The following is a 55,815-nucleotide window of genomic DNA, read 5'->3' on the forward strand; positions in this document are numbered from 1 at the left end:
GCCGGTGAGCTGTGCAAGTCGTTGCGGGACCCCCCCCGACTGGCTTCCAGCCCCGGAACGTGGACGACTTCCAGCGGGCCGGTCCGACACGCTGTCATCGTCGGGACGAGCGTACGCGTACGCCCGTGGGCGGGGACGTACGGCAAGGCCGCCCCTGCCTGAACGGTGCGGGGCGGCCATCTGCGGTTCTCGAGTCAGACCTCGGAGAGGCGGTTGGAGGCGGCGAGGGCGTTGGTCGCGAACGCGAGTGCGGCGCACAGGCCGGTCACCTCGTGGACGGTCGGACGCACCAGGCGCGGCCAGTCGTCCGGGGCGCCGGTCCAGGAGGCGAGATGCACCTCGGTGGTGGCCAGGCCCAGGTGGGCGGTGACGTCCCAGCCGGTGAGGGAGGCGGGCTCCCAGAGCAGACGGATGCGCCCGAGGGGAAGTCTGGAGGTTCCGGCGGCGAGCCAGGAGACGTCGAGTGAGCCGTCGGGTCGGGCGGAGACGCGCTGGACCAGCGCGCCGCGCACGCCGTCCGGCATCGGGCGCACAGCGAGGCCGCGCAGCGGAAGGACGGATGAGGAGCGAGGGTGCAGCGAGATGAAAGCCTCCGTGGTGTTGAACGAATGGGTCAGGCCCAGTCGAGGGCGTCGCGCGCACTCGCCGGGAGGTAGCCCTCCTGGCCGTCGTCGGCGATGAACGCCATGCCGCCTTGGACGACGACCTCGGCCCCCACGTAGTGGGCGAAGGGGAAATCAGGGTTGACGGCGAGGCGGACCGGCAGGCTGGGGTCGAGGTTCTGAAGCTGGCGGAGCAGATGGCCGACGGTCAGGTACTGGGGCAAGGGGGCCTCCGGAAGCGGTACGGGAAAACGGGGTCGGCTGGCGGCGGGTCAGCAGGCGTCGAGCCGGTCCGGTCGCGGAGGACCTTCGGCCCCTCGACGTGGTCGAGCGGGGCGGAGAAGGGGCCGGGGCGACGGGTGCGGGGAACGCGCCGTCATTTATCGAGGTCGCGCCCCCACTGGCGCGCTTCGGCACGACGGGCGGCAGTGGCGGCGGATGGTCTTGGCGCGGCGGCCGTACTGACCAGGGTGGTAGTAGCAGGTGCAGCGCTGGGCGTAGGCGCATTTCCGGCGGTAGCCGGGCCGGGTAGCCGGAAGCATGCCCACGGGTCCGGAACCTCCTATGAGCCGGGCGAACGGGGCGGGCCGTCGTCGGCTCGCCCGTGGTTCGTCTGTCAGCGCGAGGAGTGGGTGACGAGGGCGGCGAGGAATCCGGCGACGGCTTCGGCAGGCGTGTGGACGCCGAACTCCTGGACCCACGCGTCTCCTACCTCGGAGGGCTGAACCCGAACGTGCCAGACGATGTCGCGCTTCCAGGCGGCCGGGTCTTCGGGGAGCCAGCCGACGCAGACGCGGCCGTCCGGGCTGGTCGCGTGGACGTTGGCCTCCGGGGTGTCGACGATCGCCCAGCCAAGGTCGCCCAAGAGATCGAGAACCGGAGCGGCGCAGTGGTCGGAGGAGAGCCAGTGGAGGTCTTCCACGGCGGGGCGGGCGATGGCGGGCAGGAGGGTGGCGGAGGCGCTCACGGTTAGACGATTCCTTCGTTGACCTGTGGTTTTGCCGACACCTGTACGTTGGCATGCGCCATGCCGAGGTGCGTAGTCGTTTCCCGGGGGGTGGTGTCTGCCGTGGGCGAACTGGAGGCCGTCGGCAGGGTGTCGTCGGCATGGGAATGGATCGGCGGTCGCGGTTGTCGTACGTGGGTCGTGGCGACGGGCCGCACGACAGAGAAGAAGGGGGGGAGCAGGGGATGACCGAGGCCGACAGATATGAGGACGGAGCCGGGCTGGAGCGCAAGATCCGCGCTGCCGGGCGGCCGTGGACCGTGGGCGACATCGCGATGGTCGCCGACGGCCAGTGGGGCGTCGGCGCGCAGCCCGACCGGTGGCCGCACGAGGAGACGGTGGTGGAGCGCCGGGTTGTGGAAGGTCGGCGTGTCGAGATGACGGTGGAGGAGCTGGCCCGCGCGGTGGGCCCCCGTACCGAGGAAGCCCACCGCGACAAGGACCTGACCTGACCGTTCAGCGACGCGGACCCGAAGCGGGCGTCGGCGGCCCTAGGGACGCCGACGGAACAGGTGGGTCGGGCATCTGGTCCGGGGTGTGCGGTGCGTGCCCGGAACGGGCGACAGCGGCCTGGATCAGGAGGTCGGTCGGGGTACGGTCCGCGGGCGCGGCGGCATCATGAGCCTCGACGACGCGCCTGATCGCCTGCAGGTACGTACGGCTCTCTGTATGGGCGACGCGGAGGTTGACCGCCGATTCGGTGATTCGGTCCAGTTCGTAGAAGGCCGGCACGTACCCGGGCCGGGTCAGGGCGTGCAGACGCTCTTGGTGGACGGCCGCCGCGTTGTCGGTGACGGCCAGGGCCGTACGGGTGTGCATGGCCGAGCGCAGGAGCGGGTCCTCACAGGGGTGGCGGACCGCGAGGACTTCGAGAGCCTCGATGGGCTGGCCCCACGTTTTCTCGATCATGGCCGTGGTCTGGTCAAGCATGGTGGTGGACATGGCGCAATGTTCCTTGAGCGAAGGCGTTTTGCAGCGGGTTCGGGGGTTGGGGATCGGCAGAGGCTAGAGAAGTCAGCGGCCGTGCCGTCGACCCGATGAGCCGACCGGCGACCGTACGGCTGCCGCGGGCGAGAAGCTGCCCGGCCGTTCCTGCATCGCACCCGCGGAGCGGCTCTGGGCAGCCATCACCCGCAGGTCGGCAGCAGTACGCGGAGCCCGCGCTGCGCGCTGGACGGCCTGGGTCACTGCCGTACGGCGCACGTCCAGTGGGGTCGGAGCGCGGGCAGTCTCGGGCTCGGGGGCCGAGGCGACCGGCGTCAGCGTCACTAGGTGCTCGACTCGTGGGCTGATGGACTGACGCTCACGGACCACCGGGGTCGGGTCTGCCATGACGGCGGCCGTCGCCGCTACTAGGTGGGACGGGGTGCGGGCAGTGAAGACCGCCTTGGCCCGAGTGCCGTACCCGGGTGGACCGGCCCAGAGCGTGACGGTTTCGTCGTCCCGGCCGGAGAGGCGGTTGTCGATCAGGACGCCCGCCTGCCCATCGGGGGCGACGAACTCGACAGTGCCGCGCTCCGCACCCCCATCACGTGTCCAGCCAGCGTTGATCAGAGGCTGGACCTTGTCGGCCCAGTAGATCGATGGGGTCGCGAGGAAGCGCCTTTGGTCACTGCCGGGCTCTACTCGAGCGTGGTCCCGGGCCAGCGCGGCAGTGAGCCCGGCGACGATCTCGGGCGGCATGTGGCTGCTAAAGGACGCCGTCCAGCGGTGCCCGGAGACGGGATCCTCGGAGGCAGAGATCTGCCACGGCTCGAAGTAGTCGCCGAACCAACCAATGCGAATCCGCATATCGGGTGAGGTGACGAGGAGCTGGCAGTCGTCATCATCGAGACGGTGATGAGGCCAATGGCTTACGGGAGCGAACCCGGCCTCCCCGCTCCAGTCGGAGCCGGCCAGGTACCTGGGACTAACAAGGACTTCCTGGTACGGATCCTGCGTGTGGGTCTTCTGGGTGCTCATAGTCGGGACTCCGGCAGATGGGGAACTGAACGCTCCAGCGCGCGGGTTGAAGGAACGGTGCAGATGCACGCGGAGGCTGCGGCAGAGGGGAGAGGGCTCCAGCTCTCGGGACCATGCGGATCACCGCCTTCGACCGGGGGCCGACTGGACGGTCACGGCCGCCGGCACCTGAGGTTGCGGCTGCGGTGCATGGCTGAACAGGGAACTCGGCGCGGCAGCGCTCCGCCGCAGGGCCGCTGAGGTCCGGGCGCCGTCCGCGCCCAGCGGGATTCCGGCGTGGGTGCGCGTGGCCGCCGCGACGGAGTGCGGAGCCGGTGAAGCCCGCCGCACGGTGAAGGGCTCGCTCCAGTGCTCGACGGTTGCGTAGACGGCTCCCAGCGCCTGGCCGGCCTCGGTCAGTACGTAGGGATCGCCGTGGCGCGAGCCGGTGCGACCGACCAGCCCGTCCGCCTGCAGCCGCAGAAGTCGATGCCGGGTGAAGGCGGTGTCCAGGCCGGCCTCCTCGGCGATGTGGCTGAACCGCATCGGTCCGCCCGCGCCGAGGATCTGGACCACGGCGGTCGTGTGCCGAAGGCCCAGACGGTTCAGGGCGTCCTCGACGCGTTCGGCTTCGGCCATCGTCCCGAGTTGCAGGTGGGCTTGGGACCAGTCCGACAACGTGCGGTGCACCGGGGCCAGTGACTCGCCGAACGTGCTGAGCCGGTAGGGAGCCCCACGGCGGTCGTCGGACCGGGTGACCAGCCCATCGGCGTGCATGGTGGCGAGCCTCTTGCTGACGAACTGCTCGCTGACAAAGGGGAGCCGGGAGGCTACCTCGCGCACGCGCATGGGGCGGTTTTCCTGGGCCAGGATCATCGTCGACCAGGTGGTCCACTTCGGCCCGATCCGGGCCATCGCGTCCTCGATGCGCTGCGCGTCGACCGAATCGAAGGAGAAGACAGGGGGCAGTACAAGGCTGGGCATGAGCGCGTTCTCTCGGTCAGGAGTCAGCGGGAGCGGTAGCGGGAGGCCGTGTTCGACGTTCCGGCGATGGGCACGGCGGCCGAGCCGGCGATGGGGCCAGGGCTCGGCAGGGCGCCGCTGCGGCTGAGGGCAGCGGACACGCGTGTCGTCGTCGTACGTGCCGCGCGGAGGGCGGCTTCGCCGCGTGACGTGAGCGAGAGGAGTTGTCCGGCCCGGTACGGGCTCGTGCTGGTGTCTTGGTGCAGTAGCCCGTCGGCGACCATTCGCCGGACGGTCGCGGCCAGTGGCTGGGGCTGCCGTCCCGTGTCGGCGGAGAGGAAGGGGTCTTCGCCGATCGAGGTCCGGTAGAGGCGCAGACCGCCGAGTTCGACTGCTTCGAGAGCCCTGAGCTGGCGGTCGGCCTCGATGGCCCAGTCGTCGTCCCGGCCGGAACGCTGTCCCCGGCCCAGCTCATGGGCGTTCGTGGCCGAGGGCCGCGCAGTATCTGGGTCGGGCAGGAGCCGTTGGTACGCGGAGAGGGATTCGACGAGCTGGTCGTAAGCTCGACCTCGCCTGGCTAGAAGGTCTCCGAGCTTGCGGACGGTGGTTTGCAGCCGTGTGTACGGGGTGCGCGTACCCCCATCGAGTTCGCCTCGCGCGGTGGATTCGAGCAGCCAGTGAGCGTCCTGGGCCGCGTGCGTCACGCGGTTGTGCAGCTCGTTCAGGTCGTACGCGGCTCCGATCACTCGTGTCGCGGTTCGGTACCTCGGATCGTCAGGGCGATACGTGGTGTTGAGCATGCTGACGTTCGAGACACCGAGAGTGTCGGCGACGAAGTGCGAACCGGGCTGGATGTTCGGGTCGTAGGCGTTCACTTCGCCGTCTCCATCCGGGCGAGCAGGGAGCGGACCAGGCTGGGCAGGCTGTCGGGACCGTCGCCGAGCCGGACGTGGTCGGTCGCTTCGTCGAGGACGTACGCGGCGTCTTCGAGCAGGCCGTTGGAGACCTCCATGCAGGCGTCGGTGATCCGGGAGGCGGCGAGCAGCGACAGGGAGAGGACCTCGACGTAGTCGTCCGGCGGGAGGCCGGCGGCCTTGGCCGCGGTCCGGATCGCCGCCAGCTCCTGCGCGCTGAACGCGAAGCCCGACGTGGCGCCTTCTGCGGCGTCGTCGGGCTCGGCGATCGGGTCGCGGGGCTCGAGGGGGATGCCGACGCGGGTGCAGATCTGGTCGACCGATGCGGTCAGCTCGGTGAAGGACTCGGTGAGCCATCCCAGGGCGGAGGCGTAGGAGGCCAGGGCGAACAGGCCCGCCGGGGTGGTGGGGCGTGGCTCGGCGGCGATGAACTCCTCGAATTGCTCGTTCAGTTCGCCGACCACCTGGGGCCCTGCGGACAGCGGGCCCAGTACGGGGTGGAGATAGGAGCGGTCGGCGGCTGTCGGGTACTCGGCGGTGAGGATGCCGGAGACGTTCTGCGCGGCCTCGGTGAGGAGCTCCGCGAGTGCAGTACGGGGCAGGGGGGAGCGGTCGGCGGTCATCGCTGGGGAACCTTTCGGGAGGCAACGGCTGGAGGCAGGGCTGCTGCTGCTGTCGGAGGAGTCGTTGGGCCCGCCGCCGAACGGTCGGTGACGAGCGCGGAACGGGACCGGGCAACTCGTACGCGTGCCTCGGCGGCAGGATCGGCCTCGACGCCCTGCTGGGGGCCGGTGCGCAGATGAGCCGCGCGGTAGACCGCGTAGTCCTTCCGGCTACCGGCGGCGACGAGGTAGACCTCGCGCCTGTGGTTCGAGCTGGGCGGGGCCGGCCGGAACTGGATGACCATCCGGTACGAGACGGCTGGGTCCACGTACACCTTGTGGAATCCAGCGAGACGCCCTTTCAACGGCAGACAGTCGTCGCTTCCGTGGACCAGGTTCTGCAGCTCCAGCAGCGCCAAATCACGTATCTGATCAGGAAGTTCCCGGAGATCGGCGATGGCGTCGGGGTGCGCGGCAAAGGCGAAGCGGGCGGTCACCGCAGCCTCCCCTGCACCGGACGCGGGAGCGGTCCTGTCAGCGGCGTGCGGGGGGCCTCAGGACCGAAGTTGGCCGTCGAGGCGGCACCGGCCGACCGGGCGATGGCGACACGGGCACGGTCGACGGCCCCGTGACCGGCGCGGTACTCCGGCGGCTCCGGCAGCGGGTCGCCACGGTCGTCCAGCCAGGACTGGGCGGTGCCCGCGTCGGCGAAGGCGCCCTCGCGCATCGAGTACGTGCCGGCGTCGAGGTCCCACTCCTGGAGGAAGACGCGTATCGGCGCCTCGCTCGCGTGGGAGTCACGGGCCAGCGTCCACGTCTCGCAGGGCTCGTCGTCCGAGGTGTACGTGTCGAGGACCTCGTAGCGGGTGCCCGAGTCCCGGATCTGCTGTTCAACCCGGAGCGTGAGGTCGTCGGCGGGCTGCACGAAGTCGTCGCCCACCAGAGCGATGTGCTCGGGCGGACAGCCGCGCTCGGCCAGCCAGTTCTGGGCGAAAGGCACGGCGGCGTGGTAGCTCGTCTCCATGGTGAACGTGGACTGACCGAGATCCCGTGCGACCATGACTGCAACGACCTGAGGCTCTCCGGGAATCCCCCAGGTGACCGACCGGTCGTGGGCGACGACGAAGCTGTGGGAGCCGTTGGGCGCGGTGTGGTGGTGGGACAGGGCCGACAAGTCGGCTGACGAGAATGTCTCCGCCTCTTCCGCGGAGGTGTCATCGGCGGGCGCGAGTTCGTCGAGGCCGAAATCGAAGGCGACATCGAGGGCGAGGCCGTTGTTCACGCCACCGCCCCCGACGGCGTGGGCGCCGGGGTGGCGAGCACGCGATGGTTGGGGCGGGTCGGACTCGTTGTACATGCCGCGAAAGGACCGTCGGGGGCACGCAGGTGCGCGAGCGTCTGGTCCAGGTGGTCGCGGTGCCAGGTCGAAGGACCTGACAGGCCGGCCTCGGTATCAGTGAGCTGCTGCCAGGCGAGCCAGAGCGCGTGGAGCCGGGCCACGGCCTCCGGGTGCTGGTCCCACCGTGCGCACCACGGGCGCGTCGTGCTGATCTCCCGGCCATAGATTGGGAGGAAGAGGTAGTTCACCCAGTCACTGAGGGCGGCGAGTTCGGCGACGTACGCCTTACCGCCCAGAGCGACGATGAACACAGAGGCGGGGCCGTCCGCCTCGGCGTCCGGAGCACCGCCGTCCGTCCGCTGTCCTGCAGGGGGTACGGGGTCGGGCTCGGAGCCGAGGCGGTCGAGGATGACGCCGTGCCGTTTGACCTCGGCCATGGTCTTGGCGAGCGTGCTGGCGAGATCGTCGAGGTTTTCATCGGCAACACGGAACGGCTCGGGGCCGGCGGTGGTCGGGCTGGTGTTGGACATCGGGGCGTTCTCCATCTGTGAGACGGCGACATGCCCGAGAGGATCCGGAGAATCCGCGGTTTGGCTCGGCCGGAAAAGCCCGGTAGTGGAGCGCTACCTTCCCGCGCAGCGAGGGCAGCGCGGGAAGGGTGGTGCCAGCAACTGCAGAGCACATGCGGCCTGTTGAGGGACGACACCGTTGCCGAGCGCGGTGAGCTGTGCCGGCCGTCCGAGTCCCGGGGTGGCGGTGACCCAGCCGTCGTCGAGGCCCTGCATCCACTCCACGAAGTCGGCACGGAGCCGACCGGCCGCATCGGTGGGCTCGGGACGGGTGAGCCTCTCCCATCGGGTGATGGCGGCTGCGTACGGCCCCCACTGCCGGTCAGCTTCGCGGACTCCGTCGACTCGTCCGTCCAGAGCGGCAGGGCGACCGCCGACAGGGGAGGACGCCACCCTTTCCCCGGGCGGCGGCCCGGAGTCCCCGTGTCGCTGGCCCTGGGCGCGGGCAGTAGCGATGCTGCCGCGCTGGGCAGGGCCATGTCCCCGTTTCCGTGCCGTTGGCCCGGCGAGCCCTTGATCCCGTCCGATGCCTTCGGGGTCGGCAGCAGCCACTCGATCTCGTCGGCCAGGTTCGGACCGTGGCCGCCGCTCTTCCTCTTCGCCGGGTGCTGGGAACCGCCGTTCTTGCCGATGTTGCTGGTCGGCGTCTTCAGCAGGGTCTCCGGTGGGCCATCCGGCGAGGAAGGTCCGCTCGCGGCGGTGCGGAGCCCCGATGTCGGAGGCGCGAAGCACGAGCCACTTCGCGTCGTACCGGAGATCGGCCAGGGATCCGAGTACGGCACCGAGTGCCCGCAAAGGAGGCTGACCTGCGGTGTCTCCCAGACACCACGGGCAGAATTCCACGTCGCCAGGGGAACCGGCGGGGGAGGTGAGGAGGCCGCGCACATTCTCGATCACAACCAGGCAGGGTCGGAGGGCTGAGACCGCACGGGCCACGTGCAGCCAGAGCCCGGAGCGGGTCTGAGCATTGAGACCGGCCCGACGGCCGGCGACCGAGACGTCTTTGACAGGGGAAGCCAGCCGTTAGGACGCACACCCGGGGAACGAGGGACCAGTCGACAGCCGCGATGTCGCCCAGGTTCGGGACGCCCGGCCAGTGGCGGGCCAGGATGCGTGAAGCGCCCGGATCGACCTCCGCGTGCCAGGCCAGCGTCCCGCCGAGGACGGACTGCACACCCAGGTCGAGGCCGCCGTACCCCGAGCAGAGCGAGCCGATCAACGGAGCCCGCACGATGGTGTTCTGCATGTCACCGCCCCCGTGCGGCCCGGCTCGGGGCAGCCGCCGCTGGTGGAACGGCGGAGGCCGGTACGGCGGGAAGCGGGGCTGCGTTCGTGGACCGGCTGCGAGCGGCCCGGAGCTGCCAGGGCGGAGGCGGCGAAGCCGTTGCCGCTGCAGCGTAAAGGGGGTAGGAGGCGTCCCGGAGAGATACGTCCGCAAGACCGAGGGCGTCGCTGATCACCAGCGTGGCCACTTCGCGCGCATCCATCGCGTCGGGCTGGTCACGGAGGTGCTCGGTTCGCTCCAGAAAGGAGAGCTGGTGCGCCACCGAACCGAGGGCGGAGGCCACCTCGCCAGCAGGTTCCACAGCGGCGGCGAAGTCGCTGACGACCCTGGCCGTGTGGGCATCCAGGTCCGGAGATGTAGTCCGGAAGAGAATCTCGTCGCCCAGGGCGGTGATCATCTTGCCGAGTTCCGAGATCTGCTTGGCGACCGTCACGCTGTCCGGTCCGCGGTGAGGATCTCCGGGGACCGGGAGCTTGCCGCGAAGAGCATCGAAGTTCTCGGCTGCGGACCGCAGGGCTCGTGCGTCGGGTACGGGGGTGGTGTTCACGGTGCGTTCCAGAGGAGAGGAGTCTCGTACGGGAGGGGGAGGAGGCTTCAGCTGGGGCCGAGGGACCGTGGCCGTACGGTGGCTGACCCGGGTGCGCCCCGGGGTAGCTTCGAGGGCGGCGAGGGAAGGCGGGGTGAACTACGGGCGAGGGCGGCCTGCACCTGGGCGGGGTGAGGGGCGCCGTGCGAAGGAGTCAGGGCCTTCGGCGCCGGAGAAGGACCGACGGTCGCGGACTGCCAGCGGGTGCGCGCGTCGTCGAACGGACCGAGTACATACAGCGCGTGGTTGATCAGCCGCCCGGGACCCAGGGCCTCGTCCTCGGCCAGGGCCCGGACGGCGCGGGCGGAGGCGGCTGCGGTACGGGTGACGGACGAGCGCATGACCCGTTCGCCCAGCCATTCGGCGCTGCCGGGGCCCACGCTGTCGCAGATGGCGGTGACCTGCTCGCCCGACAGCGTGCCGTCGGCCAGGAGGCCGCGCCGCTGGGCCTCCCAGAGCAGGGTGATCCGGTCGATCAACTCGCCCCGGTGGTGCAGCGCACCGAGGCACCGGTAGAGCTGCCCGTGCGCCGGATCGGCGAAGTCCCCCGGCCGCAGCCAGCCCACCACCTCCTCCATGGCCTTCGGCTGCTCGGCGAGGACGGCCAGCAGGAAACGCTCGTCCTCGGCGACCTGGTCGGCCCGACCTGTCGGTGTGGTCGGCACGGTGGTCGGGGTGGTGGGCGGCGCGACCGGACGCGGGTCGGTCCCCCAGCGCCGCGCGAGATCGGTGAGCACCTCGGCCAGGACATCCGCCGACCTCAGCGAACCCTCGACCTCCCCCTGCAGGGCGTCAGCCCGAGCCGCCTGATGGAGGTGGCTCGCGTACGCGGCAATGGTGCGATGGATCGCCCCCTCCAGCACCATGCGGCCGTACACCGGAGCATGCTCTGGACGCGGGCAGGCCGAGACCAGAGTGTGGGCGTACACCGCGGTCAGCCCCCGGACATGACGGCCAGCCTCGTCGACCGCGTCCGTCACCCACGACAGAGGTACGGGCCCTTCGGCCGATATCGCGGGGTGGCCGTCGCTTCGAAGTTGGTGGAGTGCGGCGAACAGCGCCTGGTGGACGGGCCGGCAGAAGTGCCCTGGCGCGAGCCAGTCCAGGTTCGCGAGTTGATCCGGATCGAGGAGTACGGACCCGAGCACGGCCTGCTCCGCCTGCAGCAGCGGCTTCATCGACGGCCTCCCGCGTCGGAGGGGCCGCCCTGCCGGGAGCGGAGAGCGGATACCGTCCGGTCGGCAGCGGCCATCGCCTGGGCGAGTTCGTCCAGTACGGCGGTGACCTCGGGATCGGAGACCGGAATCGTGCCGCTCCGGCCGACCAGCCACCATCGGCCGTCACGCAGAACGACCGGCGAGCGTGGCAGCCGCCCGGGACGCGGTGCGGGCGCGCTCATGCGGAGAGCCCGAAGTCGTCGTACCCGATGTTCTTCGCGAGGGCTCGCTCGGTGATTGCCTTCGTGGCTCGGGCCGAGGCCGGACCGACGACCTTGGCGGACGGTTCCTTGTACCAGGGCTTGAGGTTGAGCATCGCGATCCGCAGGCCGGTGGCCAGGAGCAGCACCTTCCCCTTCGGGAGGGCGCGGATCGCGTCGGGCGGCAGAATCCGCTCCGTACGCATACTCACCGAGCGGGACTTGCCGCCCTCGCTCGTGGACACCGAGGTGGTCTGAACGTCGTGGTCGCCGACTTGCCGACTGAGTCGATCGGCGAAGTCGGCGTCATCGATGCCCGATCCGATGATCTTGACAGTGGCGGCGGAGTACAGGGCGTCCATCCCGGCCTCGCCCCAGCACCGCTGGCCCTGCCGATAACTTTGCAAGATCGTCATGGGGATGACGCCCCGGCTGCCCAAGTGGCTGTAAAGATCAGGGAGATCCGAGATGCGGCACACGTTCGCCGCCTCGTCGAGGACGCACAGGGCGGGCGGGTCGAGTCGTCCGCCGGAGCGCTCGGCGACGATTACGGCCGCGCGCATCACGGCGTCGACCGCCGCCGCGATGATCGCGGACGCGCTGCCGCCGCCGTCCTTGCTCAGCAGGTACAGCGTGTCGCGCGACCCGGCGAAGGCGAACGGCTTGAACTCGGGGAGGTCGTTCGGGGTGACCCAGGCGGCGACGTCGGGGTCGAGCAGGCAGCTCGCGTACTGCCTCGCCGTTTCGTAGATGCCGTCGCGCGTTTCGGTCGCACCGGAGACGGTGCCCTGGAGCTGGGCGGCCACCGCGTCGTGGCCGGCGTCGGTGAGCAGGTCCACCGGGGTCCGGTCGGCCGGCATCGCGAGCCAGGCCAGGACGTCGGTGATCGGCCTCCGGTGACTGGCGGCGGCCAGGAACAGCGAGCCCAGGGTGTTGGAGGCGGCGGTGGACCAGAAGTCGCCGCCGCTCGATTCGTCCACGCTCGCGGTGACGAAGTGCCCGGCGAGACGTTTCGCCCCGGCCAGGTCGCGGGCGTCGGCCAGGATGTCCCACCACATCTCGCGCGGGTGGTGCGCGATCTGCTGGGGGTCGAGGGCCCAGACCGTGCCGACCTCGGCGCGGGCGTCCACCGTCGCGGTGAAGGCATCGCCGGCAGCCTTGTTCGACGTGAGCAGGACCGGGCCGGGAGCCGAGAGGATCGCGGGGATCGCCAGGCCGGAAGTCTTCCCGCTCCGAGGGGCCATGATCGCGACGATCACGTCCTCCCAGGAAGCCCGGACCTCGGCGCGACCGGGGTCGAGGGTGCCGAGCAGGATGCCGCGGTCAGCGGGAGCAACCTCTTTTACGCTCCCGGCCGCCCAGGGATGGGCGCAGGCTCTTCGCCTTCGCGGTGATCTCCTTGTCCAGCAGCGGCGCCAGATCGGCCTTGCGAGCGAGACCGGACCTGGAGCCGGCACGCCAGCGCGCCCACAGCACCAGGCCCGTGGTGATCAGGGCCAGGGTGAGCAGGCCGGGGACGAGGCGGGTGCCGACCAACAGCGCGGTGGTGCTCAGGGTCGGCCACAGCATCTCGGGGTGCAGCAGGGCGTCGGTGGCGCGGAACGACGACCAGGGTCCGCTACCGACAAGGGAGTTGGTGAGGTTTCCGGTCAGCCAGACGAGGGAGCCGAAGGATACGGCGGCACCGAGGACGCCGAAGAGGAGGTAGAGGAGCGCATCCGACCCGGTGGTAGTCGAGGGCGCACTGGTACGTGGGGAGGGCACAGCAGTTCCCTGGGTGTGTGAGCGGGCGGGGGCGGGGCGCGCTCGGTTCTCACGCAGTTCATGAACCTGCTCCTTGAATGGCGGAACGTTTCAGCGAAGGCGGCCGGGGATGAAACCATGTCCGCAGGGCGCGGTGGGCGACAGGCGCTGGCCGGTGTCGAGGACGTCGTGGTCCGCAGGACGGCGAGCCTCTGGTGGTACATGGGGTCGGTCCGCTCGGCCGGGCACGCGGCTTCACCGTCCGTCCGCGACCTCCGACTGCTCCCTGATGCCCTGGAGCATGCCGTAGGCGGTGGCCAGCCGCGTCCGGGGCTCGAAGGAGGGGCGCTCGAAGTCCGGATTATCGAATCTGCAGCCGGAGGCGAGTCCAGTCGGCGGGTGCGGCGACGAGTCAGGTCAGCTTGGGCAAGACCCTTGCTAGCGCACCGTTGACCTCCTCGGTGATCGCCGCGACCTCGCCCGGTGGCGCGCCCTCGGTGAGTAGAGCGAACACCCCCGGGACGGAGGACGGATCGGCGGCTTCGCCAAGCAGGAACCGGGCGTGCAGCGGCTTGTCGGGGCTGTGAGCGGCGGCAAGGGGCTGAGATTCGGCACGGGAGCGCCTCCTCCGTGATCGTCGTAGGCGCGGCCCGGATGAGCTTGACTTACCGACGAGGTCCGGGGGCATTGGGCCTGGGAACCGTCGTGCTGGTCCGCGGTGCGATGTTGTCGGCGGCCGGGGCGACGGCAGCCTTCGTGGCGGCGGGAGAGGAAGCGAGAGCGGCCTTCTGGGAATCCGAAGATCCTGGTGCTGGTGAGAGCGCCGGGACTTCAGGTTGCCCTTCGGCCTTCAGATCGCGCAGAGCATCGCCCATCTCGGCGAGTCCCGTCAGCGCGCTGCTGATGTCCCCGGCGGCGTAGGCGAACTGGTCCGCCTGGTCGTAGGCGTCGTGGTCGAGGTCGTTGACGTGCTCGCCCGCCACCTCCAGCGCCTCTCGGACACATTCCAGGACCCCGTACTCAGGGTGCAGGAGGTGGTCAACCGCGCGCCGGAACTCGTCACCGTCCCGGGCGGCTCCGATCCGCTGGGTGAGCTGTTCGACCTCCGCGCTGGCGACGTAGGGACCGAAGGGACGGGCCGGAGTGATCATTTCCGTGGTGTCCAGAGACGGCGGCAGATCGACCTGATACCGCGCCGCGCGGAGCATCTCGGCGGCGTGTGTGGCGACGGCGGCCTTGTCTGCGCTCGAGGTGGTGGTGGGTAGGCGGTGGCGTCGGCCGTGCCAGTCGTCGATCTGCTGGAATCCGGCGTGCTTCATGAGAGCGGCGGAAAGCTCGTCGGTGGCGCCCTTGGCCACGACGCTACCGCTGCGTTCGGAGGTGATGGATATCGGTGGAGTAGACATGGAGGCTCCATGGGTACAAGCGGCGGGCGGGCGTGTTCCCGGCGCCAAAGAGAGCTGGGGAACGAGAGCTCGGCTGGAAGGCCGACAGGCAACAGAATCCCCAGAGTTCGGGATTTCGGCAGGCCGGAGATCCGTGGTAGCGGCGGACCCTGAAACTTCGCCGCGACGGGACGCCTGCGGTCAGAAGTGGGGATTCTCGGTCGGACGGTCGGCCTCGGTGGCGGCCTGGAGCAGCTCGGTAAGGTCTCCGGGCTCGGAGAAGCGCTGGTCGATCCACCACCCAGCGCGAGTAACGCAGCGAGTGGCCTCCTCGATCGCCTCCCACTCCGTCTCGCCGGTCTCCCCTTCGAGGACCAGGGTGGTGTAGGCGGCGGCCAGGATCTGGTGACGGCAGCGCACACCCCAGGCGACGGCTCGTTCGGTCCCCTCCAGGGGAGGCATTCGGTACTGCTCCGACCAGGCTTCGGATTCAGCCTGCTCTTCGGCTCGCTTGGCCTCCAGCCAGGCGGCCTTGCCCTGTCCGTCTCCTTCCTTGGCGGCACGCCAGCAGTCTGTGCACTCCTGCTTGGCGAGCCACTCGGCGAAGCCCGCCCTGCGGTCGGCCGGACGGTCGGACAGGTCACGGTCGTCCTGGTGACCGCAAGTGTGGTGGATCGGCCAGATGGTCTTCACGGCCATGGAGCTTTCTCCTTAGGGGAGTTGGTTCAGCGGGGGCGGGAGAAGGCGATGCGAGGGTCAACCGGCCGGACTGCCGCAGAGTCGACGGACGCGGGGAGCGGTGCCTTGCCCGGAAGGCTGGCGCGGGCCGGGCTGGTGGCGACCGCGGCGGCGCTGATCGGAGACGACCGAGGGGTCCCGTGGCCGCGTCCATGGGACGCGGCCGGTAGGGCATCCGGGCGGGACTGTCGTACGACGTCTTGAGCAAGGTGGGGCTGCACCGCGACCTGGGCGCCGGACCGGTGCAGCGTCAGCGTGGCGTCGGCGACCTTTCCCAGGGCCTCGGGCCGGCCTGTGGCGGCGGGCAGGGTGTAGATGTCCAGGCCCGAGTCGTGTCGCCACCCATGCTCCATCAGGGCGATCCCGGTGAGCCCGGATGCATGATCGTCGATGGCCGCGACGATGCCGAGCTGCGGATGCTCGGCGAAGGCGACCTCGGGTTCACCGAACGAGGCCCGGCGGCCAGGGGATGCATCGGGCGCCAAGGAGGGATCCAACGCGGCATCCACGTCGACTCGGTAGCCGGCCCCGCGCAGCAACTCGACTGCTCGGGTCGTACGGCTCTGTCCGTCGCGGCCCTGATTGGCCAGCGCGTACAACGTCGGCTGGTCCGGGACGGGGCGGAATCCGAGGCCCTTCAACATCCACTCACTGGCTGGGAGGTTCCTCGGGTTCGCGGCGACGATGCCGTAGACGGGGTGGCGGCCGAACGCCAGATCGGGCAACACGTCGTAATGGCTGGGCATGGGCGGGTCCATCCGGGTGGGTGCTGTCGCAGAGGTGGGCGAGGGGTGAATCGCTTCTGCCGGTGCGGTACACGAGGGACTCCAAGAAGGTGGTCAGCGAGCGCGGGACGCCTGCGGCGGGGCGGGCGGAAGCGCGGTGTGCGCGGGCGGTCCCGTCGGCGGGTGAACCGGGACCGGGCGCTGCCCGACCGACGGTGAGGGGGCGAGGGCGGCATTCACACGTGGTGAGCCAGAGGCTGACGGGCCGGTCCGGCCCGTCAGCGCCCGCGCTGTGGCGGATCGTGCCTGCGCCTGGCGCGGCGGAAGGCCCAGCTGGTCCAACCGCTCATCCACTGCGGCGAGCAGATCAGTGGCGCTGCCTCCATGCCGGGCATCCGGGCCGTCGGGCTCGGAGTCGTAGACGACTTCGTAGACCGCAGAACCGGCGGGCAGGTGACGGGTGACCAACCAGCCCTCGGGCTGCTCGGAGGGCTGCTCCTGTGGCGGGGAGATGATCAGCGAGCTGTCGTCGGGAAGTTCGGCGCGGACGATGTAGTCGCTCAGGCCGTACTCGACGGTGCACTCCAAGCCGCGCTGCCGGAGCGCTGCGGTGAGGTATCCGTACTGGTGGTGCCGTTCGGAAGCCGCAGGCGGGGAGGGAGACGCGCGGACGCGCGCCGCCTCCTGTCCGAAGGCGGCGGGGATGTTGTCGGGCATGGGCATTCTCCGTTGCCGGATGCCCCGGGCGGGCGGCGCGAGCCGCCAGGGGCGGTGTTGGACGGGGTGCTGTGGTGGTCCACGAGGATCCAACGTTCGGCCGGTTTTGCTCGGCCGCGAATCGGTGCTAAAGGTTGTTGCACAAGGCCCGGGCGATCTCCAGGTCCAACCTGCGGGCGCCGCCCAGGCCGGTGGAAAACGGTGCACAAACGGGCAGTTGGTCATGTCCGGGGTGGCCGAATCCGGGCGTGATCGCCGTTGTGCAACACCCTTTAGGGCGTGTGTCGAAAGTGGTGATGGTCGACTGCTGCTCGCCGTTTCAGTTGCAGCGATGCTCAGGAAGGTCACGGCCTCTGAGCCGTGCCGCGAGCCAAAGCGGTAAGTCGTTCCGCGTCTGGAGTGCCGGGATCGGCCGACCAGAGCACGAGCTGCTGCTCTGGGGCACCGGCGTAGCGGAAGGTGTCCCAGTCGAGGGTGAGTTCGCCGACGGTGGAGTGCGCGATACGTTTGCTGCCGAAGTCCTGGTGGGCGACGCGGTGCTCGGCCCACCAGGCCCGGAAGTGCTGGTCGGCCACGGCCAGCTCGCCCACGAGGGCGGTGAGGGCCGGGTCGGTCGGGTTCGTTCCGGCCTCCATCCGCAGGACCTCGACACAGGTGCGGGCCACGCCCTGCCAATCCGGGTAGATGTCGCGCATCACCGGGTCGGTGAAGACCATGCGGACGTAGTTGCGCTCAGGCTCGGGCACGGTCGCGAAGTCGCACAGCAGCTCCGCCGCCAGCGGGTTCCACGCGAGGATGTCGAGTCGCGGGCCGAAGACGATGGCGGGTGTGCCGGTGAGCTGGGCGAGCAGCCGGGTCAGGTGCGGGTGCGCTTTGGGGCGGGCGGACCGACGCGGCGTCTTGCGGTGCCCGGCCCGCGCGGCCTGGGCGACCAGTCCTTCCACGTACGTCCTCTGGTCGCCGTCCAGCCGCAGCTCCCGCGCGAGGGAGTCGAGTACGGGTGGTGACGGTGCCAGCCGGCCCTGCTCGATGCGCACGTAGTAGTCGGTGCTGATCGCGGCGAGCTCGGCCACCTCCTCCCGGCGCAGCCCTTGCACTCGGCGCTGGGTGTGCGTGCGCTCGGGGAGCCCCACCTGCGCGGGTGTCAGTTCGCTACGGCGGTGCTTGAGGAACTCGCCGAGCTCATGAAGATGCGCGGAACCAGTCATTCCTTGAGCATGGCACCGGGGAGAAGGCTCTGCCTGGGAAGGATCCTTCCTAGGAAGCAACGCGACCTTCCTGCCCCAGGCCATCGGCTGGACAGTGGATACAGGCCCGCAGATTGCCGGCCACCTACGATCCCGCAGGAGCAGAACATGAGGACTGACGTCCGCTTCCCGACCAACGGCCTGCAGCTCGCCGGCCACCTCTACCTTCCCGAGGACGGCGACGGCCCGTTCGCCGCCGTTGTCATCGGTCACCAGACGACCGGGGTCAAGGAGCAGTCCCCGGCGGTGTACGCCGCACGCCTGATCGAGGAAGGATTCGCCGTCCTGACCTTCGACGCCGCCTTCCAGGGCGAGTCCGAGGGCACGCCTCACGGCCTGGAGGACCCCTTCCAGCGCGCCGAGGACTTCCGTGCGGCGGTCTCCTACCTCACCACCCGCCCCGAGATCGATCCCGACCGCATCGGTGTGATGGGCGTGTGCGGCTCCGGAGCCTACGTGCCCTACGCCGCCCAGACCGACCACCGGATGAAGGCTGTGGCCGGTGTGTCCGGGACAGACGTTCCCAGCTTCTTCCGCGGCGCCGACCCCGAGGGCTGGCAGCAGATGGTGGCGAACTCCGGAAACCTCCGCAGCGCCGAAGCCGCCGGCGAGCCCGCCGCGACGTTCGCCGTGCTGCCGGAGACGGCCGACGCCGACACTCCCGCCCCGACGGCCGAGTTCGTCGACTACTACAAGACGCCCCGCGGCTACCACCCGCGCTCCACGGGTGACGTGGTCGTGCGCAGCGCGGATCTCCTCGACCAGTTCGACTCTTTCGCCGACGTCGCCAAGATCGCGCCCCGCCCCCTGCTCATGATCGCCGGCACCGAGGCTGTGACCCGCGGGTTCTCCGAGAAGGCCGTCGCCGACAGCCCCGGCAACGCCGAACTGTTCCTCGTCGAGGGCGCCACCCACGTCGACCTGTACGACCGCGACGAGTACGTCACCCCTGCCGTCGCCAGGCTGGTCGAGTTCTTCAGCAAGCACCTCGCCTGAGCCGGCGAGCCTGTGCGGGCAAGAGGCGGGAGGGCGCTGGTCGCAGCCACTCTCCGATGGCCGCGACCAGCACGGCGGCCTCATAGCGGACGGCGAGCTTGTCGTATCTCGTGGCGACCGCGCGATGTCGGTCAGGTAGCCGGGTCACGTCGCCGTGACCCGGCCCCCTCAGAACCGGACGTGCCTGTTTCCAAGCATCACGGCTCAAGCAAGCCCGAAGGCTTCACAGGTTCTGCTCATTTCCGGTCGCTGTCGCCTGCGTGATGCTGGCGATGGCATTCCGAGTGGACGAGCCGAAGATTCTTGCTCTCATCAGGGCCGCCATGCCGCCGGTAGGTGAAGTGGTGTTTATGCAACCGCTTCTTCATCGCGTCGAACCAGTCGATCCACTCGCGTGGACTGTCAGGCTCATATTCCGCACCGGCGATGAGCGCTTGACCGCACAGTGGACAGATGCCCTTCTGGCGGGCTGCCAGAGTAAGGCTGATCCTGTCCATCGGTGGTGGTGTGCGCGTCTGACGGCGTTGGCTCCAGTAGTCGAGGAGGGCAGGGTCGTCAGGTGACGACTTACCCCTGACCAACCGATGCCGCCTGATGTTGGTCCAGGCGAACTTGGGAAGGTGTGCGCCTGTGGCACGGTCACCGAATACCCAGTTGTTCATCTTGGATCGGTTGAGCCTGCCGAAGTATTTGTTCACGATCCAGTGCTTCGACTTCTTCGGGTGGGTGCGCTTGGCCCACTTGTAAGTGAGCGTCCACACATAGCTGTCCAGCGCTGAGAACGTCCGGCTGGACACCACTGTCCGGTAGTACGCAGACCAGCCCCTGACAATAGGGGAAAGACGGCGCAGTACGACTGTGATGCTCTGCCCCAGCAGGGCTTGCATCTCGGATCTCAGTCGATTCCGGACTCTCTTGACCGCATCCTTGCTGGGCGTGATGATCAGGCTGTCACCATGGCGGCGGATGTTGAACCCCAGGAAATCGAACCCGTCCGACAGGTGGAGGATTCGCGTCTTCTCTTCGTTGAAGCGAAGTCCTCGGGGTTGCAGCCAATCCGCCAGGCGTGACCTGACGGTCTCCGCCTCCTCCTTGCTCGTGCAGAACACGGCGAAGTCATCGGCGTAACGCACCAGGATCGGAGTTCCTTTCGCAGCCCACATGACCTTTCCTTTGCGGGTAGCGAAGCGGACTCCTGCGGCCTCCTCCATCCCGTGCAGAGCTATGTTGAGCAGCAAAGGACTGATCACTCCGCCTTGAGGGGTTCCCTCCTCGGTCCGGGTGAAGCGTCCGTCATCGACCACACCAGCCTTCAGCCATTGCCGGATCAATTCCCTGGCTGGGAATTGCCCGACGGCTTCGAGCAGGTGGGGATGGTCGATGCGGTCGAACGCGGCGGCCAGGTCGGCGTCCAGTACCCACTGGCGCTTGGCCGTCTTGCCCTTCGCGGTGCTGAAGATCGCCTGGATGGCGTCGTGGCAGCCGCGGCCCGGCCGAAATCCGTAAGAACGAGATTCAAACCGAGCTTCCCACTCGGGCTCCAGTGCGTTTTTCACACGTGCCTGGATTGCCCTGTCACGCATGACAGGGATGCCGAGTGGTCGTTGCTTTCCATTGCTCTTTGGGATGTAGACCCGCTTGACGGGCTTGGCCCGCCAGGGTTGTGTTTGGCCGTCAATTTCGACTGCCATCCGCGCTCTCGCCTTGGGAGTGAGAGCGCGTTCCCTGTCGACCCCTGCCGCCTTGCGGCCTCTGCTCTGCTGTGTCACCCGCTTCACGCTCACGAGCGTGTTGCTGCGGCTTCTAAGCATGAGCTTTTGCAGATTGCGGACCTTCTTGAGGTCTCCTTCCTGTGTCGCTTTGAAGATCCTCTGTCTCAGACGCCGTACGTTCGCCTCGGCTTCGGCCCAGTTAATTCTGTGCCAGTCGAGATGCCCGCCCTGGGGTCCGTTCGCTATGGAAGTCCGAACAGGATTGGGTAACTCCACCTGCAAGTTCCTCCTTCGCGTCTAACTTGTCCGCCAGGTTCCGGCTGCTTTACTCGGGATACCGCAAAGGCTCACCTGGCCCACGTGGGCACCCTTTCGGGTCGGGCCTCTGGGGCCCGTATCCGGCGGGTTGTGACCGAAGGCGTGAAGGTTGCCTCCATCTTTCCCCTGATCTTTCGATCTACCGGCATTCGCTTCTTGGACCATCCTGTTCCCGCTGGAGAGTTGGGCCTTCCTTACGGTTGGCTTACCGGGATGTCGCCCGGACTCCATCGGGGTTTCCATGTTCCACACACGTAAGTTGCGACTGGGGTGGGTGCCCCCTCTATCCCGGAACCGGCGGTGTCCTCCTTCCGGTCTCAAATCTCCGGAAGTCGCCTGACGCTTCTCAGCGTCGGGTTCTGTAGCTGCTGATTGCGAACCACCAGGCAGCTTCAACCTTACGAGACATCAACGGGGGTTCACGCAGTTCACCCGTCCAGCCTTTCCCTCGCCTGTTGTTTCCCGGTGGTCGGGAACTCTTGGGCTTGAACGCTCAGCTTCACACCCCGCTGTTACCGGCGACGCATGTGAGCGTGGGAACGGATAGGGACACTAATCCGGGGTCAGCACATTTCTCCTTCCTTCGTGGCTTTCCCACTTAACGTGTGCGACTTCGTGTCGCACCTTGAGACGGTTGATACCGCACTCGACCGGATGGCGCTCGCGGTAGTCGGCCGCGTCGAAACGCGGAGGCCGACCGCCGCGGGAGCCGCGCTTCCGCCGGGTGCGTGCCTGGTCAGCCTTGTCGGGGATGGTGCATCGGATTCCTCGGCGCCGCAGGTAGGCGCGGTTCTTGCGGGAGGCGTACGCCTTATCGGCGCGCACGCGATCGGGCCGGACACGTGGCCGGCCCGGACCGATGCGGGGCACGCGGACCTTCTCCAACACCGACTCGAACTGCGGCGAGTCCCCGCGCTGCCCAGCCGTGACCACGATCGACATGGGCTTCTGCCCCTGCTCGACGGACAGGTGCAGCTTCGTGCTGAACCCGCCGCGCGAGCGCCCCAGCCCATGGTCACCGGGCTCTGTGAACACACCACCAGGCGGCTCTTTCTGTAGGCCACCCTGCTTGCGGGCCCCGGCCGCATGCTCGTGGGCGCGGCAGACCGTGGAGTCGACGCTCAGGTCCCATGTGATCGCGCCTTTCACGTCGGCCAGGGACTGGAGGCGGGTGAGGATCCGGTGCCAGGTGCCGTTGCGCTGCCAGCGGCGGAACAGGTCGTAGACCCGGCCCCACGACCCGTACTCGGAGGGCACGTTCCGCCACGGAACTCCGGTCCGGACCCGAAACCGTATGCCGTCGATCAGCTGCCGCCGAGGCCAGACGAGCGGCCTCCCCGACCTGGCCCCCTTCGGCAACAGCGGCTCCAGCACCGCCCACTGCTCGTCCGTGAGATCTCCCCGACCCATGAACCTTGATCATTCACAACTCGGATCCACTTTCGATACACGGCCTAAAGGGTGTTGCACAACGACGATCCCGCCCAGATTCGGCCACCACGGACATGATCAACTGCCCGTTTGTGCACCGTTTTCCACCGGCCTGGGCCGCGCCCGCAGGCTGGACCTGGAGATCGCCCGGGCCTTGTGCAACAACCTTTAGAAGCGTCAGCGGGAACGCCCGGGGGGCGCCGGGTTCGGCGCCCGCGGTACGGGAGGATCGGTGCGTGGGGCTTCACGTGTGCCGGAAGAGGACCGGGCGAGGGCTACGCGTGCTCGTTCGGTCTGTGCAGCCTGTTCGGTGTCCGCTCGGTGGGCCAGGTGCTCGGCGGCCCGGATGAGCGCCGGTCCTTGAATGCCCAGCTCGTGGGCGTAGTGCCAGCCCTCGGAGTTGCGGTGCTCCTGTGCGCGCTCCTCGTAGATCTCCCGTGTGCCGGGGAGCGGGCCGTCAATGAGCGCTACGACCTCGTCCCACTCACGCCGGAGCTGACGTGCGTGTTCCAGAGTGGTGTCGATGCCCCGCAACCAACGGAGATCATCGCTGATCGCCCCCTCGACGTAGTCGTCCCCGCTGGCGGCCTCCCGTACCCCGGCCAGGACCTCGGGGCCGAGGTCGAGGAAGACCTCGGCGTGTTTCCAGGCTTCGGCGTCGCGCTTCACCTTGCCGTCCGCGTAGCCCTTCTCGTCGATGGGCCAGCCGTCCTGGTCGCAGAAGGAGTCCGAGACCGCGTCCCAGTCGTCGGATGCCTGGTGGATACCGGCGGCGGCCGAAGCCAGTGTCGGTAGGTGCCGCCGCCACTGCAGGTCAGCGGTTGGCCTCGTCGCTTCATTCTCGGCCGAGTCGGGAGAATTGGTCATGCTGGTTCCTTGTTTGTGGCCGGTCCTTACCGTGAGCGCGGCTGTGCGCCGACGGGGCCGGGCGGTGGCGGGGCGGACGCCGCGGTCGGTGGACCGGCCGCGACGTGCCGTGCCGAAACGGACGGCGAGGTACCTGCTGCCGCTGCCGCCGGATGCGAGCGGATCTCGTGGCTCAAGCCGTCCTGCACGAGGTGCAGCTCCTCGCCGAGGCCGGCCAGACGTTCGGCGAGGATGTCCAGCTCGGCGGCGCTGTCGCGGACACCGTGCTCACGGCACCAGTCGGAGGCGGTTTCGAGCATCTGGTGCAGCCGGGCCACGGCGCCGAAGTCACCGGTGAGGACCGTGGAGAACAGCTCCTCGAACTCCGCGGGCCGGGCGCCAGCGAGGAGGTCGTTCCCGTCGAGGGCCGGAGTCCGGGCACTTCCGGGATGCTGATGGTCTCGCAGTACGGTTGAAGGCAAGGGCAACATCCTTAAGGGAATGGTTAGTTGAGCTAAGCCGCCATGCGGGCGTCGGTATCGAACAGCTCGCGCTCGGCTGGGTGCAGGATGTGCTGGGTGATGAAGGACCTACCGGCGACCTTCCACAGGCCCCGGCCTTTGGAGAGGGCGGACACCGCCTGGGTTTCGACGCCGGTGAGGCCGAGCAGGGAGGCGGCGGCGGTGAGCTGGTCGGGTTCCTGGCGGTAGATGATGCGGGTGGAGCAGTCGGCCAGGAGACCCTCGGCCAGCACCCGGCCCCGTGAACCGGCATCCCCCGCGCTGAGCAGATCGCTGAGGCGGTGGATGACCATCAAGTTCGCGATGCCCAAGCCCCGGGAAAGCTTCCACTGCGACTGCATCCGCTCCAACAGGCCGACGTGCCTGAGCAGTCGCCACGCCTCGTCGTAGATCACCCAGCGCCTGCCGCCGTCGGGGTCGGCGAGGGCGGACTCCATCCATGCGCTCGCGCAAGTCATTGCGAGGACCAGCGCGGTGTCGTCGCCGGAGCCGCCGAGGCGGGAGAGGTCGATGGACAGCATGGGGGCGGTCGGGTCGAACGTCACTGTCGAGGGGGCGTCGAACATGCCGCTGAGGTCGCCGTGCACCAGGCGGCGCAGTGCGTGCGCGAGGTCCTGGGCGGCCGACCCGAGGTGTCCGGCCTGGTGGCCGAGGGCTCGGTCGAGGCGTTCGGGGGTGCCGAGGGCGTGCGCGATCTCGCCGAGCAGCGGCACCGCGCCCCGGGCGTCGGCCTTGGCGACGACCAGGTCGAGGGCGAGGTCGAGCGCGGTGTGCTCCATCGGGCGTAGGTCGCGCTTGAGCACCGTACGCGCCAGGCCGGCCAGGAGGAGCAGGCGGCGCTTTCGGACCTCGGTCGCCCAGTCGTCCTCGCTGACGGAGGTGGGCCGGGCCGGGGCGTCCAGCGGGTTCAGCCGGCCCGGGAGCCCGGGGCCGAGCGCGATGCTGTAGCCGCCGAGGGCCTGTGCGACACCGGACCACTCGCCCTTCGGATCACAGGGGACATAGATCCGGTAGCCGTGGGCGATCGACCGGGTGGCGATGGACTTGGCGAGCGCCGACTTGCCCATGCCGATGATCCCGGCGAGGACGGCGTTCGGGTTCGTGAAGCCTTCGATCCGCCCGCTGTTGTAGAGAGAGAAGGGGTCGAAACAGAAGGCGGCCTCGGCGTGGACATCGCGCCCGATGAAGACTCCCTCCGCGCCGAGACCGCCCTCGGCCACGAAGGGGTAGGCCCCGCTGGCCGTGGCGGTGGTCATCCGGTGGGCGGGCAGGCTGAGCGCGCCGCCCCGGGCCGACGCCGGACCGGGGCGCCCCGCCGGAGGGTAGGCCGGCCGCAGCTCCGGGTCGAAGCTTTCCTCGGCGCGGTGCTTGGCCGGTGTTCCGGCGAGGCGTGCCTGCCGCCGGGCCTCGGCGAAGCCAGCTCGGGCCGCCCTCTGTTCGGCACGTGACGCCTTGTGCGGCACGAAGAGCGGGCTGGCGCTGGCACGGGTACGGGGCATGAACGTTCTCTCCTGAGATCTGGGTGGGTCAGCGCCGGACGAGCCCGGTGAACGGGGCGTGCAGGTCGGCCGATGTGGTACGGCGACGTACCAGGTGGGCGGTGCGTTGGTGGCGCTGGCAGATGGTCAACTCTGGTGCGCCTTCGGGGAGATGGGGTCGGCACGCATCGGTTTCCGGTACCTCGCCGGAGTCTGTGCGGGGGGCCGCGTGGTAGGCGGCGTGGACGTGGTCGGCGGCCTGCCAGAGCCGGGTGCGGGCGGCCTGGAGCTGGTCGCCCTCGGCCGGTACGAGCTGTCCGACACGCATGGCGTGCGCGTCGAGCAGCCCGTGCACCGAGACGAGATGCGCGTGCAGGGCGTCCAGCTCGGCCCGGCTGGTGACGAGCGGACCGCCGGGGAGGTTGAGCGCGCGGTGGAAGTCGAGCGCGGCGGTGGCGAAGGGCACGAAGTCCTGCCCGGTGGTGCTGGGGGTGCGGGACATCAGGGTGCTCTCTTGAAGAGGAGGGGAGGCCGCGTCAGGCGGCGAGTGCGAGCGGCATCGCGGCGGCGGTGAACGCCTCGGCCTGCTGCCAGGTCAGCGGCCGGATGTCGAGCTGGGCGCCGACGGCCGCCGTCTCCACGATTGCGCAGGCGGTACGGAGTTCGTCCATGGAGTCGGCCGAGACGGTCAGCAGGCCGGTCAGGGTGACATCGGCGTGCCCGGCGATGAGCTGACGCTCACGCACCTTGATGTCCTGGTACTCGATGGAATGCGCCTCGGAGTCGACCTGCCCGCGCCGGGCCCGCTCGGCGGCATCGGCGATCACGCCGGCCTTCTTGCGCTGGACGTCGCGCAGGGCGGCGTCCAGCCCCTTCGGCTCGTACGAGAGCGACAGCGTGCGCCGGACGCCGCCGGTGAACAGGAGCTGGTGCAGGAAACCGGCGCTGGTCTCGGTGCGCGGCCAGTTCTCCACCCAGTACGTGGCGTGGACGGCCGAGTCGGTCGCGATGTGGTCTGCCTTCTCGACGACCACGACGGGGCCAGCGGCGGCGGGCTCCGCCTCGGGACGGCCGGCGGTGGACCACCGGTCCAGCGCCGTGAGGGCCTTCGGGTCGTACGCGGAGCGCACCGTGGCCGCGATCTCGCGGGACGTGAGCCAGCCGGTCGGGGTGAGCCCGGCGGTGCGCGCGGCCTGGTCGAAGGTGGAGGTGAGCTGTGCCAGGACGCTGAACGCGCCGCTCAACCCGCCGCCGGCCTGGTTGATCAGCCGTCGTGCGGCTTTGGTGTCCAGGGACACCGCGACGTACGCCTCGTGCGGGGCGGCTGCCGGGCCCGCGCTCTGGATCAGCTCGTTGTAGATCGCGCCGGCCATCGGGGCGTCGGGGCGGCCGTGTTCTTCCCAGTAGCGGCGCAGCGCGTCTCCGGAGTCCGGGACGGTGCGCTCGATCACCTGGATGCGGGCGACCTGCCCGGTGCGGGCGAGCGCGGCCAGCGCACGTCCCCAGCCGTTGACGTTGGCCTGCTGCGTGCCCGGGTCGAGCAGGGCGTAGGCGTGGGAGGAGACCTTGACCACCGCGGTCAGGGTGCCGTTGTGCGGGTCGTGGACCGCGCCGTACCGGCCGTCGGGCGCGGTGACCACGCGCAGGCTGGCGGCGGTGCCGGGCAGGTGAAGGAGCCCTTCGCGGGCCGGCCGGCGGGAGGGCCGGGTGAGCCAGAGGAGCTGGCCGCGCATCCGGCGCAGGACGTACCGGGTGACGATCGGCGCCCAGTCCGCCAGGGCACGGCCCCGGTGGCGGACGAAGACGAGCAGGGCGATGGCGGTCCACAGCGGGATGAGCTGGAGGGCGCCGACCACGCCGCGGGCGAGGACCACGGCGAGAAGGAGAAGGCCGGTGAGCCCGGCGACGATGAGTTGCGGGGCGGTCAGGCCGAGCAACACGCCCCGCCTGCTGCGATGGGGAAACTTGACGGTGGCCGTGGGTATTTCGGCCTGGTGCTTGCCGGACATGGTGGTTCCAGAGAATGAGAGCGGGCGGAAGAGGGTGGGGCGCGCGGCGCTCTTCTGGAGATCATGGCGGAACCTTTCTGCCGGTCGGGTGAGGTGGGGGCGGGCTGCGGCAGGACAGCCCGCCCCAGGCTGTGGTGGGTCAGGACCCCTCGGGCGGCTGGGTGGGGAACACCCAGTTCGTCGGCGTCGGAGAACCGGTGGCCGACGGTCCGGAGGGAGGCGGCGGTGTGGCCCCGGGGCCGACCGGCGGCATCGACGTCATGCCGCCGCGCGGCGATGGCATGCCGACGAGATGACTGGTGCCACCGGCGGCACCCTGGGCGGCTGCCTCGGTACCTTCCGCTCCGTCCCCGCCGGGACGCGTGATCAGCGGCGGGATCCCGGGGCGCTGGATCAGGGCCCGGCCCTTGTCGCCGGTCGCGTTCGGGTCCTCGCCGTACCGGAAGCGGGTCTGCTGCTTGGGCGGACCGCCGTCGATGCCCTCCTTGCTGAGGTTGCCGCCGGCGGGATTGATGCCGGAGGCGACGCCGTCGGCGCCCGCGCCGGGGACCTTGTTCGGGCCCTGCGGGGCCGGGGTTCCCGTGCCTGCCTGCATCGCCAGGGTGCCTGCGGTCTTCGCCGCCCCGGCGGCGACCGCCATGCCGGCGACGCCGGTGCGGTGCAGGTCGTCGTGGCCGCCGCCGTCGCTGGCCCAGTGGACGAACCGGTACGTCGCGTACGGGCACAGCAGCACCAGGACCATCACGACGAGGCCGGCCATCGCGTCGGACAGAGCCGACATCCCGTCGCTGGCGTCGGACTTGCCCATGGCGGAGACGCCGATCAGGAAGACGATGGTCATCAGAAGCTTGGAGACGATCAGCGTGGCGGTGGCCTCAAGCCAGCCACGCCGCCAACGTTTGGCGACCTCCCAGCCGCCGCCGGCCCCGGCAAAGACCGCGAGAGCGACCATGATCAGGATTCCGACCTTGCGAGCGACCATCACCCCCCAGTACAGGAAGGCGCCGATCGCGCACCCCAGGGCCACCAGCGCTGGGACGCCCCAGCCCAGGCCGTACATCGCCCCCAGTTGGTTGACCTCCACCACCCGGCGGATCGCGTCGTCGACGGAGGTGTTCGCCGCCTGGAACAGACCGGCGCTCAACGCGTCGACCACGGTGAGAGCGACGGTGGTGAAGGCAATGGCGCAGAAGCTGAACAGGACACCGGTCATGGTGCCGACCGCCGCCTGGGCCAGAGCGCGCTCGTCGCGCCGCCACGCGGCGAACATGAGCTGGATACAGAACGTGCCGACGGTCAGCGCGAGCCCGATGGGCAGCAGCAGCTCGTAGTTGTCCCGGAACCATCCGGCGTGAAGGTCGATGGCCGTCGTCTCGTCAATGGCCTTGGCGGCGAGATCCGCCGCGCTGGCCGCCAGTTCTCCCGAGGACTTCGCGATCCACGCTCCGATGCCGTCGGTGACGGCGCCTCCAGGGTTGGATGCGAACTCGACGACGCCGCACACCTTGTCCATCAGGGGAAGGTCGCAGACTGGCATGGAGATACCTCCTTTCTAGAAGAGGGGTCAGGGCGCGACGGCCGGCATGACGCCGACCAGGGCACAGGACTTGTCGGGCCGGCACTGGACCGCGAGCGTGGTGGTACGGCTCTCCGCGCCGCCCGCGGGCGAGCCCTTCCACGCGATTGACTGCTTGCCGGAGACCGTGACGGCGTAGATGTACGTCTGGGTGATCGCCCCCGGATCCTCCTGGAGCGCCCGGGTGAAGGCGTCCGGGAAGTGCCCCTCGTGGACCTTGGCGGTGGCGAACTGGCCGTTGGCCGCCATCTCCTCCCACAGGACCTTCGAGGGGACGACCTTGTCGACCGACGCCGGATCCGCGTACTTGACCTCCGTGGTCAGCCAGCCGCGCAGAGCCTTCCGCAGCGCCGGCTGCGAGTACGCGCGAGTGTCGTACGACCACAGAGCCTCTGCGGCTGCCTTACCGAACTCGATGGGATCGCCGGTCTTCGGCGGGACAGGGAGGGCACGAGAGCGGGCGCGCGGAGCGGGCGGGCCGAACGGCGAAGCCGAGGCGGCCGAAGGGGAACTCGGCTTCGGACCAGGCGTTTCGGAGGGGCTCCTGCCGTCGCGCGTGAGGTACGCAGCCAGACCGGCGAGGGCGACGAGCACCACCAGGACGACGGTGCCGAGCAGCGCCCGGCGACGCACACGGGATGCGCCGCCGGGGTGGGGGGAGCGCTGAGCCATCAACGGACCTGCGTCCCCAGCGTCGAGAAGAACGCCACCACGCCATTGGCCGCACCCAACAGGAGGGCGGCACCGGAGCTGACCAGGACGCCCTTCTTACCGTTTGCCTCCGCCTGGTGCCCGCCCGAGTGATGGCCCCAGGCCCACACGCCCGCACTGACGGCGAGAGCGCCGACCACGGCGATGAGGCCGAAGAGGTTGATCGAGCCCATCACCTGCTTGAGCACGCTGAGGCCCGGCAGCCCGCCCTCGTTCGGCTTGATCCCGGGATCGTAGGCGAGCTGAAAGACCTGCTCAGCGAGATACATGGAGAACTCCAGTTCGATTTACTGCACGCCGAAGCCCATGAGGGCGGAGCGGCGCCACGAGAAGAGAGAAGGGGGGAGGGGGGAAGCGCCGGTCAGAGGACTCGGCGGGCCGCGAGGATCTGCGGCTTCCAGGACGCGAGGGTCGAGATGCGGACCACGTCGCCGGTGCGCGGGGCGTGGACGATCAGGCCCTGCCCGATCGCCATACCGACGTGCTCGGGGGCGGCGGCCGTCCCCCGGGTGAAGAGCAGGTCACCCGGCCGAAGGCCGTCGACCGACACCGCCTTGCCTTCCTTGACCTGGGCGTATGTGGTCCGCGTCAAGGTCACCCCGGCGGCCTTGTACGCGCCCTGCATCAGGGAGGAGCAGTCGCACCGGCCCATCGGGTTCTCGCCGTGGGAGTCAGTACAGCTCCCGCCCCACTGGTACGGCGTGCCGAGCTGGCCGAGCGCCCACCGGATCGCCGTACGGACCTTCGGCGGAGCGTCGGCGGGGATCTCGTACTCGTCCGGCACCTTGCCGACCGGGATGGTGCCGAAGCCGGTCCCGTTCCCGTCCGCCGAACAGCCGCCCGACGTACCGAGGGAGGGATCGGTGCCGTCCGGGCCGGACGGTGAGGGACTCGGTGATGCTTCACCGGCCTTCGGCAGCAGGGGCGCGATCGCCTTCTGCAGGGCGGTGGCCAGCGGCTCCCACTTCGCGTACGCGTCCGAAAAACCCGACTTCTGCACCGCCTGGGCGGCCTGGGTGACGGACAGGGACTCCCAGCCCGAGACCTTCTTGAGCCCCTCGTAGAACTTGGTGCTGGCGTACACCGGGTCGAGGATCTGGTTTGCCGTGCCCCAGCCCATCGACGGCCGCTGCTGGAACAACCCCAGGCTGTCGCGGTCGCCGTACGTCAAGTTCCGCAGGGTGCTTTCCTGCAGGGCGGTCGCCAGGGCCACGATCTGCCCCCGCACCGGGACGTTCATGGCGACGCCGGTGGCCTGGATCGTCTTGGCGTGAGGCACCTGCTCGGCCGGGGCGTCCAGACCCGGCACGGAGACCGAGCCCTTGTCGCCGCCCTTCAGGATGGCCTTCACCTGCTTGGCGACGGCGGTGGCGTCCACAGCCTGTGCACCATCGGTCGCGCAGGAGGCCGAGGCGTTCCCGGCCGCGTAGGCGAGGACCGGAGCGGCGAGCAGCAGCGGACCGGTCGCACAGAGCCCGATGACGGCTCCGGTGGTCTTCTTCATCGCCGCCGCCGTTCACCGAGGCGGCGGTGCCGGCCGGGTGACGGCGACGGATCGGGGCGCGGGCGTATCAGGGCATGCTGCATCGCAGCGGCTCCTCGTGTTCGTAGGAGACGCGGTGCCGACTTCTCGTGCAAAGCCGTCGGCACCGCGCCGATGTGCATCCGCCGCTCGGGCGGGCCCGGGTCAGGGGAGTTGGTAGCTCCCGGACGCCGGTCTCAGATCAGGCGCGGCAGCCAGCCGCGCTCGTAATCTCAGGCAGTACACGAGGGCCTCCGGACGGCAGGGGAAACGCGTGGGCAACGTGGCTTCCGTCTTGCTCGGTTGGACGAGACAGCACGGATAAGTACAGGTCAGCAGGGGTCGAGCGGGGCTCTGTCCCGGTGACACGGCGAGACAGTAGACCGGGATTCCGGCCGCACCAAACGACTCCCGCACCGGGGCCCGCGTCGTTAGGTCCAGCCGGATTTTGCCTCTAACCTTCGGCACAACCCCGCCCCGGAAGACCGTCGTTGAGCGCTGTCCGGAGCGGGACCGGACCCGCTATGCCTGAAAGAGGCCCCATGACCTACACGCTGCACCGAGGCGACGCCCTGACCGTCCTGAAGTCCCTCCCGGACGAGAGCGTCAACGCGGTGATCACCGATCCGCCGTACAACAGCGGCGGACGCGCGAGCGCGGACCGCACCGGCCGTACGGCGAGGGCGAAGTACGTCACCAGCAACTCGGCCCACGACCTCGCCGACTTCCCGGGCGAGAACCGCGATCAGCGCTCGTACCGCTCCTGGCTGACCGAGCTGCTGACCGAGGCATACCGGGCCTCGACCGAGCACGCGGTCGCCGTCGTCTTCTCCGACTGGCGCCAGGAACCGACCACGTCCGACGCCCTCCAGATGGCCGGGTGGACCTGGAGCGGCACCATCCCATGGATCAAGCCCGCCAGCCGCCCCCGCAAGGGCGGCTTCAAGCAGTCCGCCGAGTTCATCACCTGGGGCGTCAAGGGCAGCCTCGACCGGACCCGCGACCTCTACCTCCCCGGCCACTTCATCGCCTCCCAGCCCCGGAAGGGCCGGGTCCACATCACCCAGAAGCCCGTCGAAGTCATGCAGCAGCTCGTCCAGATCTGTCCCGAAGGCGGTACCGTCCTCGACCCGTTCACTGGCAGCGGCTCCACAGGCGTCGCGGCCCTGCGCGAAGGCCGCCGCTTCGTGGGCATCGAGCTGTCCTCGCACTACGCCGACGTCGCCGAGCAGCGGCTGCGCGCCGAGCTGACGAAGGACGACTTCGACCTGGCCGGACCGGAGGCATGATCATGAGAGTCGAGAGAGCCCGGGGCCGCCGGACCGCAGACGCAGAAGCCGAAGGGCGGCTGGAGCATCGAGAACCGATGCTCCAGCCGCCCTTCTCCTGCGTCAGGCCGCCTCGAACGCCCGCCGGATCAACGGCGCCGCCTTCTCCAGGTCCGCCGCTGAGGCGAGGCGCACCTCCAGGTCCCCGGTCCCCAGGTGTCCGATACCGCGCATGTCCCGGGTAAAGCCCTCCTCCAGCTCGACCGAGTACGGGTCGAGTCTGAAGTAGACCAGGATCGCCTCGTGCTTCGGGCGGAACAGCACCGACGCAACGTTCACCAGTCGGCGGTAGGCGATGTAGTGCCGCAACGGCGCCACCTCCACCTCGCCCCACGCCGTGAGCGCCTCGTCCACCTCCGCGTACAGATCCTGCAGGCACTCCGGCACGAGGCCGGCACCCGCCGGCGACGGAGCCGCCGGTGTCGCCGTCGCGCTGCCGACCGCCCGCTCCCGCTCCCGGGTCCGCCGGGACGAAGCACCAATTGGGAAGCCGGGCGAGGAGTCGACGAGCAACAGGCTGAGCAGGCCGCCCTCGAAGACCCGGTAGCGCACCAGGTCGATCCGCTCGGACAACCGCTGCACAGCCACCCGGTCGTGGTGCGAGAAGTCGGCCGCGACGCAGACCATCCGCGGACGACGCCAATCGATCGACTCGGCGGCCTCCGCCCCCAACACCTTCCGCACCAGCGCCTCGAACTCGTGGTGAGCCGACTCCAGCCAGGACAGGTACGAGACAGCCTGCGACAAGACCCCGCTGTCGGAGCCCTTCTTGAACTCGATCACCACCGGGCTGCCGTTCTCGTCCAACCCCAGGGTGTCGATCCGCCCCCGGTGCCACGGACCGGTCGGGTACTCCGACGCCAGGAACCGGATGCCGAGCATCTGCTCCAAACTGCCCTCCACCCGCCGCTGCAGCTCCACCTCCAGCGCCACCGTCGAACCGGACAGCTCGACGTCCCGACCATCGGCGGCAAGCCGGAACAGCTTCATGTTCGTGGCCATCTACCCCTCCCGTGATATCCACAGGACAGAATCAAAATCGGCCTGCCGATATTCCGTGACTGTGCCCTGAGCTCGCGGCAACAGCGGTGAGTGGACTCCAACTGGTGGAAATACGCGAAGGCTTCCCCCAGCCCTGGGCGAGCTCGGCTGCCGTAGCCAGCGGGCTGGAGCTGCAGCCTGCTCACTCGGCCGCGTCTGGCTGGGCATGCCGGGGAAGCTGTGCGGTTTCGTCCGTGGAAGAAGCGTGATCGATCGGCATGTCACGCTCTGCTGACTTGCATCAGTGCAGGGTCCTGCCGCCGGGCGTGCAAAAGAGGACTGACGGCAGGACCACACTTTCAGAAGGCCATCAAGTCGGCGCTCCAGACGTTGGGGCAGCGAGTTTACGCGCACCCCAGCTGGCCTGGAGTCTTGGGTTCACCGCACCCGGAGCGTGCTCTCTGTGATTACGGACACTCTGGGGGTCGCGCTACTTCCTGTAGCCGCCACCGAGCTGGTCGTTTTTGTTCGCCTGCTGTGGCCGCGTTGTCGCCCATATGCGACCACGCCAGCCTTGCGGCGTATGGACGCCGTTAAAGGACCAGGCTGCGACGCATGGATTCCGTTAAGGCTGGTTCGGCCCGCGTAAGAGCGTCGTCAAGACCTATCGGTTTTCCGCCAGACATGCGGTTCCCTCAGGATGTCCGTTTCTATCCGAGCCTCTTCTAGGAGTCTGCGATGGCCGATCTGGCCTTCGTCGTCGCCACGGTCGCGATATTCGCGCTGGTGGTCTTCATAGCCAAGGGGGTGGCGAAGCTGTGACTGCCGAAAATGTCGTCGGTCTCATCGTGGCTGTTGCCCTGCTGGGGTACCTCGTCCTCGCCCTCATCAAGCCGGAGAGGTTCTGAGCACGGATATGAGCCCCGTTCTTGCTGACGTGCTCCAGGTGTCCGCGCTAGTCGGCGCGCTCGCTCTGGTGCACCGTCCCTTCGGCGACTACATGGCCGCTGTCTTCTCCTCCGGCAAGCACCTGCGGATAGAGAAGTGGATCTATCGCTCGGTGGGTGCGAACCCGGACGCAGCCATGCGCTGGCCCGCCTATCTGCGTGGCGTTCTGGCGTTCTCCGCCGTGAGCGTCCTGTTCCTCTACCTGATCCTGCGGGTACAGGACAAGCTGCCGCTCTCGCTCGGATTCGCGGCGATCACCCCGGACCAGGCGTTCAACACTGCAGCCTCGTTCGTGTCGAACACGAACTGGCAGTCCTACTCCGGTGAGTCGGCCATGGGCCACGTCGCCCAGACCGGCGGCCTGGCGGTGCAGAACTTCGTCTCCGCTGCCGTCGGCATCGCGGTCGCGGTCGCGCTGGTCCGCGGTTTCGCCCGGTCCCGTACCGGAGAGCTGGGCAACTTCTGGGCCGACCTGGTCCGTGGAGTCGTCCGCATCCTGATCCCGATCTCGGTGGGCGCGGCGATCCTGCTGGTCGCTACCGGCGCCGTCCAGAACTTCGCCGGCATCCACGAGATCACCACGGTCACCGGGCAGACTCAGTCCATCAGCCCTGGTGCGGTCGCCTCGCAGGAGGCCATCAAGGATCTGGGTACCAATGGCGGCGGTTACTTCAACGCCAACTCCTCCCACCCCTTCGAGAACCCCAACGGCTTCTCCAACCTTCTGACGATCTTCCTGCTCCTGGTCATCCCGTTCTCGCTGCCGCGCACCTTCGGCAAGATGGTCGGCAGCGTCCGGCAGGGCTACGCGATCGTCGGGGCGATGGCGACCATCTGGTTCGTCGGCGTGGTTCTCGCGACCTGGATCGAGTACGCACACCCCGGTACCGCCTCACAGCTGGCGGGCGGCGCGATGGAGGGCAAGGAACAGCGGTTCGGCGAGGGGGCGTCATCCCTGTTCGCGGTCTCCACGACCATGACCTCCACCGGTTCGGTCAACTCGTTCCACGACTCCTACAGCGGGCTGTCGGGTGGTGTGCTGCTGCTGGGCATGATGCTGGGCGAGATCGCGCCCGGCGGTGTCGGCTCCGGCCTGTACGGCATGTTGATCATGGCTATCATCGCGGTGTTCATCGCCGGTCTGATGGTCGGCCGTACGCCGGAGTACCTGGGCAAGAAGATCGGCACCCGCGAGATCAAGCTCGCGGCCTGCTACATCCTGATCACACCGGCTCTGGTGCTGATCGGTACGGCGCTCGCGATGGCCACCGGCCATGGCGAGTCCTCCATGACCAACACGGGGGCTCACGGGTTCTCCGAGGTCTTGTACGCCTATACCTCTGCCTCCAACAACAACGGGTCCGCCTTCGCCGGTTTCGGGGCCAACACGCCGTACCACAACACCGCGCTGGGGTTGTGCATGCTGCTCGGGCGTTTCCTGCCGATGGTGTTCGTCCTCGCGCTGGCGGGGTCGCTCGCGGAGCAGAAGCCCGTCCCCGAGTCCGCAGGCACCCTGCGGACGGAGAAGCCCCTGTTCACCGGGCTTCTCGTAGGCACCATCATGATCATCACCGGTCTGACCTTCTTCCCGGCCCTAGCGCTGGGCCCGCTCGCCGAAGGGCTCGCGGCATGACCTCCGACGTAACGAAGCAGGACGCTGTGTCCCAGAAGACGACGGCCACCCCCACGCTCGCTCCCCACTCCGACACACTGCATGGGCACAACCCGACGGCGGAGCGCGTCGGCGGGGGCCTGTTCGACCCCAAGCAGCTGGTCACGTCGTTCCCGGACGCCGTGCGCAAGCTGGACCCGCGGGTCATGGTCAAATCGCCCGTCATGTTCGTGGTGCTGATCGGCTCGGTGGTCACCACCGTGCTGGCGGTCAAAGACCCGGGCGACTGGTTCGGCTGGGCGATCACCGCCTGGCTCTGGCTGACCACTATCTTCGCCAACCTCGCCGAGGCCGTGGCCGAAGGCCGGGGCAAGGCGCAGGCCGACACGCTGCGCAAGGCCAAGACCGACACCGTGGCCCGCCGGATCATCGGCAAGAACGAAGAGCGGGTCCCCGGCGCCGAGCTGCGCATCGGCGACCTGGTGGTCTGCGAGGCCGACGACATCATCCCCGGCGACGGCGACGTCGTCGAAGGCGTCGCATCGGTCGACGAGTCCGCCATCACCGGCGAGTCGGCACCCGTCATCCGGGAGTCCGGAGGCGACCGCTCCGCAGTGACAGGCGGTACGAAGGTGCTGTCCGACCGGATCGTCATCAAGATCACGACGAAACCTGGCGAGACGTTCATCGACCGGATGATCAACCTGGTCGAGGGCGCGGCCCGACAGAAGACCCCGAACGAGATCGCCCTCAACATCCTGCTGGCGTCCCTCACCATCGTCTTTCTGCTCGCCGTGGTCACGCTCAAGCCGTTCGCGGTCTCCGCGGGTGCCGACGACCAGACCTCGATGATCGTCCTGACGGCCCTGCTGGTCTGCCTCATTCCCACGACCATCGGTGCACTGCTGTCCGCGATCGGCATCGCCGGCATGGACCGGCTGGTCCAGCGCAACGTCCTGGCCATGTCGGGGCGCGCGGTCGAGGCGGCGGGCGACGTGTCGACATTGCTGCTCGACAAGACCGGGACCATTACGCTCGGTAACCGTCAGGCCGCCGAGTTCGTGCCCGTCAAGGGCACCACGGAAGCCGAGCTGGCCGACGCGTCCCAGCTCTCCTCGCTGGCCGACGAGACGCCCGAGGGCCGCTCGATCGTGGTCCTTGCCAAGGAGCGGTACGGACTGCGAGAGCGCCACCAGGGCGAGCTCGTACACGCCGAGTGGATCGCGTTCACTGCCCAGACCCGCATGTCGGGCGTGGACGTCGACGGCCGGAAGGTTCGCAAGGGTGCAACCGGCTCGGTCGTGGCGTGGGTCAAGGAGCGGGGCGGAAGTGTTTCCGACGAGGCGCAGGCGCTCACGGACAGGATTTCCCAGGCTGGTGGCACGCCGCTGCTGGTGGCAGTGGAGGACGAGAAGGGCGCGCGGGTCCTCGGTGTCGTCCACCTCAAGGACGTGGTGAAGGAGGGCATGCGGGAGCGGTTCGACGAGCTGCGCCGGATGGGCATCCGTACGGTGATGATCACGGGCGACAACCCGCTGACCGCGAAGGCGATCGCCGAGGAGGCGGGGGTCGACGACTTCCTCGCCGAGGCCACCCCCGAGGACAAGATGGCCCTCATCAAGCGGGAGCAGGCCGGCGGCAAGCTGGTCGCGATGACCGGCGACGGCACCAACGACGCCCCGGCCCTCGCCCAGGCGGACGTCGGTGTCGCGATGAACACGGGTACGTCGGCTGCGAAAGAGGCCGGCAACATGGTCGACCTCGACTCCAACCCGACGAAACTCATCGAGATCGTCGAGATCGGCAAGCAGCTCCTGATCACCCGGGGCGCTCTGACGACGTTCTCGATCGCCAACGACGTGGCGAAGTACTTCGCGATCATCCCCGCGATGTTCGCCGTCGCCTATCCGAGTCTGGACAAGCTCAACATCATGGGCCTGGCCTCACCTGAGTCCGCGATCCTCTCGGCCGTCATCTTCAACGCGCTGATCATCATCGCGCTGGTCCCTCTTGCCCTGAAGGGCGTCCGGTACCGTCCGAGCAGCGCCGACAAGATGCTCCGCCGCAACCTGGGGCTGTACGGAATCGGCGGCCTCGTGGCCCCGTTCATCGGTATCAAGCTCATCGACCTGCTCATCTCCCTCATCCCCGGAATCGGCTGATCGGCTATGAACAACTCCCTGGCAAACACGGGACGCCTGGTCTGGTCCGCGCTGCGCATGCTGCTCGTCCTCACGGTCGTGACCGGCATCGTCTACCCGCTCGCGGTCACCGGCGTAGCCCAGGGCCTCTTCCACGACAACGCCAACGGCTCGATCGTGAAGACCGACGGCAAGGAGGTCGGTTCCGAGCTGATCGGCCAGACCTGGAACGTCGAAGGCGCGGACGAACCGGATCCGAAGTGGTTCCAGCCCAGGCCCTCGAACAGTGGATACGACCCGCTGGCCACCGGCTCCAGCCAGCTCGGAGCCTCCGACGCCAAACTGACCAAGATGGTCGGGGACGCCAAGAAGCAGGTCGCCGCCTTCAACGGTGTCCCGGAGTCCGAGGTACCGAAGGACGCGGTCACCGGTTCGGCCTCGGCGATCGATCCTCACATCTCCCCGGAGTACGCGGAGATCCAGATCAGGCGCGTGGCCAAGGCCAACGGCCTGACCGGTCAGCAGGTTGCCCGGCTTGTCGAGGACCACACCGAGGGCCGTACCGCAGGCTTCCTCGGACAGCCGCACGTCAACGTCCTGAAACTGAACCTGGCGCTGAAGGACCTGACCACACGTTGACGATCTTGTTGGCAGAACACGGGGAACTGCCGGTCGGGAGCATCGACGGCCGGCAGTTCCCCGGTGCATACCGACTCCGTCACGGACGACATGAAAGGTGACACCGCTGATGACTCGGGTACTGGTGGTCGAGGACGAGTCGCCGCTCGTCAGAGCTCTGACGATCAATCTCCAGGCGCGTTCCTACGCAGTTGACGCGGCTCCTGACGGGACCACCGCGCTGCTGCTCGCTGCTGAGCGGAGACCGGACGTCGTCCTGATCGACCTCGGCCTGCCCGACATGGACGGCATTGAGGTGATCAAGTCACTGCGTGCCTGGACGCGTGTGCCCCTGGTCGTTCTGTCGGCCCGGGGCACCTCGCACGAGAAGGTCGAGGCGTTCGAAGCGGGCGCGGACGACTACATCACCAAGCCGTTCGACATGGCCGAGCTTCTTGCCCGGCTACGCGCTGCCGTACGGCGCAGTACGGGCGAAGGCGCAGACGGCGTGCTCCCACTTGGTGAGCCGGAAATGCTCACGGTAACCACACCGGACTTCACGGTCGACCTGGTGGCCAAGAAAGTCCGGCGGAATGACGAATCCGTCCGCCTGACCCCGACGGAATGGCACCTGCTGGAGATCCTTGTCCGAAGCCCAGGGCAGCTGATCAGTCAGCGTCAATTGCTGGACGAGGTTTGGGGGCCCGGATTGGCCGCCCGGACGAACTATCTGCGCGTCTACATGGCGCAGCTCAGGCGCAAACTAGAAAGGGACCCCTCACACCCCCGGTACCTGATCACGGAACCGGGCATGGGATATCGCTTCGAGGGCTGATCGGGCTTTTTCAGTCCTTCCACGGAATCATCTGCTTCAAGGCGAAAGATCGCACACATGGGACGCGGCAAGCTTCGGATCTACCTCGGTGCGGCCCCGGGCGTCGGCAAGACGTACGCGATGCTCTCCGAGGCCCACCGCCGTGTCGAGCGGGGTACGGACTGCGTGGTCGCCTTCGTCGAGCACCACGACCGCCCGCGCACAGAGGTGATGCTGCACGGGCTCGAGCAGATCCCGCGCCGAGAGATCGAGTACCGGGGGGCGAGCTTCACGGAGATGGACGTGGACGCGGTCCTGGCCCGGCGGCCCGCCGTCGCGCTGGTGGACGAGCTCCCGCACACCAACGTCCCCGGCTCACGTAATTCCAAGCGATGGCAGGACATCGAGGAACTGCTCGCTGCCGGTATCGACGTCATAACGACGGCGAACATCCAGCACCTGGAATCCCTGGGCGACGTCGTCGAGGCGATCACCGGCGTACGGCAGAAGGAGACAGTGCCGGACGAGGTCGTACGCCGCGCCAATCAGATCGAATTGGTCGACATGTCGCCCGAGGCGCTGCGTCGGCGTATGGCGCACGGAAACATCTACAAGCCGAACAAGATCGATGCGGCTCTGTCCAACTACTTCCGGCCCGGCAACCTCACCGCTCTTCGGGAACTGGCGCTGCTGTGGGTGGCCGACCGGGTGGACGAATATCTCAACGAGTACCGGACGGACCACGAGGTCTCGGCGATTTGGGGTTCCCGAGAACGGATCATTGTGGGCCTCACTGGCGGTCCCGAGGGTCGCACGCTGATACGCCGAGCCGCGCGGCTCGCCGAGAAGGGGGCTGGTGGAGAGGTCCTCGCCGTCTACATCGCGCGCAGCGACGGCCTCAGCTCGGCCTCGCCGAAGGAGCTGGCGGTTCAGCGCACCCTTGTCGAAGATCTGGGCGGAACCTTCCATCACGTCATCGGTGAGGACATTCCGTCCGCGTTGCTGGAGTTCGCGCGTGCCGTCAACGCGACGCAGATCGTCCTGGGCGCGAGCCGTCGCCGTTCGTGGCAGTACGTGTTCGGGCCCGGGGTCAGCGCCACTGTCGCCCGCGAATCCGGCCCTGATCTGGACGTCCACATCGTCACGCACGACGCGGTCGGACGGGGCCGAGGGCTGCCTGCGTCCCCGCGGAGTCGCCTGGGCAGACCCCGCACGTTGGCCGGCTGGCTCGTCGGCGTGGTCGGACCTCTCCTGCTCGCCCTGGCCCTGACGTCGATCGGCGGCGGGACCGGTCTGGCCAACGAAATGCTCCTCTTCCTGTCACTGACTGTCGGCGCGGCCCTCCTGGGCGGGCTGTGGCCGGCTCTCGCCTCCGCCGCGGTCGGCTCACTGCTCCTGAACTGGTACTTCACACCACCGGTTCACACCTGGACCATCTCGGATCCCGAGAACATCGTCGCGATCGCCGTCTTCTTCACGGTTGCTGCTTCCGTGGCGTCGGTCGTCGGGCTCGCGGCACGTCGGACCCAGCAGGCAGCACGGCTCCGTGCCGAGTCCGAGATCTTGTCCATGCTGGCGGGCAGCGTGCTCCGCGGCGACACCAGTCTGGAGTCGTTGCTCGACAGAGTGAGGGAGACCTTCTCGATGGAGTCCGTGGCCCTCTTCGAACGGGCCGGCGATCTCGCCCCATGGGTCTGCGTGGGCAGTGTAGGAACCGTGCAGCCGGTCGGTCGTCCTGAGGACGCGGACGTCGACATGCCGGTCACCGACCGCCTGGCGCTGGCCCTGACCGGGCGGGTCCTGCCCGCCGAGGACCGCCGAGTCCTCGGCGCCTTCGCCGCCCATGCCGCCGTAGTCCTGGACCGCCAGCGTCTCGTCGGTGAGGCGGCAGAGGCCCGGAAACTCGCCGAGGGCAACAAGATCCGCACCTCCCTGCTCGCCGCCGTCAGCCACGACCTGCGCACGCCGCTGGCGTCCATCAAGGCCGCCGTCACGTCCTTGCGTGCCGACGATGTCGAGTGGTCGGAGGAGGACCGCGCCGAACTGCTCGTTGGTATCGAGGAGGGCACCGACCGCCTCGACCACCTTGTGGGGAACCTCCTCGACATGTCCCGCCTGCAGACCGGGACCGTCACCCCGCTGATGAGGGAGACCGACGTCGACGAAGTCGTGCCCATGGCATTGGCCGGCGTACCGGAGGACAGCGTCGTCCTGGATATTCCGGAAACCCTGCCGATGGTCGACGTGGACCGTGGTCTGCTGGAGCGCGCCGTCGCGAACATCGTCGAGAACGCCTGCAAGTACAGCCCCGATGGCACACCGGTCTTGGTCTCGGCCAGTGCGATCGGCGATCGAGTGGAGCTGCGTATCGCCGACCGAGGCCCTGGGATCCCCGACGAGGCCAAGGACGCGGTGTTCGAGCCCTTTCAGCGGTACGGAGATGTCCCGCGCGGTAACGGTGTCGGTCTCGGCCTTGCGGTCGCCAGGGGGTTCGTCGAGGCGATGGGCGGCTCCGTCACGGCAGAGGACACGCCCGGCGGTGGCCTGACGATGGTGATAGCATTTCCCGGGCCCCCGGCCGCCTGGCAGGTTCGTCCCGAGCTTCCTGGCGAGGCGACCTCTTGAAATGCTGCCCTCAGCTCATCTCGGCGAATGACTCCACTGCCCGGGTCTTGCCGGTGACGATGACGACATCTCCCTTCTCGACGATGGTTTCCGCGGTCGCGTGGGTGAAGTCCTGCCCCGGTCGCTTGATCCCGACCACCGTCACACCGTGCCGGGCGCGTACGCCGCTCTGCCCGAGGGGAACGCCGGTGATGCCATCCGGCGCGATGGTTTTGACCAGGGCGTAATCGTTGTCGAACTCGATGAAGTCGAGCATTCGTCCGGTCACGAGATGGGCAACGCGCTCACCCATCTCGTGCTCGGGCAGCACAACGTGGTGGACACCGAGCCGTTCGAGGATTTGACCGTGCTGCCTGCTGATCGCCTTCGCCCAGATGTTGGGAACCTGCTCCTCCAGGAGGTTGGAGGCGATCAGGATGCTGGCCTCTATGTCCGTGCCGATACCGACGACCGTACTGGTGAACTCGTGCACCCCGAGCTGGCGCAGCACCTCGGGATCCGTGCAGTCCGCGACAGCCGAGTGCGTGAGCACGTCGCTGTGACGCTGGACCAGCTGGGAGTCGGTGTCGATGCCCAGGACGTCCCAGCCTCTCCGTGTCAATTCCAGTGCCAGTGAGCTGCCGAAGCGGCCCAGGCCGATCACCGCGACGCGCTGGTCACCGGACTCGGGGTACGGCTGGGACAGCCGCTTGCGGCGCCGACGGTGCAGGGACTGCAGGTAGTTAACCAATGACAGGTCGCTCCTCTGGTAGCTGGTAGCGGCGAGTCCGCTCCCGCAGTGCGAGCGCCGACACCAGGGTGACCGGACCGAGTCGGCCGACGAACATGAGCAGGATCAGCACCAGCTGTCCGGAGGCCGGGAAGTCCGCGGTGATGCCCGTGGACAGCCCGACGGTGCCGAACGCGGACACCGCTTCGAACAGGACCGCCTCCAGCGGCGCCGAGGACACGGTCAGCAGAGCGAGAGTGCCGGCGATCACTAGCCCCACGGCCAGCAGGGCGACGGTGAGCGCCTGGCGCAGCACATGGGGAGCCAGGCGTCGGCCCATGACGCTGGAGTCCGGCTCACCGCGAACCTCCGCCACGATGGCGGCGGCCAGGACCGCGAACGTGGTCACCTTGATTCCACCGGCCGTGCCCGCGCTGCCGCCGCCGATGAACATCAGCGTGCAGGTCATCAGCAGCGTGGATGCCTCCATCGCGCCGATGTCGATGGCGTTGAAGCCCGCGGTACGACTCATCGCCGAGTGGAAGAAGCCGTTCAGGAGCTTTTCGCTCCAGTCGAGTCGCCCCAGTGTGCTGGGGTTGCTCCACTCCAGCAGGCAGGTGAATACCGTGCCGGTGACCAGAAGGGCAACAGTGGTCACCAGCGTCATCCGCGTGTGCAGCGACCAGGTACGTCGCCCCCCCAGCCGCTTGCGCCTGCGATGCCGCAACAGCTCAAGGAGGACAGGGAAGCCGATTCCGCCCAGGATGACCGCCAGCGCGACCGGCAGGGTGACGAAGGGGTCCTGGGCATAGGGGGTGAGGCTGTCGACGTTCAGACCGAAACCGGCGTTGTTGAACGCCGAGACGGCGTGGAAGAGGCCGGAGTACGTCGAGTCGGCGATGGAGTGGTCGTAGCCGAATCGCAGACGCAGAGCGAGCCATGCTCCCACTGCGAGCTCGATCGCCAGCGTCGTTCCGGCGACGCCGAGCAGCACACGGCGTACGTCGCCGATGCCCAGAGTCTTCGTCTCTGCCTGAGCCGTCAGCTGCATGCGCAGCCGCAGCTTGCCCGACACGAGGAGCGCGAGGAGCGAGGCCATGGTCATGATGCCGAAGCCGCCGACCTGGATCAGCGCGAGGATCACGCCCTCGCCGAACCCGCTCCAGTACGTACCGGTGTCCACCACGACCAGACCGGTCACACAGACTGCGGACGTGGACGTGAACAAGGCCGTCACGAACCCGGTCGTCCCGCCGCCCTGTGACGACACCGGCAGCATGAGCACGAGAGCGCCCAGCAGGATCACCGCGCCGAAGGCCCCGACGAGAGTCCGGGCCGGGTGTGCGGCGAACACTGACCGCCGTACCCTCGGCACCTGCCCAGCCACCCGTCGGCCTCCCTCGGTCCACCACGACAACCGTCAGCGGGAGTAGCGAACCCGTCCAGACCGGCGGCGGCCACCCTACCTGGGCTCTGTGGACCGGGCGTCCTCGGCGCGGCGTTCCTGCCGGGCCCTCAAAACCTGTCCGGCCGCATCACGACGGCCACCAGGTAGCCGACAATGCTGACAGCCACGATGATCCCGACCCAGTTCTCCACGCCCATGAGCGGTCAACTCCCTTATGCACAGGTTTTGTCCGAAACCGTAGACCCAGCAAAGCGCGGGTTCTGCCCGTGCGGGGCGTCGTTGACGGACTTCTTCCGCTCAGCCCGCCAATCCTGGCGACATCTTTACGCGTGCTCCGCCAGAGAGCGCGGAGCGACCAAGGGCCTGCTCGACCGCTACAGCTTCACCGCCAGCGTCTCGGCCGCCGGTGCCCTGCGCCCGCTGCACGACCCGGATGCGCCCGAGCTGGATGAGGACGAAGAGGGCAGGGAGTGAGCGCGAGGGTGATGCTCGGCGGTTACGCAGTGCCCTCGGCCTCGGCCCGCAGCATCACTTCTCGTCGCCAGGCTCCGATCTGATGGATGCCTGGTAGACATCCGCGTATGTAGGGGAGTCGCTGACCAGGTCGTCACAGAACGCGGCGACGTCAGCGCCGATGAGTTCCAAGACGCCCTTGCCTGAGGCGATGCCCTCCTCGAAGAAGTCGACGATCCCGGGGAGCAGGGATCCGTCAGACAGGCTGATCGGTCCAACCTTGAACAGGTACCTCTGCATCTCCTTGTAGACGATCTGGTAGTCCGGTGGGAGAGCTTTGACCCGGGCCATGTGCGCCCGCCACTGTTTCTTGCCCTCGATGATGTCTTGGATACCCACGTCAGCCTCCCAGCCGGCTCAATTTCCTTGCGACATTCCTGTTCAACTGCTCGCGCCACCGGTCGCGATAGGTTCGAGCCTCTTCTCCGCCGGCAAGCGCCGCGCAAAAGCCTCCGATGTCGTCGCCGAGGACCTCGTGGACGCTCTGCCCGTCCGCCGCCGTCTCTTCAAGCAGCCCCAGGGCTGCGTCAAGGATCGGCGTCAGGTTGCGGCCGGCGAAGTCCCCGTAAGGCAAAAGGTGGGCGATGATCTGTCCCCATGCCGCTCGGTAGTCGTCTGGCAGAACCTCGGACCGGGCTTCGAACGCCTTCCATTCCCTGGTGAGATCGCTGCCTGTGACCTTCTCCCAGAAGTTCATCTCCCGCCCTCCTTGAGCCTGTTGATGCGTGATGAGATGTATTGCCATTTCGCCCAGAACTTTGCGAGCTCCTCGCGTCCGGCGTCGTTGAGCGTGTAGAACTTGCGCGGCGGACCGACCCCGGATGGCCGTTTCGCCACCTGGACGAGGCCGTTCCTCTCCAGCCGCAGCAGGATGGTGTACACCGTCCCCTCGATGACGTCGGCGAAGCCGAGCTCGTTCAGCTGGCGGGTGATGGCGTACCCGTAGGTTTCCTCGCTGCCGATGATTTCGAGCACGCACCCTTCGAGCGTGCCCTTCAACATCTCCGTCAGGTCCTCCATCGCGGGTGCTCCTCAACCTGGGCCAGTACTACGTGCTACCGAGTACCACTATACGGTATCACCGAGTAGTGAAAGGTGGTGCCTCCAGTCGCCTCCGCTCTCTCTGGCGTTCGAAGTCCTGCGAACTGCTGACGTGTACGCGCGGCCTGGTGGCACTGTGTGCATCTCCGAGATGTTCCGTCTCGTACGCGGCGATGGGCGCGCCTTCGACGTGTTCGACGTTCCCCGCCGCGACGATCTCGCCCTGTGCGCCCACGGCGGCGCGTTCTCGTCGATGTGCTTCATCGCGCGCCATCGCCCGCCGCGGCCTTGGCGTCAGCCGTGGTGTCATCCGGACGGCTGACGTAGACCTCCTGCCCGGCCGCCGCCGTCGAGGGGGATGCCCCCGGAGTTGCCGGTCGCCCTCGCGCCCCGGCCCGGCGCGAAGCGCGAGAGCCGCGTCAGCACCCTCGTGTCGATCGGGCCGCGATCGTTCGGCGTCAATCGCCGTTCCATCTGCTCCCCGAGCCCGCTCTTGCAGTCGATTGAACAGCCGTTTAACGTGGTGTGCATGGAATCAGCGAGTGCTGATGGCGGCACAGCCGTACGGATTCGTGATGCGGCGATCGCGCGGTTCGGGCGCGACGGGTTCGGCGTCGGGCTGCGTGTGATCGCGGCGGACGCCGGGGTGACGGCCGGCCTGGTGGTGCACCACTTCGGTTCGAAGGGCGGGCTGCGCCGGGCCTGTGACGAGCAGGTGCTGTCGGCGATCCGCGAGGAGAAAAGGAAGGCGTTCACCGACGGTACGGCGGGGATGCTGCTGGAGCAGATGGCTTCCGTGGAGCGGTTCGCCCCGCTGGTGCTGTATGTGCTGCGCAGCCTTCAGGCAGGCGGAGAGCTGGCGGCGGAGCTGGTCGAACAGATGACGGCCGACGCCGAGCAGTACCTTGCCGCTGGAGAGGCGGCTGGAGTGGTCCGGCCCAGCCGGGACCCGGCCGCCCGGACCCGGTACCTGGCACTGCAGTCCGCCGGGGGCATGCTGCTGTGGTTCACCCTGCACGGCGGCGGCGACCCGGAGACGTTTCAGGCGTCGTTCCGCCGGTACGTGGAGGAGGTCACCGCGCCCGCTCTGGAGCTGTTCACCCAGGGGCTGCTGGTCGACCGGTCGATGCTGGACGAGTTTCTGATGCAGGTCCCGGACCCGCCGACGGGCGGCACCCCGTCCGCGGACCGACCGGCGCCCTGACCGGGGCTCCGCCGCGTCCCGCTTTCCTTCGGCCACTCTCCCCGGACTGCCCGGGGCCTCCCGTGAGGCTTACGCATCATGACCACAGCGATCGACGTCCAACATCTTCGGAAATCCTTCGGCCGGGCGCAGGCCCTGGACGGGCTTGACCTGTTCGTCCGAGCTGGTGACGTACATGGCTTCCTCGGACCCAACGGAGCGGGTAAGTCCACGACGATCAGGATCCTGCTCGGTCTGCTCCGCGCGGACGCCGGCCGGGTACGCGTGCTCGGCGGCGACCCCTGGGCAGACGCGGTGAGCCTCCACCGGCGGCTCGCCTACGTCCCGGGCGACGTGGAACTGTGGCCGAACCTGACCGGCGGCGAGGCGATCGACCTTCTCGCTCGGCTCCGGGGCGGCACCGGCCCGGTACGCCGTGACGAGCTGTGCGAACGCTTCGACCTGGACCCGAGCAAGAAGGGCCGTACCTACTCCAAGGGCAACCGGCAGAAGGTCGCACTGATCGCTGCCCTGGCCAGCGACGTCGAACTGCTCCTGCTGGACGAGCCGACCTCCGGGCTGGACCCGCTGATGGAAGCGGTCTTCCAGGACTGCATCCGCGAGGCGAGGGCCGCTGGCCGGACCGTGCTGTTGTCCAGCCACATCCTCGCCCAGGTCGAGGCGCTCGCCGACCGGGTCTCGATCATCCGGCAGGGGCGGATCGTCGAGACCGGCTCACTGACCGAGCTGCGTCATTTGACCCGCACCTCGGTCGAAGTCGTCACCGATCGGCCGGCCGAGGCGCTGGCAGCGTTGCCGGGTGTGCACAGGTTCCACGCTGAGAACGGACAGGCCCGCTTCGAGGTTGACGGCAGTCATCTGCCGTACTTGGTAAGGCAGTTGGGTGAACTGGGAGTGCACGGACTCTCGGCGCACCCGCCAACCCTGGAGCAGCTGCTGCTCCGGCATTACGGTGACGAGACCGGCCCCCGCAGCGAGGGGACGGTGGCACGATGACCGCCACGGCTGTCGCCCCTACGATGCCCGCGACCACCGGGCGCGGAGACTCGTTCACCGGGACGGGCACGCTCCTGTGGTTCATGCTGCGCAGGGACCGGGTCCGGCTGCCCGCGTGGACGCTCGGCCTGAGTCTGCTGATGACGTACTTCGCCACGGCACTGGAAACCGTCGCGAAGACACCCGACGACCTGGAGGGGCTGACCGCGTTCTCGTCGAGCCCGGTCGGCGCGCTGTTCGGCGGCCCGGGTTTCGGCTACGAGGCACTCACCCTGGAGCGGTTCCTGGCCAGCCAGTACGGGCTGTACATCATCGTCGGCGCCGGGCTGATGGGGCTGCTCACCATCACCCGCCACACCCGGGCCGAGGAACAGTCCGGACGGACCGAGCTGGTCCGCGCCAACGTCGTGGGCCGCCACGCGCAGCTCACCGCCGCGCTGGGCCTGAACGTGCTGATGGGCGCGCTGGTGGCGGTTCTGATCGCCCTCATGATGACCGGCCGGGGCTTCGACCCGGGCGGATCGGTTCTCTTCGGCGCCGGTATCGGCGCGGCGGCTCTGGCCTTCTCCGGCATCGCGGCGATCACGGTCCAACTGTCGGAGTACCCGAGGGCCGCAGCCGGTATGGGTGGCGTGGCGCTGGGCGCCGCGTTCATGCTGCGCGGTCTCGGTGACATGGCCACCGTCCGGGGCACCGGCCCGACATGGCTGTCCTGGCTCTCCCCGATCGGCTGGTCCCAGCAGACCGCGCCGTACGTCCTCGACCGCTGGTGGCCGCTGGCTGTCTCGCTCGGCTTCGCGGTGGTCACGGCGGCGGTCGGTTACCTCCTGTCGACGCGCCGGGACCTCGCCGCCGGGCTGGTTCCACCGCGTTCCGGGTCGCCGTACGCGGCGAACTGGCTTCGGGGGCCGCTGCCTCTGGCTTTCCGGCTGCAACGGGCCGGGCTGATCGGCTGGAGCACAGCGCTGCTGGCCGCCGGGCTCGGCTATGGCTCGTTCACGCAGCCGATGCTCGACGGGTTCGAGGACGCTCCGGAAGACCTGGTCGCGGTGATGGGCGGTTCACAGGACATGCTCGCCGGCTTCCTGGGGCTGATGGGCCTGACGATGGCGTTCACCGTGGCGATCTTCGCCGTGCTCGCCGTGCAGTCGCTGCGTGCCGAAGAGAACGAGGGCCGCACCGAACCCGTACTCGCCGCCGCCGTCAGCCGGACGGCCTGGCTCGGCGGCCATCTCGTCGTCACCGGCCTGGGAGCTCTCTGGCTACTGCTGGTAGCAGGCTTGGGTATGGGGATCGGGGCAGCGGCAAGTGTAGGGGACGCCGCTCTGGTGGGTGATCTGGTACTCGGCCACCTCGCCCACATCCCGGCCGTCTGGCTGGTGCTCGCACTCGCCGCACTGTTGTACGCCGGGGCGCCGCGGATGCTGGGCGTGGTCTGGGCGGTCATCGGCTACGCCCTGGTCGTCGGCTTCTTCGCTCCGGTCCTGCACATCCCTGACACCGCAGTCCGGCTGTCGCCCTTCGAGCACATCGGCGAGTATCCGCTGGACGACATCGGCGTCGGTGCCATGATCGTGATCACCGTCCTCGCGGCCGGTGCCGGATGGGCGGCTGTAAGAGCCTTCGGCAGACGCGACCTCACGACGGCTGCCTGACCCGGCAGGCGGGTGGGCAGCCATCGGGACCGCCCGCCCGCTGATGGGCACAGCCATGCAGCACCGGGGCGGAGAAGCCCCGACGACCAGAGCGTACGGGCATAACTTCGTGGCCCTTCCCGGACACGTGGTGTGAGAGCCCACCAGTGGGTCGAGCCACCGCTCCTCCTGTCTGTCCGGATCGAGGCCGCATCGATCTCCGGACGTTCCCGGGAGGATCCCCGGAGATTCAGCACCATTCGTGTGCGCATACCGGATGGCCCAACGACTCCGTATGGAGGGCGACAGGAACCGCATGGTTCCCTGGCATCGATGAGGGCCGAGGCAGATGCTTGATCTGTGGCTCAGTCATGGAAACCGGATCGTGGCGTACGGCATCTCGTCGTCGGTCTTGGAGCAACAGGTGTCTTGTTGATCGCAGGAGGAGCGGTCCTCGGAGACAGGTGGGTGCTGGGCATCGGCACCTGGCTCCTGATCGCTGCGATCATGCTGGAGCTGGTCTACCAGCCCTGAGCGTCTAAGGCTCCAGAGAGCCCATGGCTTCACGCACGAGCCCGCTATTGTCGAGTTCTCTACATGCACAGGCATCAGGGGGACCCGGCCGCTTTCCAGCGCCGCGTCCGTGACTGTTCAGCCGCCGCCGCGAGGGTTCCCTTCCGCCGGTCCGAGGACCAGAGGTGAACCCGGCACGAGCCGTCACTCTCCACGAACCGAGGGAACCTGCGGGCGACGTCCTGGGCGGACAGACGTGGGTCGTCTTCGTTTCCCACGCTTCGAAGGACAAGGAGGTTGCGGCTCGCCCGCTCCGGGACGCACTCGTCGGACAGGGGGTGAGCGTTTGGCTGGACGAGGCCCAGATGCGGATCGGGCACAGCCTGCGCCGGAAGATCGACGAAGGCATCAGAGCCAGCCGGTACGGCGTTGTCATCCTCTCGGATTCCTTTTTCGTGAAGGGATGGACCAACCACGAGCTCGGTGGGCTCGTCACCCGCAGCGTGGCCGGTGAACAGTCGCTGTTGCCGATCTGGCACGACCTGGACGCCGATGGTGTCCGGCGGTACAGCCCTACGCTTGCCGACAGGGTCGCGATGAGTACCCGCGACTACTCCGTGGAGGAGATCGCGGAAGCCATTGCCGAGGTCGTACAAGGCGAACGCAACTGATGTGGCCTTCTTGCACAAGGACCGAGCGGGTCAGGGCTCGTCGGTCCCTGTCGGGTGCAGGAGGTCAATTCCGCACAGGGCCGCCAGTTCCTTGCCCGTCGAGGACAGCGGTCCCCTGAGGTCGGCGAGTTGTGTGCGCATTTCGACGGCCTTGGGCCAGAGCCGTTCGTGCTCGATGGCGCTGCGCCCGGGCGGGCAGGTGTCCTCGTGGCGGCGGAGGGCCGAGTGCCATGTCGAGAGGAAGGGGCGGAGGTGTTGGTTGGCCAGGATGAGAGCGATCCGGGGGAGCGCGAGTGGGGGCGGGGACGCGGTCGCTACCCGGTGCAGCACTTCCCGGGTTGTGGCGAACAGGGAGTGCAGTGAGGTGAGGACCTCCCGCAGCGAGCCGTCCTCGGGCCCGAGGGGCTGGACGCCGACCCGGGTGACCAGTTCCACCTGGAGGTCGAACGCGGCGGCGCGTTCGACGGGGCTCGGGCCTGAGCGGGGGAGGTCGAGCGGGGGGAAGGGGGCGGGCATCGGCCGGGGCGGCACGTTGTCGCGGGACATCCGGGTGAGTGGGGCCGCGAGGGTGTGCAGCAGCAATTGCCGCAGGTCCTCTTGGCGGGCGGTGTCCTCGTCGTGCCTTCGTACGGCGCGTGCGAGGAGGGCGTGTGCGGTCCATGACCGGGGGACCTCAGGGTCAGGAAGGAGGGCCCCGGACCCCAGCAGTGTGGCGACGGCATCGGAAACTGCCGGGCCAGCTTCCCACGGGGCGTACGGGTCGACCGAGGCGATGGTGTTCTCCAGGACCGTCTGGGAGAGGGGCGCTGGGGAGGCCAGAGCGAAGAGGCGCAGGACGTCGTCGACCGGCCCGTTCCCGCACAGGGGCCGGGTCAGGAGCGTGGCGGCCAGGGGAATCCGGGAAGGCTCCGACGACCGGCTTCCGGCAGGCGGTGGACCGGGGGAGGCCAGGATGTCGGTGCCGGCGGCGTGCAGCCGGTTCCGGAGCGCGGTGAAGTCGGCGGTGTCGGCCAGGTCGGAGAGGAGGTCGAGGGCGTGGGGGTGCCCGCCCACGTCGTGGACGAGGGCGAGGGCCGTCGCCTTCTCGACCTCGCTCCCGGGGGTGCGGTGCGAGGTGACGAGCCGGTATCCGTCCGCGTCGGAGAGCGGTGGGACGTCGACGGCTTCGGCGAACGATCCGTACCGGAACGAGCGGGTGGTCAGCAGAGTGGAGGCGAGCAGATGGGGGCCGCGCAGCAGTTGCAGCTCCTCCTGGTTCAGCCCGTCGGGCACCCCGTCCACGACCCACAGGCACGGTGCTCCGCGTTCGCCCAGGTGGATCGCGAGCCGGCTGAGGAACCGTACGAGGGACATGTCACCCGTACCGTCCACGCCGAGCGCGTGGCACACGACAGCAACCTGCTCGGTGTAGACGTCCATCGCCGTTGTCGGGAGTGCCCCCTGGGCGGGGTGGAGGTCGAACCAGAACACGCCGCCGGGGTAGGCGGAGCCGAACCGGAGGGCGTACTCCTGGGCCAGTACGGACTTGCCGATGCCGGGCATGCCCCGGAGCTGCGCTGTCCGGCCGGAGCCCGAGCCCGGCTGGGCGACGAGCGGGGCGCGGTGCCGGACGAGGGCCGTGTGTATGCGCCACTGTTCCGTCAGCCGGTCGGTGAAGCGGGCCGAGCCCGTCCTGACCGGAGCGGGCAGCCACGGAACGGAAGGGGCCTCGCGTCCGCCAGCCGCGTGTCCCGCCGCACCGAGCGGCGAATCGATCCCCGCCACGTGCGCGGCGACCTGCCCCGCGAGCCTCAGGAGCGCGTCCGGGACGGAAGGCCAGATCCAGTGCTTGGCGTCTCGGAGTTCGACGGGATGGACGTGATCGGTGGAAAGCTCGGGGTTGATCACGAGCACGCGGCTCCGGGGGTCACCGTCTCGCTGTCCGGCGAGGTACGCGTACGTGAGTTCCCACTGGCAGGCGCGACGACGCGGATACTCCGCGGAGTAAAGGGCGAGAAGGACCTTCGTGCGGGCGAGGGCCTCGGAGATCGAGGCGGTGATCGACGCGAAGTCGTCGACGGCCATGTCGTCGAGGAACACCCGCAGCCCCCGGTCGCGCAGCATGTGGGCGAGGGACCGGGCCTTGTCAGCGTCAGTGCGGCTGTAGCTCAGGAACACGTCCCACTCGGCGACGAGCGCTGGAGCACCGTCGGATGCTGCCGGAGGGACCACGATCAGCCCTTCCCGCAGGGGCTCACGCCTGCGCGCTGACATACCCGCTCAGCCCGGAAAATAGCGGGGGGGGGGGGCGTTGTCTGCCTTGTTCTGTGAGGTGTCCGCAACGCCGGAATGTGTCGGTCGATCTTCACGGTCTCATCATGCGTCATTGCCGGGAAGAAGACCTCACAGGTTCGGCCGAGCCTGTGGACGGGTGGCGGAACCGGTCTCCTGTTGGTGCGGAAGGGACGCGCGTCCGGCCCCGGGGCGCCAGTCGGGTCGGCGCAGGTACTGCTCAGGGTCACGGATGCCCGCAAGGTCTCCCAGCCCGATGACATAGGGCCGCAGGCGATCCTGCAGCTCCTTGAGGTCGGCGCGGAACGCGGCGTTCTCGGGCCACGCCGTTTCGTCCGCGTGCTCACCCTGCGCGGCCGCCCAGGTGTCCAGCTTCGGGTGCCAGGTCTCGAGGAACGGGGCGAGATTGTGGTTGACGACGGTCAGCGCGAGAGCGTAGACGGAGTCGCCCGTAGCCGGCGGCGGCGGTGCGTTACCCGATTCCACGGGTTCCCGGTACAGGTCGACGAGGTTCTTGAGCGAGGCGAGGGCAGCGCGGAGGTTTCCGCCCTCGTCGCTCAGCGGGCGGGTGGCCACGCGGGTGGCGGCCTGGAAGAACAGTCGCTGGGCGGCCTGTCGCGCATCCGCGGTGGGCGCGAAGGTCATCTCACCGACCGGCAGAGTGAGTTTGACTTCCGTCAACTGGGCCGACTGGCGGTAGAACTCGGCCCCCAGCACGAGCGCGATGCCGACCAGTCCACCCACCACGATCGAGAGCGTCTGCCCGCCGGTCCGGGCGATGGAGTACGCGGCGATGCCGACGACCGCGCCGACCAGCCCTGCGAACACCGCCCGCGCCGCTGTCCGGACGCCGGGCCCCCATAACCGTACGGAACGTGCCATGCCGGGATCCCCCTAACCGTCTCCTGTGTACCGACCGACGGTACCGAACGCCATCGGATGGCCTCAACGTATTCCCCTCACACCATCGGTGGCTCCGCTATGTCCGACGGGGTCGGGTGATCAACCACGTACCACCGATCACGAGCAGGGCGAACAGTGCGTGGGCGCTGCCCCACGCACCGATGAGTAGAAGCCGGTCGCGGAGAGGGAAGTCGCCGGTCAGTGTCACCTGAAGTGACCCGACGGCAAAGGCAATGACGGATGAGAAGAGGGCGACGAGTTCGACCGAACGTACGTGGTTGGCCCGTGCCGATTCCTCGTTGTCCTTGAGGGCCCGGTTCAGACGCTCGTCACGTCGACGAATCTCCTCCTCCGATCGTGCCCATCGTTCCTGGTGACGCTCTTCCTGGTCGGCCAGTCGTTGCTGGTGTTCGGCATCGAGCGCGGCACGCTGCCGGCCTTCCACGATTACCTCCCTCTTGGTGAGGTACTGCTCCTGGAGCAGTTTGTGGCTGCCCCGAGTGCCGACGGCGGGCAGCAGGCGTAAGGCGGTGTCGATGCTCGTCAGAGCCGCGTCGTGATCGCCGGTCATGTGATGGCCGGTGGCGAGCCGGAAGTGGAACATGTGGTCGCCGGGATGGTCCCGTACGGCCTCGGCCGCACGATCGCGCAGTAGTTCGCCGTGCCCTTCGAAAGAGGCTGCGAACTGGATGCCGTTGAGACAGATGTCGACGACATGACGGGTGCGGTCGGCGGAGTTCCACGCCTGGTCGAGGAGACTGACAGCGTGCTCGGCGGTGACCGCTGGACTTCCGAAAGCAGCGAAGGAACGCAGTGCCGTGAAGAGTGCGGATTGCCGGTGAGTACCGACGGCGAGCGCAAGCAGCGAGGCGTCGAGGAACCGGTGAAGCTCCTCGAAGAGGAAGTCCGAGCGCAGCTTGCCTGCGTGGTACAGGGTGGAGAAGTAGGCGACGTCCCCGGCCGGGGTGTCGCGCGAGACGATCTCCTCGATACTCTGGGAGAGTTCAACAGCAGACTCGACGCTGTCCTTGGTGATGAACGCGTACCCGAGGGCCCACTTCTCGAGCACCTCGACTCGCGCCTCGCGGGATACGTGCGCGCTGATCCAGAGGGAACAGGCGGCGGCGGTCCGGATGCTCGGCTGCTCGAGAAAGCGCAGCCGCCAGTATCGATCGGAGCAGATCAGATACGGATCGGCGGCGAAGTCCGAGGACCTCACGTCGAAAGGCGGCTCTGTCCCGTCCCGGTGGAGGGCGAGCGCCACCTCCTCGCACACCCGGTCCAGTTCCCGGGAGTCCGAGACGGTCACGCCGTTCAAACGCGCGGTGTACGACCCCGGGTCCATCGGTTTCCCCCTGCTGCTCGCCAGTGCCTTCGACCTGCTTACCACGGCACGATCGGGCGAGGGGTCCATATGATCGGATCATGCAGGTAGACGTGGTGACGGCCGTGCACGCCTCGCATGCAGCCTTCCTTCCGGCGGCATGGGGGTCGCTGCTCGCCCAGAGCCATACGCGGTGGCGGTGGTTGGTGCAGATCGACGGCCCGTCGGACGAGGTGCGGGCTGTCCTGAACGCCTGCGCCGCCACTGAGGACCCGAGGGTGCTCGTCGCCTCCCACGGCACCTACGAAGGCCCGGCGATCACCCGCAACGTCGCTCTGGGCCGTGGCAGCGCCCCCCTTGTGCAGAACGTTGATGCAGACGACGAACTTGAGACCGACGCTCTGGCAGTCCTCGCAACCGCCCTGGATACGCATCCGGACGCCGGCTACGCCGTGGGCTATGCCCGCGACCTGATGGCCGACGGCACACTGGTCGACCACCCTCTGCCGGTTCCGTCCGGTACCCTGCCCCGAGGTGTGCTCCCACGCACCTGGAAGGCGGGCCCCGCCGAGTACCGTGTGCCCGTCCACCCGGCAGGGGTGATGTGGAGACGCCCCCTTCTCCTGGCGCTCGGCGGATGGTCCGCCCTCCGCGGAATGGAG

The 55,815-nt window shown here is 68.7% G+C and carries 56 protein-coding genes and 2 pseudogenes (1 of these 58 only partly in view); 15 read left to right on the forward strand and 43 right to left on the reverse strand.

What is annotated here, in order from left to right:
- Positions 1-194 precede the first annotated feature (194 nt).
- From A3Q37_RS13410 to A3Q37_RS13420, 3 genes are all read right to left on the reverse strand, one after another.
- Entirely contained in the window at positions 195-524 is a 330-nt protein-coding gene (locus tag A3Q37_RS13410; RefSeq protein ID WP_065483050.1) for an esterase, read from the reverse strand.
- 89 nt (positions 525-613) lie between these two features.
- A complete protein-coding gene (locus A3Q37_RS13415) occupies positions 614-826 on the reverse strand; it encodes a hypothetical protein (RefSeq protein WP_065483053.1) in 213 nt (70 codons plus the stop codon).
- Positions 827-1,218: 392 nt separating this feature from the next.
- On the reverse strand, positions 1,219-1,569 hold the full coding sequence (locus A3Q37_RS13420) for a DUF317 domain-containing protein (protein ID WP_065483056.1): 351 nt from the start codon (positions 1,567-1,569) through the stop codon (positions 1,219-1,221).
- 224 nt (positions 1,570-1,793) lie between these two features.
- On the opposite strand from A3Q37_RS13420, the gene A3Q37_RS13425 reads away from it, so the two are divergent.
- Positions 1,794-2,060 (forward strand): hypothetical protein, encoded by a 267-nt coding sequence (locus A3Q37_RS13425; protein WP_065483059.1) that lies wholly within the window; start codon positions 1,794-1,796, stop codon positions 2,058-2,060.
- A 4-nt stretch (positions 2,061-2,064) separates the two neighbouring features.
- Here A3Q37_RS13425 and A3Q37_RS13430 read toward each other — a convergent pair whose 3' ends face one another.
- From A3Q37_RS13430 to A3Q37_RS13515, 19 genes and pseudogenes are all read right to left on the reverse strand, one after another.
- Positions 2,065-2,550, reverse strand: coding sequence for a hypothetical protein (locus A3Q37_RS13430; protein ID WP_065483062.1), 486 nt, complete (start codon positions 2,548-2,550; stop codon positions 2,065-2,067).
- Between the two features lie 72 nt (positions 2,551-2,622).
- Positions 2,623-3,570, reverse strand: a complete 948-nt coding sequence (locus A3Q37_RS13435; RefSeq protein ID WP_065483065.1) for a DUF317 domain-containing protein — start codon at positions 3,568-3,570, stop codon at positions 2,623-2,625.
- A 120-nt stretch (positions 3,571-3,690) separates the two neighbouring features.
- Positions 3,691-4,533 (reverse strand): helix-turn-helix domain-containing protein, encoded by an 843-nt coding sequence (locus A3Q37_RS13440; protein ID WP_065483068.1) that lies wholly within the window; start codon positions 4,531-4,533, stop codon positions 3,691-3,693.
- A gap of 23 nt (positions 4,534-4,556) precedes the next feature.
- A complete protein-coding gene (locus tag A3Q37_RS13445) occupies positions 4,557-5,387 on the reverse strand; it encodes a large ATP-binding protein (protein ID WP_255311803.1) in 831 nt (276 codons plus the stop codon).
- The gene (locus tag A3Q37_RS13450; RefSeq protein ID WP_065483071.1) at positions 5,384-6,049 is read right to left on the reverse strand and encodes a hypothetical protein; all 666 of its coding nucleotides are present in this window, start codon (positions 6,047-6,049) and stop codon (positions 5,384-5,386) included. Before A3Q37_RS13450 ends, A3Q37_RS13445 begins: the two co-directional genes overlap by 4 nt.
- A complete protein-coding gene (locus A3Q37_RS13455) occupies positions 6,046-6,525 on the reverse strand; it encodes a hypothetical protein (protein ID WP_065483078.1) in 480 nt (159 codons plus the stop codon). Before A3Q37_RS13455 ends, A3Q37_RS13450 begins: the two co-directional genes overlap by 4 nt.
- Positions 6,522-7,310 (reverse strand): glycosyl hydrolase, encoded by a 789-nt coding sequence (locus tag A3Q37_RS13460; RefSeq protein ID WP_065483084.1) that lies wholly within the window; start codon positions 7,308-7,310, stop codon positions 6,522-6,524. The genes A3Q37_RS13455 and A3Q37_RS13460 overlap by 4 nt, the downstream gene beginning before the upstream one ends.
- A complete protein-coding gene (locus A3Q37_RS13465; protein ID WP_065483360.1) occupies positions 7,307-7,897 on the reverse strand; it encodes a DUF4913 domain-containing protein in 591 nt (196 codons plus the stop codon). The genes A3Q37_RS13460 and A3Q37_RS13465 overlap by 4 nt, the downstream gene beginning before the upstream one ends.
- 93 nt (positions 7,898-7,990) lie before the next feature.
- Entirely contained in the window at positions 7,991-8,956 is a 966-nt protein-coding gene (locus A3Q37_RS35650) for a DNA cytosine methyltransferase (RefSeq protein ID WP_255311808.1), read from the reverse strand.
- A gap of 43 nt (positions 8,957-8,999) precedes the next feature.
- Positions 9,000-9,182, reverse strand: a pseudogene (locus A3Q37_RS37760) (hypothetical protein); the annotation flags it as partial.
- A 1-nt stretch (position 9,183) separates the two neighbouring features.
- Positions 9,184-9,768 carry a hypothetical protein gene (locus A3Q37_RS13475; protein ID WP_065483087.1) on the reverse strand — a complete coding sequence of 195 codons (585 nt, stop codon included), beginning with the start codon at positions 9,766-9,768 and terminating at the stop codon, positions 9,184-9,186.
- A gap of 47 nt (positions 9,769-9,815) precedes the next feature.
- The gene (locus A3Q37_RS13480; protein ID WP_065483094.1) at positions 9,816-10,985 is read right to left on the reverse strand and encodes a DnaB-like helicase N-terminal domain-containing protein; all 1,170 of its coding nucleotides are present in this window, start codon (positions 10,983-10,985) and stop codon (positions 9,816-9,818) included.
- Entirely contained in the window at positions 10,982-11,206 is a 225-nt protein-coding gene (locus A3Q37_RS35655; protein ID WP_079137778.1) for a hypothetical protein, read from the reverse strand. Before A3Q37_RS35655 ends, A3Q37_RS13480 begins: the two co-directional genes overlap by 4 nt.
- Positions 11,203-12,988 (reverse strand): annotated as a pseudogene (locus tag A3Q37_RS13485) (type IV secretory system conjugative DNA transfer family protein). Before A3Q37_RS13485 ends, A3Q37_RS35655 begins: the two are co-directional and overlap by 4 nt.
- Positions 12,989-13,632: 644 nt before the next feature.
- Positions 13,633-14,373, reverse strand: coding sequence for a hypothetical protein (locus A3Q37_RS13495; protein ID WP_065483104.1), 741 nt, complete (start codon positions 14,371-14,373; stop codon positions 13,633-13,635).
- 180 nt (positions 14,374-14,553) lie between these two features.
- Positions 14,554-15,051 (reverse strand): hypothetical protein, encoded by a 498-nt coding sequence (locus tag A3Q37_RS13500; protein ID WP_065483108.1) that lies wholly within the window; start codon positions 15,049-15,051, stop codon positions 14,554-14,556.
- 26 nt (positions 15,052-15,077) lie between these two features.
- The gene (locus A3Q37_RS13505; protein WP_065483111.1) at positions 15,078-15,836 is read right to left on the reverse strand and encodes a hypothetical protein; all 759 of its coding nucleotides are present in this window, start codon (positions 15,834-15,836) and stop codon (positions 15,078-15,080) included.
- Positions 15,837-15,929: 93 nt separating this feature from the next.
- Positions 15,930-16,532 (reverse strand): hypothetical protein, encoded by a 603-nt coding sequence (locus tag A3Q37_RS13510; RefSeq protein ID WP_065483114.1) that lies wholly within the window; start codon positions 16,530-16,532, stop codon positions 15,930-15,932.
- Between the two features lie 344 nt (positions 16,533-16,876).
- Complete coding sequence (locus tag A3Q37_RS13515) at positions 16,877-17,740, reverse strand: helix-turn-helix domain-containing protein (RefSeq protein WP_065483117.1); 864 nt, start codon at positions 17,738-17,740, stop codon at positions 16,877-16,879.
- A 147-nt stretch (positions 17,741-17,887) separates the two neighbouring features.
- Here A3Q37_RS13515 and A3Q37_RS13520 point away from each other — a divergent pair, with 147 nt between their 5' ends.
- Entirely contained in the window at positions 17,888-18,775 is an 888-nt protein-coding gene (locus tag A3Q37_RS13520; protein WP_065483120.1) for an alpha/beta hydrolase, read from the forward strand.
- Positions 18,776-19,011: 236 nt separating this feature from the next.
- On the opposite strand, the gene ltrA is transcribed toward A3Q37_RS13520, so the two are convergent.
- From ltrA to A3Q37_RS13575, 11 genes are all read right to left on the reverse strand, one after another.
- Positions 19,012-20,763, reverse strand: a complete 1,752-nt coding sequence (gene ltrA, locus A3Q37_RS13525) for a group II intron reverse transcriptase/maturase (RefSeq protein WP_065483123.1) — start codon at positions 20,761-20,763, stop codon at positions 19,012-19,014.
- 594 nt (positions 20,764-21,357) lie between these two features.
- Positions 21,358-22,215, reverse strand: a complete 858-nt coding sequence (locus A3Q37_RS13530; RefSeq protein WP_065483125.1) for an IS5 family transposase — start codon at positions 22,213-22,215, stop codon at positions 21,358-21,360.
- A gap of 198 nt (positions 22,216-22,413) precedes the next feature.
- Entirely contained in the window at positions 22,414-23,103 is a 690-nt protein-coding gene (locus tag A3Q37_RS13535; RefSeq protein WP_107471531.1) for a hypothetical protein, read from the reverse strand.
- A 26-nt stretch (positions 23,104-23,129) separates the two neighbouring features.
- Complete coding sequence (locus A3Q37_RS35665; protein WP_255311804.1) at positions 23,130-23,564, reverse strand: hypothetical protein; 435 nt, start codon at positions 23,562-23,564, stop codon at positions 23,130-23,132.
- Between the two features lie 32 nt (positions 23,565-23,596).
- Positions 23,597-25,102, reverse strand: a complete 1,506-nt coding sequence (locus tag A3Q37_RS13545) for an ATP-binding protein (protein WP_065483139.1) — start codon at positions 25,100-25,102, stop codon at positions 23,597-23,599.
- A 28-nt stretch (positions 25,103-25,130) separates the two neighbouring features.
- Positions 25,131-25,583 (reverse strand): DUF6238 family protein, encoded by a 453-nt coding sequence (locus tag A3Q37_RS13550; protein WP_065483142.1) that lies wholly within the window; start codon positions 25,581-25,583, stop codon positions 25,131-25,133.
- 34 nt (positions 25,584-25,617) lie between these two features.
- On the reverse strand, positions 25,618-27,090 hold the full coding sequence (locus A3Q37_RS13555) for an SCO6880 family protein (RefSeq protein WP_065483145.1): 1,473 nt from the start codon (positions 27,088-27,090) through the stop codon (positions 25,618-25,620).
- Positions 27,091-27,229: 139 nt separating this feature from the next.
- A complete protein-coding gene (locus tag A3Q37_RS13560) occupies positions 27,230-28,627 on the reverse strand; it encodes an ATP-binding protein (RefSeq protein WP_065483148.1) in 1,398 nt (465 codons plus the stop codon).
- Positions 28,628-28,654: 27 nt separating this feature from the next.
- Positions 28,655-29,338 (reverse strand): hypothetical protein, encoded by a 684-nt coding sequence (locus tag A3Q37_RS13565; RefSeq protein WP_065483151.1) that lies wholly within the window; start codon positions 29,336-29,338, stop codon positions 28,655-28,657.
- Positions 29,338-29,646, reverse strand: coding sequence for a DUF6112 family protein (locus A3Q37_RS13570; RefSeq protein ID WP_065483158.1), 309 nt, complete (start codon positions 29,644-29,646; stop codon positions 29,338-29,340). The genes A3Q37_RS13565 and A3Q37_RS13570 overlap by 1 nt, the downstream gene beginning before the upstream one ends.
- A 92-nt stretch (positions 29,647-29,738) precedes the next feature.
- Positions 29,739-30,881, reverse strand: coding sequence for a C40 family peptidase (locus A3Q37_RS13575; protein WP_065483163.1), 1,143 nt, complete (start codon positions 30,879-30,881; stop codon positions 29,739-29,741).
- Between the two features lie 560 nt (positions 30,882-31,441).
- Here A3Q37_RS13575 and A3Q37_RS13580 point away from each other — a divergent pair.
- Positions 31,442-32,188 carry a site-specific DNA-methyltransferase gene (locus A3Q37_RS13580; protein ID WP_065483166.1) on the forward strand — a complete coding sequence of 249 codons (747 nt, stop codon included), beginning with the start codon at positions 31,442-31,444 and terminating at the stop codon, positions 32,186-32,188.
- A 102-nt stretch (positions 32,189-32,290) separates the two neighbouring features.
- On the opposite strand, the gene A3Q37_RS13585 is transcribed toward A3Q37_RS13580, so the two are convergent.
- Positions 32,291-33,229, reverse strand: coding sequence for a DUF5655 domain-containing protein (locus tag A3Q37_RS13585; RefSeq protein ID WP_107471532.1), 939 nt, complete (start codon positions 33,227-33,229; stop codon positions 32,291-32,293).
- Positions 33,230-34,026: 797 nt separating this feature from the next.
- On the opposite strand from A3Q37_RS13585, the gene kdpF reads away from it, so the two are divergent.
- From kdpF to A3Q37_RS13615, 6 genes are all read left to right on the forward strand, one after another.
- Positions 34,027-34,116, forward strand: coding sequence for a K(+)-transporting ATPase subunit F (kdpF, locus tag A3Q37_RS13590; protein ID WP_065483169.1), 90 nt, complete (start codon positions 34,027-34,029; stop codon positions 34,114-34,116).
- Positions 34,117-34,124: 8 nt separating this feature from the next.
- On the forward strand, positions 34,125-35,789 hold the full coding sequence (kdpA, locus tag A3Q37_RS13595; protein ID WP_065483173.1) for a potassium-transporting ATPase subunit KdpA: 1,665 nt from the start codon (positions 34,125-34,127) through the stop codon (positions 35,787-35,789).
- Positions 35,786-37,930 carry a potassium-transporting ATPase subunit KdpB gene (gene kdpB / locus A3Q37_RS13600; RefSeq protein ID WP_065483176.1) on the forward strand — a complete coding sequence of 715 codons (2,145 nt, stop codon included), beginning with the start codon at positions 35,786-35,788 and terminating at the stop codon, positions 37,928-37,930. The genes kdpA and kdpB overlap by 4 nt, the downstream gene beginning before the upstream one ends.
- A 6-nt stretch (positions 37,931-37,936) precedes the next feature.
- Entirely contained in the window at positions 37,937-38,548 is a 612-nt protein-coding gene (gene kdpC, locus A3Q37_RS13605; protein ID WP_065483179.1) for a potassium-transporting ATPase subunit KdpC, read from the forward strand.
- A 109-nt stretch (positions 38,549-38,657) separates the two neighbouring features.
- Positions 38,658-39,362, forward strand: a complete 705-nt coding sequence (locus tag A3Q37_RS13610; RefSeq protein WP_065483182.1) for a response regulator — start codon at positions 38,658-38,660, stop codon at positions 39,360-39,362.
- A gap of 57 nt (positions 39,363-39,419) precedes the next feature.
- Complete coding sequence (locus A3Q37_RS13615) at positions 39,420-41,966, forward strand: sensor histidine kinase KdpD (protein ID WP_065483186.1); 2,547 nt, start codon at positions 39,420-39,422, stop codon at positions 41,964-41,966.
- Positions 41,967-41,976: 10 nt separating this feature from the next.
- Here A3Q37_RS13615 and A3Q37_RS13620 read toward each other — a convergent pair whose 3' ends face one another.
- The 3 genes from A3Q37_RS13620 to A3Q37_RS38340 all read right to left on the reverse strand — a co-directional run bounded on the left by A3Q37_RS13620 (position 41,977) and on the right by A3Q37_RS38340 (position 44,274).
- Positions 41,977-42,696: a TrkA family potassium uptake protein gene (locus tag A3Q37_RS13620; RefSeq protein ID WP_079137781.1), complete on the reverse strand. Its 720-nt coding sequence runs from the start codon at positions 42,694-42,696 to the stop codon at positions 41,977-41,979.
- Positions 42,689-44,029 carry a TrkH family potassium uptake protein gene (locus A3Q37_RS13625; protein ID WP_255311805.1) on the reverse strand — a complete coding sequence of 447 codons (1,341 nt, stop codon included), beginning with the start codon at positions 44,027-44,029 and terminating at the stop codon, positions 42,689-42,691. Before A3Q37_RS13625 ends, A3Q37_RS13620 begins: the two co-directional genes overlap by 8 nt.
- Before the next feature lie 161 nt (positions 44,030-44,190).
- Entirely contained in the window at positions 44,191-44,274 is an 84-nt protein-coding gene (locus A3Q37_RS38340) for a potassium-transporting ATPase subunit F (protein ID WP_369691452.1), read from the reverse strand.
- Between A3Q37_RS38340 and A3Q37_RS37230 the strand changes: the two genes are divergently transcribed.
- Positions 44,237-44,557 carry a hypothetical protein gene (locus A3Q37_RS37230; RefSeq protein ID WP_176711405.1) on the forward strand — a complete coding sequence of 107 codons (321 nt, stop codon included), beginning with the start codon at positions 44,237-44,239 and terminating at the stop codon, positions 44,555-44,557. The genes A3Q37_RS38340 and A3Q37_RS37230 overlap by 38 nt on opposite strands.
- 54 nt (positions 44,558-44,611) lie before the next feature.
- Here A3Q37_RS37230 and A3Q37_RS13635 read toward each other — a convergent pair whose 3' ends face one another.
- The 3 genes from A3Q37_RS13635 to A3Q37_RS13645 are packed head-to-tail and all read right to left on the reverse strand — an operon-like array spanning position 44,612 to position 45,616.
- Entirely contained in the window at positions 44,612-44,935 is a 324-nt protein-coding gene (locus tag A3Q37_RS13635; protein WP_065483195.1) for a DUF1048 domain-containing protein, read from the reverse strand.
- Position 44,936: 1 nt separating this feature from the next.
- Positions 44,937-45,293 (reverse strand): DUF1048 domain-containing protein, encoded by a 357-nt coding sequence (locus A3Q37_RS13640; RefSeq protein ID WP_065483198.1) that lies wholly within the window; start codon positions 45,291-45,293, stop codon positions 44,937-44,939.
- Positions 45,290-45,616: a PadR family transcriptional regulator gene (locus A3Q37_RS13645; protein ID WP_065483201.1), complete on the reverse strand. Its 327-nt coding sequence runs from the start codon at positions 45,614-45,616 to the stop codon at positions 45,290-45,292. Before A3Q37_RS13645 ends, A3Q37_RS13640 begins: the two co-directional genes overlap by 4 nt.
- A gap of 550 nt (positions 45,617-46,166) precedes the next feature.
- On the opposite strand from A3Q37_RS13645, the gene A3Q37_RS13650 reads away from it, so the two are divergent.
- From A3Q37_RS13650 to A3Q37_RS13665, 4 genes are all read left to right on the forward strand, one after another.
- Complete coding sequence (locus A3Q37_RS13650; RefSeq protein ID WP_065483371.1) at positions 46,167-46,841, forward strand: TetR/AcrR family transcriptional regulator; 675 nt, start codon at positions 46,167-46,169, stop codon at positions 46,839-46,841.
- A gap of 78 nt (positions 46,842-46,919) precedes the next feature.
- Positions 46,920-47,837 (forward strand): ABC transporter ATP-binding protein, encoded by a 918-nt coding sequence (locus A3Q37_RS13655; protein WP_065483204.1) that lies wholly within the window; start codon positions 46,920-46,922, stop codon positions 47,835-47,837.
- Positions 47,834-49,492, forward strand: a complete 1,659-nt coding sequence (locus A3Q37_RS13660) for an ABC transporter permease (protein WP_065483207.1) — start codon at positions 47,834-47,836, stop codon at positions 49,490-49,492. Before A3Q37_RS13655 ends, A3Q37_RS13660 begins: the two co-directional genes overlap by 4 nt.
- A 677-nt stretch (positions 49,493-50,169) precedes the next feature.
- Positions 50,170-50,655: a toll/interleukin-1 receptor domain-containing protein gene (locus A3Q37_RS13665; protein WP_065483210.1), complete on the forward strand. Its 486-nt coding sequence runs from the start codon at positions 50,170-50,172 to the stop codon at positions 50,653-50,655.
- 30 nt (positions 50,656-50,685) lie between these two features.
- On the opposite strand, the gene A3Q37_RS13670 is transcribed toward A3Q37_RS13665, so the two are convergent.
- From A3Q37_RS13670 to A3Q37_RS13680, 3 genes are all read right to left on the reverse strand, one after another.
- Positions 50,686-52,908, reverse strand: a complete 2,223-nt coding sequence (locus A3Q37_RS13670) for a TIR domain-containing protein (RefSeq protein ID WP_079137784.1) — start codon at positions 52,906-52,908, stop codon at positions 50,686-50,688.
- 129 nt (positions 52,909-53,037) lie between these two features.
- Positions 53,038-53,754 carry a hypothetical protein gene (locus A3Q37_RS13675; protein ID WP_065483216.1) on the reverse strand — a complete coding sequence of 239 codons (717 nt, stop codon included), beginning with the start codon at positions 53,752-53,754 and terminating at the stop codon, positions 53,038-53,040.
- 151 nt (positions 53,755-53,905) lie between these two features.
- Complete coding sequence (locus A3Q37_RS13680; protein WP_218064554.1) at positions 53,906-55,147, reverse strand: hypothetical protein; 1,242 nt, start codon at positions 55,145-55,147, stop codon at positions 53,906-53,908.
- A gap of 107 nt (positions 55,148-55,254) precedes the next feature.
- Here A3Q37_RS13680 and A3Q37_RS13685 point away from each other — a divergent pair, with 107 nt between their 5' ends.
- Positions 55,255-55,815, forward strand: the 5' portion of a protein-coding gene (locus A3Q37_RS13685) for a glycosyltransferase family A protein (protein ID WP_065483222.1). The gene runs 210 nt beyond the window's last position; 561 of the gene's 771 nt are visible here — the first part of the coding sequence; its start codon is at positions 55,255-55,257; its stop codon lies off the right edge, out of view.

Source organism: Streptomyces sp. PTY087I2 (genome assembly GCF_001687325.1).
Lineage (GTDB): Bacteria > Actinomycetota > Actinomycetes > Streptomycetales > Streptomycetaceae > Streptomyces.

Bases quoted from the DNA above. Each gene is read 5' to 3' on its own strand.
- A3Q37_RS13465 (WP_065483360.1), bottom strand. From the start codon at position 7,897: ATGTCCAACACCAGCCCGACCACCGCCGGCCCCGAGCCGTTCCGTGTT.
- A3Q37_RS13425 (WP_065483059.1), top strand. From the start codon at position 1,794: ATGACCGAGGCCGACAGATATGAGGACGGAGCCGGGCTGGAGCGCAAG.
- A3Q37_RS13575 (WP_065483163.1), bottom strand. From the start codon at position 30,881: ATGAAGAAGACCACCGGAGCCGTCATCGGGCTCTGTGCGACCGGTCCG.
- A3Q37_RS13585 (WP_107471532.1), bottom strand. From the start codon at position 33,229: ATGGCCACGAACATGAAGCTGTTCCGGCTTGCCGCCGATGGTCGGGAC.
- A3Q37_RS13550 (WP_065483142.1), bottom strand. From the start codon at position 25,583: ATGTCCCGCACCCCCAGCACCACCGGGCAGGACTTCGTGCCCTTCGCC.
- kdpC (WP_065483179.1), top strand. From the start codon at position 37,937: ATGAACAACTCCCTGGCAAACACGGGACGCCTGGTCTGGTCCGCGCTG.
- A3Q37_RS13495 (WP_065483104.1), bottom strand. From the start codon at position 14,373: ATGTCTACTCCACCGATATCCATCACCTCCGAACGCAGCGGTAGCGTC.
- A3Q37_RS13510 (WP_065483114.1), bottom strand. From the start codon at position 16,532: ATGCCCGACAACATCCCCGCCGCCTTCGGACAGGAGGCGGCGCGCGTC.
- A3Q37_RS13640 (WP_065483198.1), bottom strand. From the start codon at position 45,293: ATGAACTTCTGGGAGAAGGTCACAGGCAGCGATCTCACCAGGGAATGG.
- A3Q37_RS13670 (WP_079137784.1), bottom strand. From the start codon at position 52,908: ATGTCAGCGCGCAGGCGTGAGCCCCTGCGGGAAGGGCTGATCGTGGTC.
- A3Q37_RS13440 (WP_065483068.1), bottom strand. From the start codon at position 4,533: ATGCCCAGCCTTGTACTGCCCCCTGTCTTCTCCTTCGATTCGGTCGAC.
- A3Q37_RS13435 (WP_065483065.1), bottom strand. From the start codon at position 3,570: ATGAGCACCCAGAAGACCCACACGCAGGATCCGTACCAGGAAGTCCTT.
- A3Q37_RS13570 (WP_065483158.1), bottom strand. From the start codon at position 29,646: ATGTATCTCGCTGAGCAGGTCTTTCAGCTCGCCTACGATCCCGGGATC.
- A3Q37_RS13565 (WP_065483151.1), bottom strand. From the start codon at position 29,338: ATGGCTCAGCGCTCCCCCCACCCCGGCGGCGCATCCCGTGTGCGTCGC.
- A3Q37_RS13430 (WP_065483062.1), bottom strand. From the start codon at position 2,550: ATGTCCACCACCATGCTTGACCAGACCACGGCCATGATCGAGAAAACG.
- kdpA (WP_065483173.1), top strand. From the start codon at position 34,125: ATGAGCCCCGTTCTTGCTGACGTGCTCCAGGTGTCCGCGCTAGTCGGC.
- A3Q37_RS13450 (WP_065483071.1), bottom strand. From the start codon at position 6,049: ATGACCGCCGACCGCTCCCCCCTGCCCCGTACTGCACTCGCGGAGCTC.
- A3Q37_RS37230 (WP_176711405.1), top strand. From the start codon at position 44,237: ATGCTGACAGCCACGATGATCCCGACCCAGTTCTCCACGCCCATGAGC.
- A3Q37_RS13610 (WP_065483182.1), top strand. From the start codon at position 38,658: ATGACTCGGGTACTGGTGGTCGAGGACGAGTCGCCGCTCGTCAGAGCT.
- A3Q37_RS13505 (WP_065483111.1), bottom strand. From the start codon at position 15,836: ATGCCCAGCCATTACGACGTGTTGCCCGATCTGGCGTTCGGCCGCCAC.
- A3Q37_RS13555 (WP_065483145.1), bottom strand. From the start codon at position 27,090: ATGTCCGGCAAGCACCAGGCCGAAATACCCACGGCCACCGTCAAGTTT.
- A3Q37_RS13615 (WP_065483186.1), top strand. From the start codon at position 39,420: ATGGGACGCGGCAAGCTTCGGATCTACCTCGGTGCGGCCCCGGGCGTC.
- A3Q37_RS13515 (WP_065483117.1), bottom strand. From the start codon at position 17,740: ATGACTGGTTCCGCGCATCTTCATGAGCTCGGCGAGTTCCTCAAGCAC.
- A3Q37_RS13560 (WP_065483148.1), bottom strand. From the start codon at position 28,627: ATGCCAGTCTGCGACCTTCCCCTGATGGACAAGGTGTGCGGCGTCGTC.
- kdpB (WP_065483176.1), top strand. From the start codon at position 35,786: ATGACCTCCGACGTAACGAAGCAGGACGCTGTGTCCCAGAAGACGACG.
- A3Q37_RS13645 (WP_065483201.1), bottom strand. From the start codon at position 45,616: ATGGAGGACCTGACGGAGATGTTGAAGGGCACGCTCGAAGGGTGCGTG.
- A3Q37_RS35655 (WP_079137778.1), bottom strand. From the start codon at position 11,206: ATGAGCGCGCCCGCACCGCGTCCCGGGCGGCTGCCACGCTCGCCGGTC.
- A3Q37_RS13650 (WP_065483371.1), top strand. From the start codon at position 46,167: ATGGAATCAGCGAGTGCTGATGGCGGCACAGCCGTACGGATTCGTGAT.
- A3Q37_RS13410 (WP_065483050.1), bottom strand. From the start codon at position 524: ATGCCGGACGGCGTGCGCGGCGCGCTGGTCCAGCGCGTCTCCGCCCGA.
- A3Q37_RS13530 (WP_065483125.1), bottom strand. From the start codon at position 22,215: ATGGGTCGGGGAGATCTCACGGACGAGCAGTGGGCGGTGCTGGAGCCG.
- A3Q37_RS13535 (WP_107471531.1), bottom strand. From the start codon at position 23,103: ATGACCAATTCTCCCGACTCGGCCGAGAATGAAGCGACGAGGCCAACC.
- A3Q37_RS13580 (WP_065483166.1), top strand. From the start codon at position 31,442: ATGACCTACACGCTGCACCGAGGCGACGCCCTGACCGTCCTGAAGTCC.
- A3Q37_RS13500 (WP_065483108.1), bottom strand. From the start codon at position 15,051: ATGGCCGTGAAGACCATCTGGCCGATCCACCACACTTGCGGTCACCAG.
- A3Q37_RS13655 (WP_065483204.1), top strand. From the start codon at position 46,920: ATGACCACAGCGATCGACGTCCAACATCTTCGGAAATCCTTCGGCCGG.
- A3Q37_RS13660 (WP_065483207.1), top strand. From the start codon at position 47,834: ATGACCGCCACGGCTGTCGCCCCTACGATGCCCGCGACCACCGGGCGC.
- A3Q37_RS13520 (WP_065483120.1), top strand. From the start codon at position 17,888: ATGAGGACTGACGTCCGCTTCCCGACCAACGGCCTGCAGCTCGCCGGC.
- A3Q37_RS13480 (WP_065483094.1), bottom strand. From the start codon at position 10,985: ATGAAGCCGCTGCTGCAGGCGGAGCAGGCCGTGCTCGGGTCCGTACTC.
- A3Q37_RS13545 (WP_065483139.1), bottom strand. From the start codon at position 25,102: ATGCCCCGTACCCGTGCCAGCGCCAGCCCGCTCTTCGTGCCGCACAAG.